The 56,912-nt window shown below is 69.3% G+C and carries 53 protein-coding genes and 1 tRNA gene (2 of these 54 running past the window's edge); 27 read left to right on the forward strand and 27 right to left on the reverse strand.

Features of this window, described 5'->3' with window-relative positions; translation table 11 throughout:
* The 4 genes from OC534_RS09185 to OC534_RS09200 form a co-directional block, all read right to left on the reverse strand.
* On the reverse strand, window positions 1–27 hold the start of the coding sequence (locus tag OC534_RS09185) for an adhesin (protein WP_136003168.1). Its footprint begins 1,407 nt before the window's first position; the window shows 27 of its 1,434 coding nt (coding positions 1–27); it begins with the start codon at window positions 25–27; the stop codon falls past the left edge of the window.
* Between the two features lie 44 nt (window positions 28–71).
* Window positions 72–710, reverse strand: a complete 639-nt coding sequence (locus OC534_RS09190) for a hypothetical protein (protein WP_262071688.1) — start codon at window positions 708–710, stop codon at window positions 72–74.
* A complete protein-coding gene (locus OC534_RS09195; RefSeq protein WP_136003167.1) occupies window positions 707–1,237 on the reverse strand; it encodes a hypothetical protein in 531 nt (176 codons plus the stop codon). The genes OC534_RS09190 and OC534_RS09195 overlap by 4 nt, the downstream gene beginning before the upstream one ends.
* A 356-nt stretch (window positions 1,238–1,593) precedes the next feature.
* Window positions 1,594–2,922, reverse strand: coding sequence for a dicarboxylate/amino acid:cation symporter (locus tag OC534_RS09200; RefSeq protein ID WP_262071689.1), 1,329 nt, complete (start codon window positions 2,920–2,922; stop codon window positions 1,594–1,596).
* A gap of 149 nt (window positions 2,923–3,071) precedes the next feature.
* Here OC534_RS09200 and OC534_RS09205 point away from each other — a divergent pair, with 149 nt between their 5' ends.
* The 5 genes from OC534_RS09205 to OC534_RS09225 are packed head-to-tail and all read left to right on the forward strand — an operon-like array spanning window position 3,072 to window position 7,873.
* Window positions 3,072–4,784 carry an alkaline phosphatase gene (locus OC534_RS09205; RefSeq protein WP_262071691.1) on the forward strand — a complete coding sequence of 571 codons (1,713 nt, stop codon included), beginning with the start codon at window positions 3,072–3,074 and terminating at the stop codon, window positions 4,782–4,784.
* Window positions 4,784–5,353, forward strand: a complete 570-nt coding sequence (locus OC534_RS09210; RefSeq protein ID WP_262071692.1) for a WG repeat-containing protein — start codon at window positions 4,784–4,786, stop codon at window positions 5,351–5,353. Before OC534_RS09205 ends, OC534_RS09210 begins: the two co-directional genes overlap by 1 nt.
* A gap of 56 nt (window positions 5,354–5,409) precedes the next feature.
* Window positions 5,410–6,708, forward strand: coding sequence for a tRNA lysidine(34) synthetase TilS (tilS, locus tag OC534_RS09215; RefSeq protein ID WP_136003165.1), 1,299 nt, complete (start codon window positions 5,410–5,412; stop codon window positions 6,706–6,708).
* 36 nt (window positions 6,709–6,744) lie between these two features.
* On the forward strand, window positions 6,745–7,005 hold the full coding sequence (locus OC534_RS09220; protein ID WP_136003164.1) for an exodeoxyribonuclease VII small subunit: 261 nt from the start codon (window positions 6,745–6,747) through the stop codon (window positions 7,003–7,005).
* Window positions 6,995–7,873 carry a farnesyl diphosphate synthase gene (locus tag OC534_RS09225; protein WP_017355124.1) on the forward strand — a complete coding sequence of 293 codons (879 nt, stop codon included), beginning with the start codon at window positions 6,995–6,997 and terminating at the stop codon, window positions 7,871–7,873. The genes OC534_RS09220 and OC534_RS09225 overlap by 11 nt, the downstream gene beginning before the upstream one ends.
* Window positions 7,874–7,980: 107 nt before the next feature.
* Here the strand turns inward: OC534_RS09225 and OC534_RS09230 are convergent, their stop codons facing one another.
* Entirely contained in the window at window positions 7,981–8,364 is a 384-nt protein-coding gene (locus OC534_RS09230) for a DUF4870 domain-containing protein (protein WP_017355123.1), read from the reverse strand.
* A 75-nt stretch (window positions 8,365–8,439) separates the two neighbouring features.
* Window positions 8,440–9,807 carry a metalloprotease PmbA gene (gene pmbA / locus OC534_RS09235; protein ID WP_136003162.1) on the reverse strand — a complete coding sequence of 456 codons (1,368 nt, stop codon included), beginning with the start codon at window positions 9,805–9,807 and terminating at the stop codon, window positions 8,440–8,442.
* 68 nt (window positions 9,808–9,875) lie between these two features.
* On the opposite strand from pmbA, the gene yjgA reads away from it, so the two are divergent.
* On the forward strand, window positions 9,876–10,487 hold the full coding sequence (gene yjgA, locus OC534_RS09240) for a ribosome biogenesis factor YjgA (RefSeq protein WP_136003161.1): 612 nt from the start codon (window positions 9,876–9,878) through the stop codon (window positions 10,485–10,487).
* A gap of 80 nt (window positions 10,488–10,567) precedes the next feature.
* On the opposite strand, the gene tldD is transcribed toward yjgA, so the two are convergent.
* The 4 genes from tldD to OC534_RS09260 are packed head-to-tail and all read right to left on the reverse strand — an operon-like array spanning window position 10,568 to window position 18,067.
* On the reverse strand, window positions 10,568–12,013 hold the full coding sequence (gene tldD, locus OC534_RS09245) for a metalloprotease TldD (protein ID WP_017355120.1): 1,446 nt from the start codon (window positions 12,011–12,013) through the stop codon (window positions 10,568–10,570).
* 53 nt (window positions 12,014–12,066) lie between these two features.
* Window positions 12,067–15,933: a YhdP family protein gene (locus OC534_RS09250; RefSeq protein WP_262071693.1), complete on the reverse strand. Its 3,867-nt coding sequence runs from the start codon at window positions 15,931–15,933 to the stop codon at window positions 12,067–12,069.
* A gap of 45 nt (window positions 15,934–15,978) precedes the next feature.
* Window positions 15,979–17,466, reverse strand: coding sequence for a ribonuclease G (rng, locus tag OC534_RS09255; protein WP_136003158.1), 1,488 nt, complete (start codon window positions 17,464–17,466; stop codon window positions 15,979–15,981).
* A complete protein-coding gene (locus OC534_RS09260) occupies window positions 17,459–18,067 on the reverse strand; it encodes a Maf family nucleotide pyrophosphatase (RefSeq protein WP_262071704.1) in 609 nt (202 codons plus the stop codon). Before OC534_RS09260 ends, rng begins: the two co-directional genes overlap by 8 nt.
* 130 nt (window positions 18,068–18,197) lie before the next feature.
* Between OC534_RS09260 and OC534_RS09265 the strand changes: the two genes are divergently transcribed.
* From OC534_RS09265 to OC534_RS09275, 3 genes are all read left to right on the forward strand, one after another.
* Complete coding sequence (locus OC534_RS09265; RefSeq protein ID WP_153165203.1) at window positions 18,198–18,932, forward strand: SIMPL domain-containing protein; 735 nt, start codon at window positions 18,198–18,200, stop codon at window positions 18,930–18,932.
* Between the two features lie 211 nt (window positions 18,933–19,143).
* Complete coding sequence (locus OC534_RS09270) at window positions 19,144–19,812, forward strand: energy transducer TonB (RefSeq protein WP_136003157.1); 669 nt, start codon at window positions 19,144–19,146, stop codon at window positions 19,810–19,812.
* Window positions 19,813–19,986: 174 nt separating this feature from the next.
* Entirely contained in the window at window positions 19,987–22,785 is a 2,799-nt protein-coding gene (locus OC534_RS09275) for a TonB-dependent receptor (protein ID WP_136003156.1), read from the forward strand.
* 202 nt (window positions 22,786–22,987) lie between these two features.
* Here the strand turns inward: OC534_RS09275 and OC534_RS09280 are convergent.
* The 8 genes from OC534_RS09280 to OC534_RS09315 all read right to left on the reverse strand — a co-directional run bounded on the left by OC534_RS09280 (window position 22,988) and on the right by OC534_RS09315 (window position 30,029).
* A tRNA-Asn gene (locus OC534_RS09280) sits at window positions 22,988–23,064 on the reverse strand.
* 69 nt (window positions 23,065–23,133) lie between these two features.
* The gene (gene rlmH / locus OC534_RS09285) at window positions 23,134–23,604 is read right to left on the reverse strand and encodes a 23S rRNA (pseudouridine(1915)-N(3))-methyltransferase RlmH (RefSeq protein ID WP_136003155.1); all 471 of its coding nucleotides are present in this window, start codon (window positions 23,602–23,604) and stop codon (window positions 23,134–23,136) included.
* Window positions 23,605–23,688: 84 nt separating this feature from the next.
* Window positions 23,689–24,123 carry a ribosome silencing factor gene (gene rsfS / locus OC534_RS09290; RefSeq protein ID WP_136003154.1) on the reverse strand — a complete coding sequence of 145 codons (435 nt, stop codon included), beginning with the start codon at window positions 24,121–24,123 and terminating at the stop codon, window positions 23,689–23,691.
* A 58-nt stretch (window positions 24,124–24,181) separates the two neighbouring features.
* On the reverse strand, window positions 24,182–24,847 hold the full coding sequence (nadD, locus tag OC534_RS09295) for a nicotinate-nucleotide adenylyltransferase (protein ID WP_136003153.1): 666 nt from the start codon (window positions 24,845–24,847) through the stop codon (window positions 24,182–24,184).
* A 3-nt stretch (window positions 24,848–24,850) separates the two neighbouring features.
* Window positions 24,851–25,888, reverse strand: coding sequence for a DNA polymerase III subunit delta (holA, locus tag OC534_RS09300; protein WP_136003152.1), 1,038 nt, complete (start codon window positions 25,886–25,888; stop codon window positions 24,851–24,853).
* 27 nt (window positions 25,889–25,915) lie between these two features.
* Entirely contained in the window at window positions 25,916–26,512 is a 597-nt protein-coding gene (gene lptE, locus OC534_RS09305; protein ID WP_017356013.1) for an LPS assembly lipoprotein LptE, read from the reverse strand.
* 103 nt (window positions 26,513–26,615) lie between these two features.
* On the reverse strand, window positions 26,616–29,261 hold the full coding sequence (leuS, locus tag OC534_RS09310; RefSeq protein ID WP_017356012.1) for a leucine--tRNA ligase: 2,646 nt from the start codon (window positions 29,259–29,261) through the stop codon (window positions 26,616–26,618).
* Window positions 29,262–29,417: 156 nt separating this feature from the next.
* Window positions 29,418–30,029 carry a DUF998 domain-containing protein gene (locus OC534_RS09315; protein ID WP_136003151.1) on the reverse strand — a complete coding sequence of 204 codons (612 nt, stop codon included), beginning with the start codon at window positions 30,027–30,029 and terminating at the stop codon, window positions 29,418–29,420.
* A gap of 143 nt (window positions 30,030–30,172) precedes the next feature.
* On the opposite strand from OC534_RS09315, the gene trxA reads away from it, so the two are divergent.
* From trxA to OC534_RS09335, 4 genes are all read left to right on the forward strand, one after another.
* Entirely contained in the window at window positions 30,173–31,036 is an 864-nt protein-coding gene (gene trxA / locus OC534_RS09320; RefSeq protein ID WP_153165206.1) for a thioredoxin, read from the forward strand.
* A 182-nt stretch (window positions 31,037–31,218) separates the two neighbouring features.
* Complete coding sequence (locus tag OC534_RS09325) at window positions 31,219–32,841, forward strand: FecR domain-containing protein (RefSeq protein WP_316044058.1); 1,623 nt, start codon at window positions 31,219–31,221, stop codon at window positions 32,839–32,841.
* Between the two features lie 47 nt (window positions 32,842–32,888).
* Window positions 32,889–34,469, forward strand: coding sequence for a CHASE2 domain-containing protein (locus tag OC534_RS09330; protein WP_136003198.1), 1,581 nt, complete (start codon window positions 32,889–32,891; stop codon window positions 34,467–34,469).
* A gap of 70 nt (window positions 34,470–34,539) precedes the next feature.
* Window positions 34,540–35,013: a DUF4442 domain-containing protein gene (locus OC534_RS09335; RefSeq protein ID WP_017357014.1), complete on the forward strand. Its 474-nt coding sequence runs from the start codon at window positions 34,540–34,542 to the stop codon at window positions 35,011–35,013.
* Window positions 35,014–35,033: 20 nt separating this feature from the next.
* Here the strand turns inward: OC534_RS09335 and OC534_RS09340 are convergent, their stop codons facing one another.
* Window positions 35,034–36,290 carry a hypothetical protein gene (locus OC534_RS09340; protein WP_229296538.1) on the reverse strand — a complete coding sequence of 419 codons (1,257 nt, stop codon included), beginning with the start codon at window positions 36,288–36,290 and terminating at the stop codon, window positions 35,034–35,036.
* Between the two features lie 120 nt (window positions 36,291–36,410).
* Here OC534_RS09340 and OC534_RS09345 point away from each other — a divergent pair, with 120 nt between their 5' ends.
* From OC534_RS09345 to rnfB, 9 genes are all read left to right on the forward strand, one after another.
* The gene (locus tag OC534_RS09345) at window positions 36,411–37,088 is read left to right on the forward strand and encodes a DUF502 domain-containing protein (protein WP_017357415.1); all 678 of its coding nucleotides are present in this window, start codon (window positions 36,411–36,413) and stop codon (window positions 37,086–37,088) included.
* 1 nt (window position 37,089) lies between these two features.
* Window positions 37,090–37,863, forward strand: a complete 774-nt coding sequence (locus tag OC534_RS09350; protein WP_017357414.1) for a queuosine precursor transporter — start codon at window positions 37,090–37,092, stop codon at window positions 37,861–37,863.
* A gap of 95 nt (window positions 37,864–37,958) precedes the next feature.
* The gene (locus OC534_RS09355) at window positions 37,959–39,881 is read left to right on the forward strand and encodes a DUF885 family protein (RefSeq protein ID WP_136003148.1); all 1,923 of its coding nucleotides are present in this window, start codon (window positions 37,959–37,961) and stop codon (window positions 39,879–39,881) included.
* A gap of 17 nt (window positions 39,882–39,898) precedes the next feature.
* Window positions 39,899–40,984, forward strand: a complete 1,086-nt coding sequence (locus OC534_RS09360; protein WP_262071695.1) for a serine hydrolase domain-containing protein — start codon at window positions 39,899–39,901, stop codon at window positions 40,982–40,984.
* A complete protein-coding gene (locus OC534_RS09365; RefSeq protein ID WP_017357411.1) occupies window positions 40,981–41,400 on the forward strand; it encodes a VOC family protein in 420 nt (139 codons plus the stop codon). The genes OC534_RS09360 and OC534_RS09365 overlap by 4 nt, the downstream gene beginning before the upstream one ends.
* 99 nt (window positions 41,401–41,499) lie before the next feature.
* Window positions 41,500–41,943 (forward strand): DUF2147 domain-containing protein, encoded by a 444-nt coding sequence (locus OC534_RS09370; protein ID WP_017357410.1) that lies wholly within the window; start codon window positions 41,500–41,502, stop codon window positions 41,941–41,943.
* Window positions 41,944–42,136: 193 nt separating this feature from the next.
* Window positions 42,137–44,212, forward strand: a complete 2,076-nt coding sequence (gene metG, locus OC534_RS09375) for a methionine--tRNA ligase (protein ID WP_136003146.1) — start codon at window positions 42,137–42,139, stop codon at window positions 44,210–44,212.
* Window positions 44,213–44,269: 57 nt separating this feature from the next.
* On the forward strand, window positions 44,270–44,860 hold the full coding sequence (locus OC534_RS09380) for an HAD family hydrolase (RefSeq protein ID WP_017357408.1): 591 nt from the start codon (window positions 44,270–44,272) through the stop codon (window positions 44,858–44,860).
* A gap of 25 nt (window positions 44,861–44,885) precedes the next feature.
* Window positions 44,886–45,320: an Rnf electron transport complex subunit RnfB gene (gene rnfB / locus OC534_RS09385; protein WP_017357407.1), complete on the forward strand. Its 435-nt coding sequence runs from the start codon at window positions 44,886–44,888 to the stop codon at window positions 45,318–45,320.
* 22 nt (window positions 45,321–45,342) lie between these two features.
* Here the strand turns inward: rnfB and OC534_RS09390 are convergent, their stop codons facing one another.
* The gene (locus OC534_RS09390) at window positions 45,343–45,690 is read right to left on the reverse strand and encodes a RidA family protein (protein ID WP_017357406.1); all 348 of its coding nucleotides are present in this window, start codon (window positions 45,688–45,690) and stop codon (window positions 45,343–45,345) included.
* A gap of 158 nt (window positions 45,691–45,848) precedes the next feature.
* Here OC534_RS09390 and mprF point away from each other — a divergent pair, with 158 nt between their 5' ends.
* Window positions 45,849–48,407, forward strand: coding sequence for a bifunctional lysylphosphatidylglycerol flippase/synthetase MprF (gene mprF / locus OC534_RS09395; RefSeq protein WP_166473308.1), 2,559 nt, complete (start codon window positions 45,849–45,851; stop codon window positions 48,405–48,407).
* A gap of 412 nt (window positions 48,408–48,819) precedes the next feature.
* Here the strand turns inward: mprF and OC534_RS09400 are convergent, their stop codons facing one another.
* The 4 genes from OC534_RS09400 to OC534_RS09415 form a co-directional block, all read right to left on the reverse strand.
* A complete protein-coding gene (locus OC534_RS09400) occupies window positions 48,820–50,163 on the reverse strand; it encodes an AcvB/VirJ family lysyl-phosphatidylglycerol hydrolase (RefSeq protein WP_262071696.1) in 1,344 nt (447 codons plus the stop codon).
* Between the two features lie 80 nt (window positions 50,164–50,243).
* Window positions 50,244–50,891 carry a DUF998 domain-containing protein gene (locus OC534_RS09405; RefSeq protein ID WP_262071697.1) on the reverse strand — a complete coding sequence of 216 codons (648 nt, stop codon included), beginning with the start codon at window positions 50,889–50,891 and terminating at the stop codon, window positions 50,244–50,246.
* Entirely contained in the window at window positions 50,888–51,082 is a 195-nt protein-coding gene (locus OC534_RS09410; protein ID WP_026070810.1) for an oxidoreductase-like domain-containing protein, read from the reverse strand. The genes OC534_RS09405 and OC534_RS09410 overlap by 4 nt, the downstream gene beginning before the upstream one ends.
* A gap of 50 nt (window positions 51,083–51,132) precedes the next feature.
* Window positions 51,133–51,738: a hypothetical protein gene (locus OC534_RS09415; protein ID WP_017356326.1), complete on the reverse strand. Its 606-nt coding sequence runs from the start codon at window positions 51,736–51,738 to the stop codon at window positions 51,133–51,135.
* Window positions 51,739–51,983: 245 nt separating this feature from the next.
* On the opposite strand from OC534_RS09415, the gene OC534_RS09420 reads away from it, so the two are divergent.
* On the forward strand, window positions 51,984–53,135 hold the full coding sequence (locus OC534_RS09420) for a tetratricopeptide repeat protein (protein ID WP_153165211.1): 1,152 nt from the start codon (window positions 51,984–51,986) through the stop codon (window positions 53,133–53,135).
* A 9-nt stretch (window positions 53,136–53,144) separates the two neighbouring features.
* Here the strand turns inward: OC534_RS09420 and OC534_RS09425 are convergent, their stop codons facing one another.
* Window positions 53,145–53,480, reverse strand: a complete 336-nt coding sequence (locus tag OC534_RS09425) for a zinc ribbon domain-containing protein YjdM (RefSeq protein ID WP_136003141.1) — start codon at window positions 53,478–53,480, stop codon at window positions 53,145–53,147.
* Between the two features lie 131 nt (window positions 53,481–53,611).
* Here OC534_RS09425 and OC534_RS09430 point away from each other — a divergent pair, with 131 nt between their 5' ends.
* The 3 genes from OC534_RS09430 to OC534_RS09440 all read left to right on the forward strand — a co-directional run bounded on the left by OC534_RS09430 (window position 53,612) and on the right by OC534_RS09440 (window position 55,793).
* On the forward strand, window positions 53,612–54,982 hold the full coding sequence (locus tag OC534_RS09430) for an Hsp70 family protein (RefSeq protein WP_136003140.1): 1,371 nt from the start codon (window positions 53,612–53,614) through the stop codon (window positions 54,980–54,982).
* A 320-nt stretch (window positions 54,983–55,302) separates the two neighbouring features.
* A complete protein-coding gene (locus tag OC534_RS09435) occupies window positions 55,303–55,602 on the forward strand; it encodes a YkgJ family cysteine cluster protein (RefSeq protein ID WP_082316410.1) in 300 nt (99 codons plus the stop codon).
* 11 nt (window positions 55,603–55,613) lie between these two features.
* Window positions 55,614–55,793 carry a hypothetical protein gene (locus tag OC534_RS09440; RefSeq protein ID WP_017356549.1) on the forward strand — a complete coding sequence of 60 codons (180 nt, stop codon included), beginning with the start codon at window positions 55,614–55,616 and terminating at the stop codon, window positions 55,791–55,793.
* A 48-nt stretch (window positions 55,794–55,841) separates the two neighbouring features.
* Here the strand turns inward: OC534_RS09440 and OC534_RS09445 are convergent, their stop codons facing one another.
* Together OC534_RS09445 and OC534_RS09450 are read right to left on the reverse strand one after the other, a co-directional pair.
* Entirely contained in the window at window positions 55,842–56,726 is an 885-nt protein-coding gene (locus OC534_RS09445; RefSeq protein WP_026070840.1) for a DUF4097 family beta strand repeat-containing protein, read from the reverse strand.
* 11 nt (window positions 56,727–56,737) lie between these two features.
* A protein-coding gene (locus OC534_RS09450) for a hypothetical protein (protein WP_017356547.1) crosses the window boundary here: on the reverse strand, window positions 56,738–56,912 show its end. 359 nt of this gene lie beyond the right edge of the window; 175 of the gene's 534 nt are visible here — the last part of the coding sequence; its start codon lies off the right edge, out of view; it ends in the stop codon at window positions 56,738–56,740.

The raw sequence follows: 56,912 nt of genomic DNA on the forward strand, positions 1-56,912 counted from the left end.
TACGGTCCGCTTCATGGTGGTGTTCATGGTGCCCTCTCTCTCATCACAGACAATCGGGTGGATGTGACTACTCACGGGGTGGACTGCACCGAGATGCTCAGTTGATTTGCGGTGGCGTTGCCGGATCCCGCGATCTGATTGAGTTGCAGGACGCCGTCGAAACCCTGCAGTGCGGTCGCTTCCACCGCCACCCTGCGGGTTCCAGCCGGCCGGCCGTCGTTGACGGTCGCCTGCCCCCCTGCTGACGCGAGCGCACCCGACGCGGCCAGAGCCTCGTCGGTGGTTTCGCGTATGCCCTGTTGCGCCAGCGTCGCGGTCACGACGTTGAGCGTCGCGTTGCCGTTGCCGCTGGCCTGATTGATCGATGCGACGCCGCTGGCGCCGCGCAGTGCCTGTCCGCCGATGCTCGCGCTGGCATCCATCGGGCCGTCGGCGAGCACGCGGTCGCCGGTCTGGCGCTGCTGTGCCTGGACGGCAACACTGGCGCGCTGCCCGTTGGCGATGCCGATGAGGTTGGCCTGCTGGTTGAGATCGCCGGCCACCATGTTCACGCTCATCGCACCGTTGGCGCCGGCCAGCGCACGGCCGTCCATGCGGCTGTGGTTGAGGTAGGACAGCATCGCGGCGTAATCGTCGCCGGACTGCGCCGCGGCGACAGCCGGAACGATCAGCGCGAGCGTCAGCGCACTGCCCCGCAGCCAGGCGCTCATTTGCCGGGTCCGCCTGCAGGCTGGCCGAGCGGGAACTGCGCCAGCGCGCCCCGCACCTGGTCGCCGATGCCGCGCGTGGCATTGCCCACCGCGCCCATTGAGCCGCCGATGGTGTTGCTGAACTGTCCGCCGGACAGCATGCCGTTGTCGGTGACCTTGCCCAGTGTGTTGTTGACGGTCTGGCCGGTCACGCGTTCGATCGTGGTCGACCCGTGGGCGGCGCCTGCGCCGGTATTGGACCCGAGCGAGGCATAGTCGTCGTCGCTGAGTTCATCCATCCCGGTCGAGGTGCCCAGCGCCTGGCCGACTTCGCGACGGGGCGACGGCTCGGCAATCAGGGCGATCCCGGGCGGTGCGGGACGATACGCCGGCCGGGTGGACACATCGCGCAGCAGCACGATTTCACCCGGCTGGGCCTTCACCCCCTGACGTGCGCCGGAGGCCGTGGCGGCCAGCGGCAGTACCATCACTGCGGCCAGCCACCAGGGGCTGAAGCGCGGTGTCCTGCGTGCGGCGATGCTGTCCATGGCGAACTCCCGAAAACATGCGCAGGGACATCGCAGCAATCGTGCCAAGTCCAGCAGGCCCGTACGACAAGGCCTTGCCGGCGTTCGCACGCGGCAGCCGCTTCATCGGTGTTACATCCGCGTGGGAAAATCGTTGCCTGAACGTGCGCGGGGACAGGCGGCGCGCCCCGCAGCGTCAACGGTGGCGGGCCTGTATCAACGCTGTTACACCCCCCTGATACACCGCGTTACGGTGCGTGGTCAGCGAGGAGAGAAGGAGCATCCATCAGATTCGGGCGGCAGGCGGTGTCCGCCCCACACAGACAGGGCCGGCAGATGCCGGCCCTGTGCGACGTGCCCATCCGCACGGTGTGCGATCAGGACGGGCGTTCTTCGCCCTCGTCCACACCCAGGTTGGTCGACGGGTTGTCGTAGACCGCACGATCCAGCAACCCGGTTTCCTTGGCCACCAGGACCGGCACCAGCATCTGCCCGGTCACGTTCGTCATCGTCCGCATCATGTCCAGGATGCGATCGATCGCGTAGAGGTAGCCGATCGTCTCCAGCGGCAGGTTCGCCGCGCTCAGCACCACCGTCGCCATCACGACCGCCGTGCCCGGCACGCCCGCGGTCCCGAAGCTGCCCAGCACCGAGGCGATCAACACCACGATGTACTGCTCCGGCGTCAGCGGCACGCCCGTGTACTGGGCGATGAACACCGCGCACAGCGCCGGATAGATCGCCCCGCAGCCGTCCATCTTGATGCTCGCGCCCAGCGGCACCGCGAACGAGGCGTAGTCCTTGTTGACGCCCAGGTTGTGCGTGATCGAGCGCATCGCCGCCGGCATCGCCGCGAAACTGGACGAACTCACGAACGCCACCTGCATGCCCGGTGCAGCCCCCCGGAAGAACTTCAGCGGATTCAGACCGTGTGCCAGCAGCAGGCTCCCGTAGACCACCACGATGTGCAGCGTACAGGCCACGTACAGCGCCAGGACGAAATTGCCCAGCGGCAGCAGTTTCTCGAACCCGTAGCTGCCGACGAGCCCGGCGATCAGACCGAACGTTCCCAGCGGCGTGATCTCCAGCACGAAGCGCGTCACCTGGATCATGATGTCGCTCAGCTGACCGGTCAGCTTGCGCGCCTCGGCCACCTTGTCGCCCAGCTTCACCATCGCAAAGCCGAGCAGGCCCGCGAAGAAGATCACCGGCAGGATCGACCCGCGCCCGGCAGCGAGCACCGTCTCACCGGCGGCATTCACCTTGGTGCCGATGCCGGTCAGCGCATAGAACACATTGGACGGCACCACGTCCATGAGCACCTTCACGATGCTCGGCACCTCCCGTGGCGTGTAGCCGTGGTCCATGCTCAGACTGAGGTTGCCGGTGCCCGGCTGCATCAGCGTGCCTACCGCCAGGCCGACGCACACCGCCAACGCCGCCGTGATGATGAACCACAGGAACGTCCGCCCGCCCAGCGCCGCCACCGACTTCTGCCCGTGCAGCGATGAAATGGCATTGATCACCGCGAAGAACACCAGCGGCACCGCAATCATCTTGATCAGCGTGACATACAGATCACCAAGCGGACCGAACCAGGTTTCCGCCGCCGGCCCAAGCAACCAGCCGGCGAGCGCACCCAGCACGAAGCCGCCCAGCACACGTTGCCAGAACGGAATCCGCAACCACGCAGAGACCAGCTTCATGAGCATTCCAGAGAGGATTTGACAGCTGGGCACGATAGCCCAAGCCGGCGCCCGGAACGAGGTGTGGACAGAAAATCAGCGTGTCATCGGCGTGCCTTGCGCCGTTCTGCATAATGAACGCCCGATTCACCTGTGAGATATGCCTGTCCATGTCCCGTTCCACGTCCCTGGTGGTGGCCATCGCCACCACGCTGCTGCTCGGCGCCTGTGCCACCCCCGCCTCCACCTCCCGCAACGGCCCGGCCGCCATCCAGGTCGATGTGCCGCCCGTGGCCCATCCTGCCGGTGAAACCCCGCAGTGGTGGTACCGCAGCGGGGCTGCCCGCGCGGCCGGCAACGGGGCCATGCAGGGGCGGGCCAGGAACGTGATCCTCTTCCTCGGTGATGGCATGAGCCTGACCACCGTCGCGGCCGCACGCATCTTCGAAGGCCAGCGCAACGGTAACCCGGGCGAAGAAAACCTGCTGTCGTGGGAGCGCTTCCCGGCCACCGCATTCAGCAAAACCTACAACACCGACTCGCAGACCCCCGACTCGGCCGGCACCATGACCGCCATCACCACCGGCGTGAAGACCCACATGGGTGCCATCGGCGTCAGCGCCGGCCAGCGCACCGACTGCGCCGACAGCCTGGACAAGGGACTGCTGACCTGGCTGCAGTTGGCCGACAGTGCCGGCATGGCCACCGGCGTGGTCTCCACCGCCCGCCTGACCCACGCCACCCCGGCGGCGACCTATGCCCATTCGCCCGAGCGCAACTGGGAAAACGATACCGACCTGCCCGATGCCGCCAAGGCAGCCGGCTGCAAGGACATCGCCCAGCAGCTGCTGTCCACGTCGCGGTACGGACGCGGCCCGCTGGTGGCCCTCGGCGGCGGGCGCGGCGAATTCACCACCGTTGAAGAGCGCGACCCCGAGTACGACGACAAGGTCGGCCAGCGGCTGGACGGCCGCAGCCTGGTCACCGAATGGCAGCAGGCGCATCCGCAGGGCGCCTATGTCTGGAACGCCCAACAGTTGCAGGCTGCCGCCAACGCACCGGCAATCCTTGGCCTGTTCGAACCGGACCACATGCGCTATGAGATCGAGCGCAAGGACGACCCGGCCGGCGAACCGAGCCTGGCCGAGCTGACCCGGGCCGCCATCGCCAACCTGTCCCGCCACCAGGAAGGCTATGTGCTGATGGTCGAAGGCGCGCGTATCGACCACGCCAACCACAGCGGCAACGCCTACCGTGCCCTGAGCGACACCGTGGCCCTCTCCGATGCCGTGCGCGCCGCCGTCGACGCGACGTCCGACCAGGACACCCTGATCATCGTCACCGCCGACCACTCGCACACGCTGAACTTCGTCGGCTACCCGGCGCGCGGCAATCCGATCCTCGGCAAGGTCAAGGACAAGGGCGGCGAAGATGGTTCCGGTGCGCTCGACGTCGCCCGCGACGGCCTCGGCCTGCCTTACACAACGCTGAGTTATGCCAATGGTCCCGGCTACACCGGCACCACCAACCAGCAGCCGGCCGGCCCCAAGACCTACCCGCACAACCCCAGCAGCTTCGAGGCGGCCAGCGGCCGGCCGGACCTGTCCCATGTGGATACCGAACACCCCGACTACATGCAGGAAGCACTGGTTCCGACCAAGAGCGAAACCCACGGCGGCGAAGACGTCGGCATCTGGGCGCGCGGCCCCGGCAGCAAGGCCATCCGCGGCACGATGGAGCAGAACGCCATCTATCACATGATCGTCCAGGCCACCCCGCGCCTGCGCGAGCGGCTGTGTGCGGCCGGCACCTGCGATGCCAAGGGCGTACCGGTGAACCTGCCGACGCCAGCGGCCTTCGAGCGCAAGGCCGGGGCGCCCTGATGACGGGCACCCCGCATCCGGCACGCCGCAGGCGCCACGCGCGGCGCCTGCGGCTGCCCGCCAGCCTGCTCGCCAGCCTGCTCGCATGCGTTGCAGCGCATGCCCAGGCGCCGGAGTGCAAGGTACTCACCCAGGAACACGGGCTGTGGATGCTGCCCGGCTGCACCCTGGAGGCAGGCAGCCCCCGCATCGAGGAACAGACGCTGGCCCAGCTCGATTACGACGACGACGGACTGGCGGTCGTGTGGGCCGGCGACAGCTTCCATTACGTCAACCGGCAGGGCCGCACCCAGGCGGTCATCACGTGGGACAACGGTCCGGACCCGCTCGCTGAAGGCCTGATGCGCGGCCGCGTCGGCGCACGCATCGGCTACTTCGATGCCCGCCTGGGGCAGGCCTTCCCGGCCACCTTCGACTTCGGTTGGCCGTTCACCGACGGCATCGCGCAGGTCTGCAACGGCTGCCGCCGCGGCCCGGCCGACGCCCAGGGCCACATCCCGATGGAGGGCGGGGAGTGGTTCCACATCGACCGCCAGGGACGCCGCGTTCCCGCTCCCGCCACGCCATGACGGGCGCACATGGCGGCGATGACCACCAGACCCGATACTGCCGGCCTGCCTGAGCCATGCCGGACCCGATGCCGATCGACCTGCCCGTTTCTCCCGACACCCCCACTCCGGTGCTGGTCGGCTTCAGTGGAGGGCTGGATTCGACCGTCCTGCTGCACTGGCTGGCGGCGATGCCCGCACAGCGCGCGGCCGGGCTGCGCGCGCTGCACGTCCACCACGGCCTGCAGGCCGCCGCCGATGGCTGGGTCGACCACTGCCGGGCCATCTGCGCCGATTGGGAGATTCCGCTGCAGGTGATCCATGTCGATGTGGCGCGCGACAGCGGCCAGGGATTGGAAGCGGCCGCCCGCAACGCACGCCGCGACGCCTTCGCCCATGCCCTGCGCCCCGGCGAGCGCCTGGCGCTGGCCCACCATCGCGACGACCAGGCCGAGACTTTCCTGCTGCGTGCGCTGCGCGGCTCGGGCGTGGATGGGCTGGCGGCGATCCAGGCCCATGCCGGGTTCGCTGCCGGTTCGGTCTGGCGCCCGCTGCTGCAGGTGCCGCGCAGCGCCCTGCTCGACCACGCCCGCACGCACGGCCTGCACTGGATCGACGACCCCAGCAATGCGCGCGACGATGCCGACCGCAATTTCCTGCGCCTGCACGTGATGCCGCTGCTGCAGCAACGCTGGCCACAGGCCGATGCCGCGTTCGCGCGCAGCGCCGCACTGTGCGCGCAGTCGCAGCGGTTGCTGGACAGCACCGATCGCGACGCGCTGCGACGTTGCCTGATCGCCCCGGGGGTGATGTCCATCACCCCGCTGCAACGGCTGCCTGCCGAGCGCCGGGCGCGCCTGCTGCGGCGCTGGGTGCGCAACAGCGGGTTGCCGCCGCTGCCGGCCGCAGGCGTGGACGCGATCGAGCAGGACCTGCTGCCTGCCGCACCGGACGCCGATGCGCAGTTCGCCTGGCAGGGCGCACGCATCCGTCGCTGGCGCGGTGAGCTGCACCTGCTCTCCGTTACCCTGGCCCTGCCCCCGCACTGGAGCGTGCACTGGGACGGGCGGGCAGTGCTGGCGCTGCCCGACGGTGGCCAATTGGCGCTGCTCGGCGCCACACGCCTGCCCACGCCGGTCCAGGTCCGTGCGCGGCGGGGTGGCGAACGCATCCAGTTGCCCGGCCGCACCCATTCACACGCGCTCAAAGACCTGCTGCAGCAGCGTGGACTGCCACCGTGGCAGCGCCGCCAGCTGCCGCTGCTGTTCCAGGACGACACGCTGGTTGCCGCTGGCGACCGGGTGATCGCCGCAACGCTGCAGCAGTGGCTGGATGAACACCACGCCCACCTGCAGTGGACGCCGGGCAGCGCGTGAATTGACCCCACCGGGCGCGCGCATCACACTTGCGGCATGCCCAAGAAGTCCCCCAACGAAACCTCCCCGGTCGCCCACTTCGAGCAGTCGCTGGAAGAACTCGAGCACCTGGTGGAGAAGATGGAAACCGGCGAGATGAGCCTGGAACAGTCGCTCAGCGCCTACGAACGTGGTGTGGGCCTGTACCGCCAGTGCCAGCAGGCGCTGGAACAGGCCGAACTGCGCGTGCGCCTGCTCCGCGATCCGGCCCAGCCGGACGCGGCCGACAGCTTCGATCCGCCCGGCCATGACGGTTGAGTCCACGTTCGCGCGATGGCGCGACCGCATTGAAAGCCAGCTCGACGCCAGCCTGCCTTCTCCGGAATCCTCGCCGCAGCGCCTGCACCAGGCGATGCGTTACGCCGTGCTCGGCGGTGGCAAGCGGATGCGCCCGCTGCTGGTCTACGCCAGTGGGCGGATTTTTGGCGCGGACGAACACGCGCTGGATGCGCCGGCCGCGGCGGTCGAGCTGATCCACGCCTATTCGCTGGTCCATGACGACCTGCCGGCGATGGATGACGACGCGCTGCGCCGCGGTCGCCCCACCACGCACATCGCCTTCGACGAAGCCACCGCGATCCTGGCCGGCGATGCGCTGCAGACCCGTGCCTTCGGGCTGCTTGCCGATGCCGCACTGCCGGCGCTGCTGCGCGTGCACTGCCTGCAGGCGCTGACCCATGCATCCGGCGCCGCAGGCATGTGCGGTGGCCAGGCACTCGACATCGACGCCACCGGCCATGCACAGCCGCTGGAGGCGCTGCAGCGCATGCATGCACTGAAGACCGGCGCGCTGATCCGCGCGGCCGTGCGGATGGGCGCGCTGTGCGGCGATGCACCGCAGACCGACCTGCTGCAGCTCGACGATTTCGCCAACGCGCTCGGCCTGGCGTTCCAGGTGCGCGACGATATCCTCGATGTCGAAGCCAGCTCCGAGCAGCTCGGCAAGACCGCCGGCAAGGACCAGGCACAGGAAAAATCGACGTTCCCCGCGCTGCTCGGCATGGAGGGTGCCAAGGCCGAACTGGCTGCACTCAGCGCGCGCATGCACGACAGCCTGGCCGGCTACGACGACCGCGCCGACGCATTGCGTGCCCTGGGACGGCTGGCGGTCGAGCGCAATCATTGATGTGAAGCCCGGCGATGCCGGGCCTTTCGTTACCGGGAAGAACACAAAAAAAACGCCCGGCAGTGCCGGGCGTTTTCCTTGGGACTGCCGCGCGTGCAGCAGGCCGCTTACTTCACCAGACGCAGCGCGAACGGGTAGCGGTAGGCTTCGCCGTTGTTCGCCTTCACGGCTGCGATGATGCAGAAGACCAGATTCAGGATGCCGACCAGCGGCGCCAGCAGGCCGCCGATGATCACGATCATCAGCACGAAGCAGATCAGCATCGCGATGGTGATGGTGATCTGGAAATTCAGCGCTTCCTTGGCCTGGTCGTTGACGAATGCCTTGCTGCTGTCGTCCTTGTTGACCAGCCAGATGATCAGCGGGCCGATGAACCAGGTGAAGATGCCCAGCAGGTGCGCGGCCAGCGCCATCGTGCGCTGGTCGCTCGGCACCGGATCGGTGTGGGCCGGCGGCGGCGGCGGGGCGGTGACGTTGTCGAATTCGCTCACGTAAAGCTCCTTGTGCGGTAAGTGGGTAGTGCGCGGCAGGCTCCCCGCCTGCCAGGGCAGCTTGAATAGAATACGTCAATCATTACCGGCAACGGTCATCCGCCCGATCAGAATCGACCCCACGTGAACATGGGAGCGGCGGTCGATATCGGTACCTACCGCTTCGATGCTCGCAAACATGTCCTTCAGGTTGCCGGCGATGGTGATCCCGTCCACCGGATAGGTGATCTCGCCGTTTTCAACGCGGAACCCGCCTGCACCGCGCGAGTAGTCGCCGGTGACGCCATTGACCCCCTGCCCCATCAGTTCGGTGACCAGCAGCCCCTCGCCCATCTGCCGCGCGATGGCAGTCAGGTCGCCCGCATTGGCGGTGACCTTGAGGTTGTGCACGCCGCCGGCATTGGCCGTGGTCGGCAGGCCCAGCTTGCGCGCCGAGTAACTGCCCAGCACGTAGCGCTGCAGGATCCCGTCGCTGACCAGCGCCGAGTCGCGGGTCGCCACCCCGTCGCCGTCGAACGCCGACGAACGCAGGCCACGGCGCAGCAGCGGCAGTTCCTCGATGCCGAACCAGTCCGGGAACAGGCGGGTGCCTGCGCTGTCGAGCAGGAAGCTGGCACGGCGGTAGAGCGCACCGCCGGAGACCGCACCCAGCAGGTGGCCGATCAGCGAGCGTGCCACCTCCGGTGCGTACAGCACCGGCATCTGCGCGGTCGCCATCGAGCGCGGCTGCAGCCGGGCCACGGTCCGCTGCGCGGCCTGGCGGCCGATCGCCGCCGCCGATTCGAGGTCCTCCCGGGCCAACGCACTGCTGTACCAGCCATCGCGCTGCATGCCGTCGCCGTGGCCGGCGATCAGCGCGCAGCCGATCGAATGGTGGCTGCTGCGCTCGCGGCCGATGAACCCGTGCGAGTTGGCGTACACCGACAGACTGGTCGCGGTGGCCGCCGAGGCGCCATCGGAATTGCTGATGCGCGGGTCGGCTTCGCGCCCGGCCGCTTCACAGGCCAGGGCCAGGTCCAGCGCCTCGTCGGCCCCCAGCGCCCACGGATGCCAGCCGTCCAGGTCGGGGAACGTGCGGGCCATCAGGGCCGCGTCGGCCAGCCCGGCCGCCGCGTCGTCCTCGGTGTGCCGGGCGATCGCGCAGGCCTGGGCCACGGTGGACTCCAGGCTGGCGTCCTGCAGGTCGGCGGTGCTGGCACTGCCCTTGCGCTGGCCAAAGTAGACGGTCACCGCGATGCCGCGATCGCGGGTGGATTCCACCGTCTCGACCTCGCCCAGGCGCACATTCACATCCAGCCCCCGTTCCTCGCTGCAGCTGACTTCGGCCTGGCTGGCGCCCAGGGCCCTGGCCCGCTCCAGCAGGCGCTGGGAGATGTCGGCCAGCTGCTCCAGGCGCTGCAGGCTGTCGTCGGCCGGGGAGACTTCAGGGGAGATCACGTTCAATGCTTTATCCTGTACGGGTGAGTGCCTGGCGCGACGCCGGGCACAGTTCTGGATGTGGAAATAAGACGATGCGCGGACGCGACGAAGAAACCGGTGAATTCCTTGATATCAGCCGCAGCCAGAACCGGCGCGACGCGCTGGATGTCCTGGCTCTGGGCGAAAAGCTGGTCTCGCTGACCCCGGCCCAGCTGGCCCGCGTGCCGGTGCCGGAAGACCTGCTGCCGCACATCGCCGAGGCCAAGCGCATCACCGCGCACATCGCCCACAAGCGCCAGCTGGCGTTTCTGGCCAAGCACATGCGCCGCGAGGACGACGCCGTGCTGGATGCGATCCGCGACGCGCTGGACGCCAACAGCGAGACCTCGCGCCGTGAAGTGGCCACCATGCACCGCGTGGAGGACTGGCGCGAGCGCCTGATGAAGGACGGCGACAAGGCGCTGGGCCTGCTGCTGGCCGAGTACCCGCACGCCGACCGCCAGCAGCTGCGCACGCTGGTGCGCAACGCCCAGGCCGACCGGGCCAAGAACAAGCCGCCGCGGGCCTACCGCGAGATCTACCAGGTGCTGCGCGGGCTGATGCTGCCCGCCGCGCTGGGCCTGGAAGACCTGAACGCGGCGGACGCCGCGGCCGACGCGGACGCGGACGGCGACACCGACGGCGACGATCGCGCCGACGACTGAGTCCACGCGCCCACGCGGCGGCGCCAGCAATGTGCTGGCCCGCGCGCGGTGTGGCGACAGGGACAGGCGCATCCGGCGGCTCAGGCCTGGGTGCCGCCCACGGTGATGCCATCGATCAGCAGCGACGGCTGGCCCACACCCACCGGCACGCTCTGGCCATCCTTGCCGCAGATGCCCACGCCCTCGTCCAGGGCCAGATCGTTGCCGATCATGCGCACCTTCTGCATCGTCTCCGGGCCATTGCCGATCAGGGTCGCGCCCTTCACCGGCGCGGTGATCCGCCCGTCTTCGATCAGGTAGGCCTCGGTGGCCGAGAACACGTACTTGCCGCTGGTGATGTCGACCTGGCCGCCACCGAAGTTGACCGCGTACAACCCCTTCCTGACGGACCGGATCATCTCCTCCGGATCGTGCTGCCCGGCGCGCATGTAGGTATTGGTCATGCGCGGCATGGTCATGTGCGCGAACGATTCGCGGCGGCCGTTGCCGGTCGGCGCCACGCCCATCAGGCGGGCATTGAGCGAATCCTGCATGTAACCGACGAGGATGCCGTCCTCGATCAGCGTGGTGCACTGGGTCGGGTGGCCTTCGTCGTCAATGTTCAGCGAGCCGCGGCGCCCGTCCAGGGTGCCGTCGTCAACGATGGTCACGCCCGGCGCGGCCACGCGCTCGCCGACACGCCCGGCGTAGACGCTGGTGCCCTTGCGGTTGAAATCGCCTTCCAGACCGTGGCCGACCGCCTCGTGCAGCAGCACCCCGGGCCAGCCCGGGCCGAGCACCACGGTCATCACCCCGGCCGGCGCGGGGATCGCCTCCAGGTTGACCAGCGCCTGGCGCAGCGCTTCGCGGGCGAAGGCTTCCGGGCGCCCGTCGGCGAACAGATCGGCATAGCTGTAGCGGCCGCCGCCGCCGGCATAGCCGGATTCGCGCCGGCCGTGCTGTTCCACGATCACCTGCACGTTCAGGCGCACCAGCGGCCGGATATCGGCGGCCAGCACGCCGTCGCTGCGCGCGATCAGCACGGTATCCACGCCGCCGGACAGGCTCACCATCACCTGCTGCACGCGGGGGTCTGCCGCGCGCAGGTACTGGTCCAGGCGCTTGAGCATCTCGACCTTGGCCTCGTTGCCCATGCCGTCGATCGGGTCCAGCGCCGGGTACAGGGCGCGACCGGTGCCCCGCACCAGCGATCGCGCCGACTGCGCCCCGCCCTCGCGGGAAATGGCACGTGCGGACTGTGCCGCGGCGAGCAGCGCATCGCGATGGATGTCGTCGGAATAGGCAAAACCGGTCTTCTCACCGGCGATGGCGCGTACGCCCACGCCCTGCTCGATCGAATGGGCACCGTCCTTGACGATGCCGTCTTCCACGCTCCAGCTTTCGCGCCGGGCGTGCTGGAAGTACAGGTCGCCAAAGTCGATCCCCGGCCCCAGCAGGGTGCCGAAGGTGCGTTCCAGGCCATTGGCGTCCAGCCCGGCGGGCAGGAGCAGTCGGTCGTGGGCCAGCGAGAGTGCGTTGTCGGTCATGTCATCTATCTGAGGGCGCCGGTCGCCATCGCAACCCGGGCGCGGGAAAAGGGTCAGCGCGGGGTCGGGCGGGCAGGGGCCGGGGCCGGCTTGGGCGCATCGTCGCGGTCGATCACTTCGACCTTGGGTTCGGCCCAGGGGCCGGTCACACGATAGGTTTTGGCGCCGATTTCGCCCAGCGGCTTGGACAGCACCGCGTTGGCGGCGGCGCCCACGGCGGCGCCGACCGGGCCACCGGCGACCGCGCCGACCACGGTCAGCAGGTTGCCGGCACGCGGATTCACGTCGATCGTCTGGTCGAACTGCTGGCGGCGCAGGTCCGTCTGGCCGCGGATGCTGATGTTGGCCGCCGGCCCTTCGATCAGCACCTTGTCGGTGGTGGCCATGCCGCCGGCGAATGCCAGCGTGCCTTCGACCTGGTTGAAGGCGAATCCCTTGGAGAAGAAGTCGCGGAAATCGAACATCAACCGGCGCGGCAGCTGTGTCACGCTGAGCAGGCCCAGTACGCGTCCGGCGCCGGGCTCCAGCTCCAGCAGCTGGCCATTGCGGGCATGCACGTCCAGGCGCCCTTCCAGCGCGCCCAGCTGGAAGTCCGACGGACCGCCCGGCCAGCCGGCCTGCAGCTGCAGCTGGCCCTGGCCACCGCGCAGCTGGCCGCCGTAATCCAGGTTCTTCATCAAGCCCCCCAGATCCTCGCTCTTCACGTCCACCGTGAGCTGGGTACGGGCGGCCGCGCCCATGCCCATCCAGCGCCCACGGACATCGATGGCCTGCTTGGGCGAGCGGAACTGCAGCTGGTCCACGCTCAGGCCATTGGCCATCGGGCGGGTCCGCAGCACCGCCTTGCCCAGCGTGGCCTTGCCGAACTGCAGGTCGTCGATGTCCAGCGACAGCGGCGGAATCCTGGCCGGGTCGGTGTCGTTGGCGCTGGCCTGCACCCGTGCCGCCAGCAGCGCGTCGCTGGGCAGCACGATCGGCGCGCCATCGCCCGGCGCCTTGACCGGCGTCGGCAGCGACTGCCAATGCACGCGGCTGAGCGTGCCGACGATGGTGCCGCCATCGGCATTGGGGACATCCAGGCGGCCGGCCAGCGAGGGCCCGTCCAGGCGCACGTCCACGCTGTTGCCGGTGGGGCGCAGCTGCAGACGGGTCTGCTGGAACACGCCACCGGCCAGCAGCAGCTGGCCGACCTGCACATCCACATGCCGCAGCGGCATCGGGTCCTTGCCGTCGTCGCCGCCCGGCGAGCGCGCCAGGCCGATCCACTCCAGCGCATCCAGCGAGCCGCTGCGGCCATTGACCACCAGGCCGCTGGCCGGCGGCTCGCGATCGACCTGGCCACTGCCGAGGGTGACCTGCACGCCGGTCTGGTTGTTGTGCATGCGCGCGGCCAGGGCCAGGCGCTGGCCGAACGCCACATCCACCCGGCCACTGCCCATCGGCAACTGCGCTGCCACCGAGGTGGCCAGCGGCACGTCGGCCGGCTTGTCCAGCGGCGCCGGCAGCTCCAGGCGCGTGCCGACCAGGTCCGAATGCAGACGAAGCTCGGTCGGTGCCGGCGTTCTGCTGCCGGCGGCGACCTTGGGCAGGGTCACGCCGATGGTCCAGCGCGACGTTCCGTGGATGTAGGGCTTGAGCCAGTTCAGCTCCGGCGCGCGGTCGAGCAGGCCGCCGGCGTCGAGCGAGGCGGTCAGTTCGGATTCGAAGGCTTTCTGGGGGTCCTGCACATAATCGCCGGCGCGCAGGCTGAGTACGCCGTCCTGGCCGAGGTGGCGCACCGACAGCAGGTTGGCGTCGAAGCCGCCGCGCCCGTAGCGCGCCTGCCCGCGCATGGCATCGAAGGCCAGCTCGAAGCGCTTGTCCGACAGACTGGCACCGTCCAGCTCGACGGTGCCCTGCAGGTGCCCACCGGGGTCGCCGTGGTGCAGCGGCTGCAGCAGGTCGAAGGTGACCGCGGCCGGTCCCTTGGCGGTGAGGTTGTCCAGGGTGTCGCCGTAAGTGGCCTGCAGCGGGCTGCGGCGCAGCATGGCCAGCAGCGCGCCGGCATCACTGCGGGTGGTCGCCTTTACGTACAGGCCGGTCTGGCCGAAATCGGCAATGCCGGCATCGAAGTGGTTCACCGCCACCCCGGCCAGGTCGCCACTGCCGTGCAGCTCGAAGCCGGGGCCGATGAAGGCGATGCCGGCGTTGACCTTGTCCATCGTCGGCCAGTCGTGCTGGAAACGGATGCTGCCGTTGTCGATGTGGCCGGTCGCCTCGAACCGTCCGTTGTTGTGGTCGAACGGCCAGTCCTCCAGGTCGCCGGTGACCAGCCCCACGCCGCCGCGCACCTGCCCGGACACCAGCGCGGCGTCGAGCCAGTCAGTGGCGCCCTTGCTCATCCTGGAATGGATCCAGAAGCGCTTGGCGGTGGTCATCGGCACGTCATCGATCTTCGCCGCCAACTGCAGCCACGGGCGCGTGCCATCGCCCTGGAACCACACCCCACCGCGCACATCGGCGGCATAGTCGGTGCCCTGCACGCGCAGTGCCGGAGTGCCGATCCGCCAGCCGCCGGCCTCGTCGCGCCAGGCGACCATGCGTCCGGCCAGACGCACGTCATGGCGCTGGCCGAAACCGGTCGGCCAGTCGAAATGCATCACCCGTGACGGCACCAGGTCCAGCGCGAACCCATCGGCGTCACCGGTAACGTGGCCACCCACGCCGCTCAGGCCCGGGGAATGCCCGGCCGGCGCGAAGCGGATCTCATCCAGTTCACCCTCGATCGACAGCCGACCGCCCTGCTCCCCGGCCACCCGCACACGGCTCATCCGCACCTGCGGCGCGGCGGCGTGCAGCCAGCCGCGCAGACCCGGGTCGATGCGGTCGCTCAGCGCCAGGCCACGCAGCAGTGCGGTGGCATCGAGGTTGTCGCCGGACAACGCGAACTGCTGGCCGCCGGCGATCAGCAGGCCATCCAGCTGCTGGGTCCGGCCTTCCATGCCGATCCGCAACCGCGGCGCATCCGCCCGCCAGCCCCCCTTCACCCAGCGCCAGCGGGCGCGCAGCTGCAGGGTATCCAGGGCCAGCTGCGGGCGGGTACCGTCGGCCAGCGGTGCGCCGCGCAGGCGCACGCCCTGCAGGTCGGCATCGGAGGTCACCATCACTACTTTGTTGTCGCGCAGGTCCACCCAGGCATTGAACTCACCGGTGCCCTGCTGCAGCGACACGCCACCCGCCTTGAGCAGGCCGGACCAGGCGCGGAAATCCGCAGGATCAGCCGCCAGCCAGGCCTGCCCGTCGCCGTGGTGGCGGTCGAAATCCACCACGGCGGTCAGCGGCTGCGCGGCCGGGTCGGCCCAGGCGCGGGCGCCCACCCGCAGCCGCTGGCCGTTCACGCGCAGGCGCAGGTCGATGCGTGGCAGTTCGGCCTGCAGGCCGATCGACGGCGCATCCACGCTCAACCGGCCGCCGATCACCTGCAGTTCGCCGAGACGTCGCAACGTGTCCAGTGGATCGCCGCCGCCAGCCTGCGGCAGGCCGCGCACCGACCAGCGCCCGTCGGCGGCACGCTGCAGCACCAGCGCCACGCCGCGCAGGCGCAGCTCGGTCAACGAGTGGCCCGGCAGCAGGCCGGCATACATCGACACCAGCACCTCGGCTTCGCCGATGCGCAGCCCCTCGCCGGCCCCGATGCGCAGGCCCTTGAGCTGCAGCAGCGGGCCGCGCCGGGTCCAGGCGGTGTCCAGCCCATCGAACCGGACCGGCTGACCGGCGCGCGCGCTCAGCCAGGCCGCCACTTTGTCCGGGTGCCGCTCGGCCAGGGGCAGCAGCTGACTGACGGTGCCCACCAGCACCGCCACGCAGACCAATACGATCGCCACGGCGTACACAGCATGGCGGCGAATCCTTCGCAGTCGCAGTCGAAGCGGCGTACTCATCGCAACGCGTGGACGCCCGCGCCGCGCGGCGCAGGCGGATGACGGTCAGAGCAGCACGACATCGAACTGCTCCTGCAGATACTGCTCGTCGGCCTGGAAGCGGATCGACTTGCCCAGGAATTCCTCCAGCTCTGCCACCGCCGAGGATTCCTCGTCGGTGATGCGCGCCACGACCTTGGTCGAGGCGATCACCAGCAGCCGCGCGGCATCGAACTGGCGCACGGCCCGGGTGATCTCGCGGAAGATCTCGTAGGTGACCGTTTCGGCGGTCTTGATCGAGCCGCGGCCGCTGCATTCCGGGCAGGGCTCGGACAGCTGCCGCTCCAGACTTTCCACGGTGCGCTTGCGTGTCATCTCCACCAGGCCCAGTGGCGAGAACTCGTACACGGTGGTTTTGGCATGGTCGCGGGCCAGTGCCTTTTCCAGGGTGCGGAGCACCTGGCGGCGGTGCTCGGCATCGTCCATGTCGATGAAGTCGATGATGATGATGCCGCCCAGGTTGCGCAGCCGCAGCTGGCGCGCCACGGCCTGTGCCGCCTCCAGGTTGGTGCGGAACACCGTCTCCTCGAGGTTGCGCTGGCCCAGGAACGAACCGGTGTTCACATCGATGGTGGTCATCGCCTCGGTCTGGTCGATCACCAGATACCCGCCCGACTTGAGCGGCACCTGCTTGTCGAGCGCGCGACCGATCTCGTCCTCGACCCCGAACATGTCGAAGATCGGCCGGTCGCCGCTGTACAGCTCCAGCTTCTCGGCCAGCACCGGCATGTACTTGGCCACGAAGGCCTGCAGCTGGGCGAAGGTCTCCTTGGAGTCCACCTTGACCTTGTCCACGTCCTTGCGGATCAGGTCGCGCACCGAGCGCAGCGGCAGGCTCAGGTCTTCGTAGATCACGCTGCAGGGCGCGGCATCGCGGCCGCGCCGCTCGACCACGTTCCACACCCGCGACAGATAGGCCACGTCCTCGGCGATGGCTTCAGCGGGCTGGCCCTCGGCGTTGGTGCGCACGATGTAGCCGTAACCGCCGTGCTGGGCCGACAGCTCGGTCACCAGGCTCTTCAGGCGGGCCCGTTCGGCCTCGTCCTCGATCCGGGCCGAGACCCCGACCACCTTGGACTGCGGCAGCAGCACCATGTAGCGCGAGGGAATGCTGATCTGGGTGGTCAGGCGCGCCCCCTTGGTGCCGATCGGGTCCTTGACCACCTGCACCACGATGTCCTGGCCGTCACGCAGCAGTTCCACGATCGGCACCGACGACGGCGGCGGCAGCGTGGTGCCTTCGGTATCGGCGCTGGCCACCGGGGCGGGCCGGATCACATCGTTGGCGTGCAGGAACGCGGCGCGCTCCAGCCCGACCTCGACGAACGCCGCCTGCATGCCCGGCATCACCCGCTGCACCTTGCCCTTGTAGATGTTGCCGACCACGCCACGACGCCAGCCGCGCTCGATGTGCAGTTCCTGCAGCATGCCGTTCTCGATGACGGCAACGCGCGTTTCGCGCGGGGTGACATTGACCAGGATTTCTTCAGACATGGACGACACCCTCCGTTGGCGTGGTGGAAGCAGCGGGCGGAACGCCAAACGCCTGCAGCAACTGCTCGGTCTGTTGCAGGGGCAATCCCATCACACCCGAATAGCTTCCCGCCAGATGGCGGATGTATCGTTCGGCGCCGCCCTGGATGGCATAGGCGCCGGCCTTGCCCATCGGCTCGCCGCTGGCCACATAGGCTGCGATCGCGTCGTCGCCGATGTCGATGAAACTCACCTCCGACACCACCAGGACACTGTCGTGGCGCCCGGCCGCGGCCAGCGCCACCGCGGTCATCACCTGATGGGTACGCCCGGACAGGGCGCGCAGCATCGCGCGGGCATCGCCGGCATCGGCGGGCTTGCCGAACACGCGGCCGTCGAGCACCACCTCGGTATCCGAGCCAAGCACCACGGCCTGCGCGTCGTCGGCGACCAGCGCCAGACCCGCGCGCGCCTTGTCGGCCGCCACGCGCTGTACGTAGTCGGTGGCCGATTCGGCGGGGCCGCGGATTTCAGGCACGTCCAGGTCCAGCGCGCGGAAGGGCCGGTCCAGGCGCGCGAGCAGCTGGTTGCGTCGGGGAGATCGGGAGGCAAGATAAAACATCGCGGAAGCATAACCTGTGGCTACTGTCTGAATCGCGAGCAACCGTGTCGAAACGTGATCGACCCCGGCAAAGCTCACGACACGTTCATCGCCCCGACACCAACCTCAACGCCTTCACAAGGAGATGTACATGCGCCGCCATTCGTTGTCCCCCCTGCTGCTTGCCCTGTCCCTTGCCCTGGGAACCTCGATGACCGCACACGCCCAGTCCCAGCCCGCCGTTGCCGTCGCAGCCGACGGCACCCTGCTCAATATCTCGGCCAACGCCGAGGCCCGGCGCGTGCCCGACGTGGCCACGCTCTCGGCCGGCGTGGTCACCCAGGCCGTCGATGGCAACACCGCCATGCGACAGAACGCCGAACAGATGGTCAAGGTGCTGGCGGCGATCAAGGCCGCCGGCATCGCCGAGCGCGACGTGCAGACCAGCGGCGTCAACCTCAGCCCGCAGTACCGCTATGCGGACAATGAAGCGCCGAAGATCACCGGCTACCAGGCCAGCAACACGGTCAGCCTGAAGGTCCGCGACATCGCCAAGCTCGGCAAGGTGCTCGATGCACTGGCCGCGCAGGGCGCCAACCAGATCAACGGCCCGCAGTTCGAGATCGACCAGCCCGAGCCGGTGTACGACGAGGCCCGCCTGGCCGCACTGAAGAAGGCCCAGGCCCGCGCCGAGACCTATGCCAAGTCGCTCGGCCTGCGCGTGCGCCGCATTGTCAGCATCTCTGAAAGCGGTGGCGGCAACTTCCGCCCGGTGATGATGCGTGCCGCCGCTGCGCCGATGGCCGCCGACGTCGCCACCCCTGTCTCGCCGGGCGAATCGACCGTCTCGGTCAACCTGGACGTGGTCTTCGACCTCGGTCGCTGAGCCTGCCGCCACGCGGTTCCCACGACGGCGCCCCAGGGCGCCGTCGTGCTGTCCGGCGCCGGTTCCTGAGCGCCAGTGAAACGGCTCCCCCGCGCATGGCTTCCGGGGCATGCCCTGCTCCGGTATTGCTGTCATTGCGCGGCCTCCTCTCAACCCCGCAGGCCGCGCTGGCACGTTGATGTTCCCGCACATCTGGCAAGGAGAGTGGAGCATGGTCCGTACGCAGCCCCCCGTGATGCCCCTGCAACTCGATGTTTCCCGCGTGCTCGGTTGGAGCACGGCGCTGGCCCTGCACGTGCTGGCCTTGATGCTGCTGCTGATTCCGGCCGCGTACGTGGCCGCGCCTGCCCAGCGCGACCGCCTGTCCGTGCGCTGGATGACCGCCACGCCCACCCCGCCGGTGCCGCCACCGGACATCGTGACCGTCGACCCGACGCCGCCGAAGCCCGCCCCGGCGGTCCCGACGCCACGGGTCGCGCCGCCGCAGGCCCCGCCGACCGCCAGCGCCGACGATCGCCTGGCCGTGCCGCCGCTGCCGGCCAGCGAGCCGGCCATGCCCTCGCTGGAGCCGTCCACCGCCGTCAGCGGCGGGCCGCCCGCGCTGGGCGTGCAACTGCAGTACCGCAGCGCGCCGCCACCGGCCTATCCGATCCAGGCCATTCGCGACGGTCAGCAGGGCACGGTGCTGCTGCGGGTCCGGGTGGGTACCGACGGCCGCCCCAGCGAGGTGACGATCGAGCGCAGCAGCGGCTCGCGCACCCTGGACAGCGCCGCCCGCCTGCAGGTACTGCGCCACTGGCGCTTCGTCCCGGCCATGCGTGACGGCCAGGCGGTGGTCGCCGACGGCCTGGTGCCGGTGGACTTCTCGCTGCCCCGATGAGTCCATACGGCGGGGCGCCTGGACGACGCCCCGCCCATCTCCCGACGGACGGCGTGGCGGGTTAAGCAATTTTTCACACTTACGTCACCTGCTGGAAACCTAGATTGGCGCCGTCGGCCGCCGTCCCGGTGCCGATCTTTCGCCATCGTAGGTTTTCCAGTCAGGAGAGAAGCTGTGAAACACCCGGTCCAACGGCTCGACAGCAGCCGCCGCAATACTCTGGCCCATTCCATTTCCACCTCCCTGACCGGCAGCATGCTGCTGCTGGCGGGCGCACTGGCCAGCTCTTCTGCCTTCGCCCAGGAGCAGGCCACCAACCTGGACCGGATCACGGTCACGGGTTCCAACATTCCGCGCACCAACACCGAGACCCCCTCCCCGGTGCAGGTGGTGACCCGCCAGGAAATCGACCGCACCGGCAAGACCACGGTGGCCGAGTACCTGCAGACGCTCACCGCCGACGGCGCCGGCTCCATCCCCAAGACCTTCGGCAACGGCTTTGCCGGCGGCGGCGCCGGCATCTCGCTGCGCGGCCTGGGCGCCGGCTCCACGCTGGTGCTGTTGAATGGCCGCCGCATGGCCACCTATGGCCTGGCCGATGACGGCCAGAAGGTCTTCACCGACCTGAGCACCATCCCGCTGGACGCGGTGGAGCGCATCGAAGTCCTCAAGGACGGCGCCTCGGCCATCTACGGGTCGGACGCCATCGCCGGCGTGGTCAACATCATCCTGCGCAGCGACTTCAACGGCGCCATCCTGCGCGCGTCCTACGGCCTGTCCGGCGACAGCGACGGCGATGCCAAGAAGGCCACGCTGACCGCCGGTACCGGCGACCTGGCCACCGATGGCTGGAACGCGTTCTTCAGCCTTGACGTGGGCAAGACCGACGCCATCAAGATCAGCGACCGCAAGAACCGCAAGTGGATCGGCACCGGCGACATCCGCCGCTGGGGCTACGATGCCGGCGATGCGCAGTTCCTCGGTGGCGCCTACCTCAGCGGCGGCACCGCCGGCGGCACCGGCCCGAACGGCTCGGTGTTCGACAGCACCGGCCATCTGGTCGCCCTGCCCGGCTGCGCCGGCCTGACCACCATTCCCGGCCAGACCGATGCCACCGCCCAGGCCCAGGGCTGCCTGTGGGATCCGGCGCAGCAGTTCCGCGACCTGACCCCCGAAGAGAAGTACGTCAACGTGTTCGGCCGTGCCAGCTTCGCCTTCGGCGAAGGCGGCGAGGTCTACACCGAGATCGGCTACTCCAAGAAGGAGACCGTGTTCTCCAATACGCCGTCCGGCGTGTCCGGCGGCTGGGGCTATCCCGGTGGCCCGGTCAATGCCAACAGCGGCCCGGGCGCCACGGTGCTCGGCCCCACCCACCCGGACAACCCGATTCCCGGCCAGGCCTCGCGCCTGCGCTACTCGGCCTGGGACGTGGGTCCGCGCGTCACCAACAACACCAACGAGTTCAACCGCTTCCTGGTCGGCGTCAAGGGCAACTGGGGTGAGTGGAGCTACGACACCGCCTACCTGCATTCGGGTACCGACCTGACCAACAAGCGCACCGGCTTCCTGCGTTACAGCGCGGTCCGCTGTGCGCTGGGCGACCCGAACTGCGCCGGCGGCGTGTGGCGCATCGGCGACAACGCCGGGCAGAACACGCAGGCGCTGTATGACTTCATCTCCCCGACCATCAGCGCCCGCGCCAAGTCCAGCCTGGACATGTTCGACTTCACCGTGTCGCGCAGCCTGATGGACCTCAAGGGCGGCCCGCTCGGCCTGGCCCTGGGTACCGAATGGCGTCGTACCAGCAACAGCCTGACCCCGCAGACCTACACCGACGTGGGCGACATCATCGGCCTGGGCTACTCGGCCTATGACGGCACCCAGAACGTGTACGCCGGCTACGTCGAACTGTCCGCACCGGTGCTGGAGCAGCTGGAACTGTCCGCCGCCGTCCGCTACGACAAGTACGAAAGCGGCGAAGGCAAGGCAACGCCGAAGCTGGGCGTGAAGTGGACCCCGGTCGACTGGGTGGCGCTGCGCGCCAGCTACGCCGAAGGCTTCCGTGCCCCCAACCCGGCTGAAAACGGTGACGGTGGCCTGGCCGCCTTCTCCAACGCCCGCGATCCGGCCCGCTGCGCCGCCAGCGGCAACGATCCGGCCGAGTGCGGCGCCCGTCAGGTCGCCATCATCACCCGTCCCAACCCGGGCCTGAAGCCGGAGGAGTCCAAGAGCTACTCGGTGGGCATCGTGCTGCAGCCGACCTCCACCACCTCGCTGACCGTCGATGCGTGGGAAATCAAGCGCACCAACGAAATCGCCCAGGGCAGCACCGCCGACGCGATCGCCGCCGGCAATGTTCTGCGCGACAGCAACAACCTCAACGGGGTGCCGAACACCGGTACGATCCTGGCCGTCAACACCGCCTACGTGAACGCCAACTCGTCGCGCGTGCGTGGTATCGACACCGACATCCGCCAGACCTTCGACCTCGGTCCGGGCCAGCTCGAGCTGGACATGCAGTGGAGCCACGTGCTCAAGTTCGAGCGCACCGAAGGCAGCAGCACGGTCGATTACGTGGGCACCCACGGCAACTGCGATGTGACCAACTGCATCGGCACGCCGCAGGACCGCATCAACTTCGGCACCACCTGGAAGCAGGGCAACTGGAGCGTGAGCGGCGTCGCCAACTACATCTCCAGCCTGGACAACAAGGATGCCCGCGGCGGTTCGTACCTGGCCTTCTACGAAGACGGTACGCCGGTCGAGAAGATCTCCTCGTTCACCACCTTCGACCTGTCCGGTCGCTGGAACGTGACCGAAGCGTTCGAACTCAACGCCTCGGTGCAGAACGTGTTCGACAGGATCGCTCCGCTGGATCCGAGCACCTACGGCGCGGTCAACTACAACCCGCTGCACTTCAGCGGCGCGGTTGGCCGTTACTTCACCGTCGGCGCCAAGTACACCTTCAACTGATCCACCGCACGTAGCGAGCAGAAAGCCCGGGCATTGCCCGGGCTTTTTGTTGGCGCCCGCGCAGAGCCGGGTCCTACCCGGCTGCTCTGCGCGCATCCCCCACCACGATCAGTGCCGCGCTGCACGGAGCCAGCCGACCCGCGGTCGGCGCTACCAGCGATGCAAAAAAAAACCTCGCATCGCTGCGAGGCTTTTCAAAACTTGGCGCCCGAAGTTGGACTCGAACCAACGACCCCCTGATTAACAGTCAAGTGCTCTAACCGGCTGAGCTATTCGGGCGGGGTGCGCATTGTAACCAGTTTTTCGCAGGATGTAACCCGTTTTTCCGCAATTCGCTCGCGCTCGATGTCACGCCCGATGATACGGGTGGTTGGCCAGCATCGCCGCGGCGCGGTACAGCTGCTCGGCCACCACCAGGCGCACCAGCATGTGCGGCAGCGTCAGCGGCCCGATCGACCAGGTTTCATCTGCCAGCGCGGACACCTCCGGCGAGTGGCCTTCCGGCCCGCCGATCAGGAACGCCATGTCCCTGCCCTGTCCGCGCCAGTGCTCAAGACGCTGTGCCAGCTGCTCGGAGCTGAGCTGGCGGCCCGGCACGTCCAATGCCACCACATAGGCATTCTTCGGCAGGGCCGCGATCACCCGCTTGCCCTCGTCCTCCGTTGCACGGCGCGCGTCGCGGCCCTTGCCACGCAATCCTGGCTCGATCTCCACCAGCTCGAACGGCAGCCAGTGCGACAGCCGTTTCTGGTACTCGGCAAAGCCCTGCGCGACCCAGGCGGGCGCGCGTTCTCCGGTGGCGATCAACCTGGCTTTCATCTCACTGCTCCTGCTGGCGGCAGGTCTGCCGCAAAAACGACAACGGCGCCCTCGGCGCCGTTGTCCCGATCCACACCTGCGGCATCAGCGCGCGGCGTAGTCGTCTTCTTCGTCCGCGTCGTCGAGCAGGCTCGGCGGCTGGTCGCCGACCGTCCACAGGCGCTCCAGCGCATAGAACTCGCGCACGCGCGGCAGCATCACGTGGACAATCACGTCGCCCAGGTCGACCAGCACCCACTCCGCTTCGCGCTCACCTTCCACGCCCAGCGGCATCACGCCCAGCTGCTTGGCGAACTTCACCACCTCATCGGCGATCGACTTCACATGGCGGCTGGACGTGCCCGACGCGATCACCATGTAATCGGCGACGCTGGACTTGCCGATCACATCGATCTCGACGAGATCCTTGGCCTTCAGTTCTTCGGTGGCCTTGCGCACGCACTCCAGCAACTGATCGTTGGACGGTGCGGGGCTGGGCAGTTGGACCTTGATGGTCTGGGGCTGGGGTTGGTTGCTCAAAGCGGGGAGACTCGATAAATGTGGGGCCGATTATACGGGGCGATGGGCGCCCGCGTATTCACGTCCGGGATGCGCCGTACAGGCCGCGGTCGGCGATGTACCCGGCCACCGCCGGCGGCACCAGCGCCTGCCACGGCCCTCCGGCCTGGATCTGCTCGCGCACGCGGGTGGCCGACTCGGGCCGCAGCGGGGCCTCCAGCCGCAGCACGCGGCCGCCGGGCGTTTCCAGCAGGTCCTGCTCGCGTCGGGTCCAGCGCCCCTGCAAGGCCTGGGCGAGGGCCGGCGGCAGGGCCCGGTCCAGGGCGCTGCCCTGGCGATCGGCCACAATGAAGTGGGCCAGCCCGAACAGGGCCTCCCACTGGTGCCACTGCGGCAGCCCCAGCAGGCTGTCGGCGCCCACCAGCCATGCCAGCGGCCGTTGCGGCCCCAACACCTCGCGCAGTTCGCGCAACGTGTCCACGGTGTAGGACGGCACGCCAGGCAGGCGCTCGGCGCGCTCCAGTTCCTGCCGGTCCAGCAGCAGTCCCGGCTCGCCGTCGATCGCCAGGGCCAACATCGTGGCGCGATCGGCCGCCAACGCGCCCGGTATGGCCCGGTGCGGCGGATCGGCCGCCGGCAGCAGGCGAACCGCCACCTGCAGCTGGTCGCGTGCCGCCCGTGCGATGGCCAGGTGGCCCAGGTGCACCGGGTCGAACGTGCCGCCGTAATAGATGCGCAGCGGCATCGGTCAGGCGCGCGCCAGCAGGCGCACGGCGCGGGCCTCGGCCACGGCCAGCAGCAGCCGCTCCAGCGCCAGCCAGGCGTCGCCGTCGGCGCGTCCCTTGGCGATGCGGTCCACCAACCCGGCCTCGGCCACAAACCGCTCCCAGCGCTTGGGCTCGGGGTGGCGCTGCAAGGCACGCTTGAAGGGCGCCTGGCGCGACTCCCAGATGCCACGGCTCTTCATTTCCGCGGCCAGGTTGCCACCCCGCGCCTGCACCCGCGCCAGCCCGGCCGTGGCCAGCAGTTCGCGGATCACGATCGGGGTCAGCGCCGCCACGGCTTCGCCTTCGCCGCGCAGGCCGGCGAGCATGCGCAGGACCGCCGCTGGCTGCCCGGAGAAGGTGGCTTCCACCAGCCGGAACACGTCATAGCGGGCGGCATCGGCCACCAGCGACTCCATCGTCTCCACGTCCAGGGTCTGGCCCTTGGCGAGCAGCGCGAGCTTGTCGATTTCCTGCGCGGCCGCCAGCAGATTGCCTTCCACCCGCTCGGCCAGCCGCTGCACGGCCGGCGGATCGGCGCGCAGGCCGTGCTGGCGCAGGCGGCGCTCGATCCAGTCGGGCAGCTCGTGGGGTTTGATCGCCCAGGCCACGGACAGCACGCCGACGCGGCCCACCGCCTCGGCCCACTTGCCCTGGTGGGCCTTGCTCCAGTCATTGCAGGTGATCAGCAGGATCACGTCCGGCGCGGGGTTGGCACAGAACTGGCTGATCACTTCCGCGCCGTCCTTGCCCGGCTTGCCGCTGGGCAGGCGCAGCTCCACCAGGCGCCTGGCACTGAACAGGCTCGGCGCATTGAACGTCGCATCGAGCTGGTTCCAGTCGAAATCGCGGCCGTCGGCGTCAAACACCTCACGTTCGCTGATGCCGTCCCGCCGCGCACGGGCGCGTACCGCATCAGCCGCCTCCAGCACACGCAGGGTTTCCGGCCCGGCAATCAGATACACCGGCAGCAGGGCCTGGCTGGCCGGCTGGCTGGCAAGCTGTTCGGGGCGCAGTTCCATGCCGGTGCCCGGTCCGTGCGGACCGGGTCAGTTGCCCTGCGGCGGATCGACCGGCTGGGCCGGCGTCGCCGCCGGTTCACCCGGCTTGGCCGACAGTCGGCCGTGTTCCATCTCGGCACGCACCACGCTGTCGATGCGGCGCAGGATCGACGCGGACATCTCCCGGCGCAGTTCATCGGCGAGGATCTCGCGCTCGGTGGTCGTACCGGTGGCGTCGGTGGGCGGCGACACGTAGTCGCGCGACAGTTCGATCACCTGCTGCGGCACCAGCACGCTGCCGTCTTCGCGGCGGAACACGAAAATCACCGCGTAGCGCAGGCTGTATTCCTGGGCGCGGCCCTGCGCGTCGATGGCGATCGGCAGGTCGCCCCAACGCTCGGACACCACCTGCAGCTGTGCCACCGGCACACCGTCGGTGCTGTCATCGACACTGTCGGCATCGGCGACCACCGCGCCGGAAGACTGCAGCCCGCGACGGAGCAGCTTGGCCAGCTCGCTGTACGGGGCAGTGGAAACCACCTTCACCGCCGCCGCATCGGCCGGCAGCATCAGCTTGTTGCGCAGATGGAAGCCACAGCCGGCAAGGGTGGTGGTCAGAACGAGGGCAAGCAGGAATCGGGTCATGGGCACAGTCTGGGGGAGCCGGGCGGGCGCGGCAACAGGCATAGAAGATGCCCGATGCCGCGTGAACGTCGGTTGAGACCGGAGGCAGGGTTCGTGACCGCCCTCAGGCGGCCACGATGTTCACGATCTTGCCGGGCACGATGATGATCTTGCGCACGGTCAGGCCGTCGAGGAACTTGGCCGCATTCGGCTCGGCCAGACCCAGCGCCTCGATCTGGTCACGCGTTGCATCGGCGGCCACTTCGATGGTGCCACGCAGCTTGCCGTTGACCTGCACCGCCAACGTCACCGCATCACGCACCAGTGCACCGGCATCGACCTGCGGGAACGCCTGGTCTTCCAGCAGCGTCTCGGCGTTGCCCAGCACCTGCCACAGCGCATGGCTGGCATGCGGAGTGATCGGGTTGAGCAGCAGCACGGCCGCCTGCAGTGCTTCCTGGCGGACCGCACGGCCCTGTGCGGAAACATCATCGAACCTGGCCAGCGCGTTCATCAGTTCCATCACCGCGGCGATGGCGGTGTTGAAGCTGTGGCGGCGGCCGTAGTCGTCGCCAACCTTGCCGATGGTTTCGTGGGTCTTGCGACGCAGCGCCTTCTGCTCGGCGTTCAGCGCGGCCGCATCCAGCGCCGGTGCCTGGCCGTCGGCCGCATGCTTCTGCACCTGCGCCCACAGGCGGCGCAGGAAGCGGGCCATGCCATCCACGCCGGCTTCGTTCCATTCCAGCGACTGTTCCGGCGGGGCGGCGAACATCGAGAACAGGCGCACCGTGTCGGCGCCGTACTTGCTGACCATCGCCTGCGGGTCCACGCCGTTGTTCTTGGACTTGGACATCTTCTCGGTGCCGCCGATCTCCACCGGCAGGCCGTCGGCGATCAGCGTGGCGCCGGTGATGCGGCCGCGCTCATCGCGCTGTACGTTCACGTCGGCCGGATTGATCCAGTCCTTGTCCTTCGGATTCTCCGCGTTCCAGCGGTAGTAGGACTCGGCGATCACCATGCCCTGGCACAGCAGGTTCTGCGCCGGCTCGTTGCTGTCCACCATGCGCGCATCACGCAGCAGCTTGTGGAAGAAGCGGAAGTACATCAGGTGCAGGATCGCGTGTTCGATGCCACCGATGTACTGGTCCACCGGCAGCCAGTAGTTGCCGCGCTTGTCCACCGCATCGCGGGCGCCCGGCGAGGTGTAACGGGCGTAGTACCAGCTCGACTCCATGAAGGTGTCGAAGGTGTCGGTCTCGCGCTCGGCCGCGCCGCCGCAGTCGGGGCAGGTGGTCTTGCGCCATTCCGGATCGGCCTTGATCGGCGAACCGGTGCCGACGAAGCTGACGTCTTCAGGCAGCACCACCGGCAGCTGTTCTTCCGGCACCGGCAACGCACCGCACTTGGGGCAGTAGATCACCGGAATCGGGCACCCCCAGTAGCGCTGGCGGCTCACGCCCCAGTCGCGCAGGCGGTAGTTCACGCGGCGCTGGCCCTGGGCCTTGCGCTCGAACCGTTCGGCCAGCGCCTCGAAGGCGCCCTGGAAATCCAGGCCGTCGAACTCGTCGGAGTTGATCAGTTCGGTCTCGCGGGTCTTGTCGCCGTACCAGTCCTGCCAACGCGTCGCGTCGTAGGCGCCCTCGTCCTTGCGCGGCGACTTCAGCGCGATGACCTGGCGGATCGGCAGGTTGTACTTGTTGGCAAATTCATTGTCGCGCTGGTCATGGCCCGGTACGGCCATCACCGCGCCGGTGCCATAGCCCATCAGCACGAAATTGGCGACCCACACCGGGACCTGGGCCCCGGTGACCGGATGCACGGCGCGCAGGCCGGTATCCATGCCGCGCTTCTCCTGGGTTTCCAGTTCGGCCTCGGAGACGCCACCCTGCTTCATTTCGGCCAGCAGTGCGGCCAGCGCCGGGTTCGACTTCGCCGCGTGCTGGGCCAGCGGATGTTCGCCGGCGATCGACACAAAGGTCACGCCCATCACCGTGTCCGGGCGCGTGGTGAACACCCGCAGCGGGTCCAGCGCGCTGCCGTCCACGTCGCGCACGTCGAACTGGATTTCCAGCCCTTCGGAGCGGCCGATCCAGTTGCGCTGCATGGTCTTGACCGACTCCGGCCAGCCCGGCAGCTCATCCAGGCCGTCCAGCAGTTCCTGGGCGTAATCGGTGATGCGCAGGAACCACTGCGGAATCTCGCGCTTCTCCACCAGGGCACCGGAGCGCCAGCCACGCCCGTCGATGACCTGTTCGTTGGCCAGCACGGTCTGGTCGATCGGGTCCCAGTTCACCACCGCGTTGCGGCGGTAGGCCAGGCCCTTGCGCATCAGACGGGTGAACATGCGCTGTTCGTGCACGTAGTACTCGGGCGTGCAGGTGGCGAATTCGCGCGACCAGTCGATCGCATAGCCCAGCGATTTGAGCTGGCTGCGCATGTGGCCGATGTTGGCGTAGGTCCACTTGGCCGGCGCCGTCTTGTTCTTGATCGCCGCGTTCTCGGCCGGCAGGCCGAACGCATCCCAGCCCATCGGCTGCAGCACGTTGTGGCCGGTCATCCGCTTGTAGCGGCTGATCACGTCACCGATCGTGTAGTTGCGCACATGGCCCATGTGCAGCGCACCGGACGGGTACGGCAGCATCGACAGACAGTAGAACTTCGGCTTGTCCGAAGACTCGTTGACCTCGAAGGCACGGGTGGCGTCCCAGAATTTCTGGGCGACGGATTCAACCTGCTGCGGGTCGTAGACGTTGGGTTCGACGCTGGTCATGGAAACACGGATGCGGCGGCAAAGCGGCACAGGGTACCGCAGTGCGGCAAAGGGCTCCAATCGGCGCGATCATCTGCCCTCGCCGAAAAGGTCATCTCGTTGAATTGTCAGGAGATTGAGCGGAAACGGCAACGACGTGCGCAGCGCGGGATGCGCTCAGGGCCGCAGCGCCGCAGGGGCCAGCGGCAGTGCGGCCGCCAGCCAGACCAGCCAGCCGCCGAACGCCAGCAGCTGGGCCAGCGGGCCCGGCAGCAGCGCGGGCAGCACGAACGCGGCCAGCAGCACCGTCGTCCCACCGGCCAGGTGCAGCTGGGCCGCACGGCGCCAGCCGGAAAGCGACCAGGCGCCCCCGGCGGTCATCAGCGCGCCCGGCACGAAGGCCAGCACCCACACCATCCACGCGCTGGCGTGGTAACGGCTGGCCATGCTGTCGATGTCGTCGGCATCCAGTGGCAGCAGCCCCATCGCGGCGAAGGCCAACGCGGCCAGCATCAGCATCTGCACCCCCACCCGCAGCGGCCACGGCGCGGTGCGCGGCACGCGCAGCAGCAGGCAGAACGCCACCCCGGCTGCCAGCAGGCCCGGCAGCAGCAGGGTCACCAGGCTGAAGGCACGCCCGTGCGGCACCCCCAAGGCACCGAGCAGGGCCAACGGATGGCGCATCGGATCGAACGCGGGCAGGGCCAGCGCGAACCCCGTCGCCGCCAGCACGAATACCGCCGCGGCCGCCGCCCCCAGCCCCTGTTCCCAGCGTTTTGCAGCCTGCATCGTCACTCCGGAAGTCGCCGGACGTCCCGGCCTTGCCTACCGGACGCATTGTCTCCGGTTTGCCGCGGACGCGGCAGTGGGGTTGCGTCGGGCGGGCGGCGGCACCATACACTCGGTTACCTGTTTCCCGTTGATATCCGACCATGAGCGATCTTTCCTACGTCTTTGACGCCACCACCGAGTCTTTTGAAGCCCAGGTCCTGCAGAAGTCCCTGCAGACCCCGGTGCTGGTGGACTTCTGGGCCACCTGGTGCGGCCCGTGCAAGACCCTGGGCCCGATGCTGGAAAAGCTGGCGGGCGAGTACAACGGTGCGTTCGAACTGGCCAAGGTGGACGTTGATCAGGAGCAGCAGATCGCCGCCGCCTTCCAGATCCGCTCGGTGCCCACCGTCTTTCTGGTCAAGGGCGGCCAGATCGTCGACGGTTTCCCGGGAGCGGTGCCGGAAGGCCAGCTGCGCGAGTTCCTGGCCCAGCACGGCGTGGTGCCGGCAGCCCCTGCCGACGCGGCCGCCGCCGAAGACGAGCCGGCACCGCTGGATCCGCAGGCCCAGGTGGACGTGCTGCGCGCGGCGATCGCCGCCGAGCCGGACAAGGAAGAGCTGAAGCTCGACCTGGCGCTGGCCCTGCTGCAGACCGGAGCCACCGCCGAAGCCGGCGCGCTGATCGATGCACTGCCGGCCAACCTGTCCACCGATGACCGCGCCGTGCGTGCCCGCGCGCGTCTGGACTTCGCCAGCGCCCTGCAGGACGCGCCACCTGCCGATGTGCTGGACGCGCGCATTGCCGCCGATGGCGATGACCTGCAGGCGCGCCATCTGCGCGGTGTGCAGCAGCTGCTGGCCGGCGAGGACGAGGCGGCATTGGCGCAGTTCCTGGAGATGCTGCGGCGCGACCGCACCTACGATGATGGCCGCCCGCGCAAACTGCTGATCGACGCCTTCAAGGTCATCCAGGACGACGATCTGGTGGGCCGCTACCGCCGCCGCATGGCCTCGCTGCTGTTCTGAGGCGGCTGCGTTCAGAAACCCTGCACGGGTCCCGGGCAATAATGAATTGCGGCCCAGTGGAGGCCGCGATCCATTCGGGGGGATGAGGTCTGGGCCATTGGGGTCCACATGGCTGAGCCCCGCTTCGCAGGGCGCCATCGACCGTGAGATTGACCATTCCGCCGCACCGCTTCCCCCGTACCGTGCGCAGCCTGCTGCTGGCCCTGCTGTTGCTGTCCCCCCTGCCCCTGCTGGCGCAGGACTGGCACTACCGGGTGCGCCCCGGCGACACCCTCTGGGACCTGGCCACCCTGTACCTCAAGCCTGAAGTGGAGTGGGAACGACTGCAGCGGCACAACCGCGTGGATGACCCCTACCGGCTGCCGCCGGGCACCCAACTGGGGTTCCCGGTCGCGTGGCTGCGGGTGCAGCCCGCTCTGGCCCGGGTGGTGGCGGTACGTGGCCCGGTGCAGGCGGGCACGACGGCTGGCCGTGGCACGCTGCGCGCGCTGAAGGAAGGCGATCTGCTGGGCATCGGCGAAGAAGTCGAAACCGGCGCCGACGCCAGCGTCACCCTCGAATTCGCCGATGCCTCCCGGCTGCAGCTGCGCGAGGGCTCGCGTCTGCGCCTGGACCAGCTCAGCCGCTATGGACGCACCGGCATGGTCGATACCCGCCTGCGCCTGGAACAGGGTCGCGCCAGCAACCGGGTCACCCCGGCGCGCGGCCCGGCCTCCCGATACATCATCGATGCGCCGACGGCCACCAGCAGCGTGCGCGGCACGGTGTTCCGGGTGAGCGCGGGCCAGCACGGCCAGGGCGCCTCCACCGAAGTGGTCCAGGGGCGTGTGCAGGTCGGCAATCGTGCCGGCCAGCGCCTGGTCGCCCACGGCCAGGCCACCCGGACGCCCTCGGCGCTGACCCGCCCGGCGCCGCTGGAAGCGCTGCTGCCGGCTCCGCACCTGGACATCGCGCACACCCGGCTGGAGCCATTGCCGGCCCGGTTGGCCTGGGCGCCGGTCGACGGCGCCGCCGGCTACCGCATCGAGATCGTGCGCGCCGACCAGCCCGACGTGCTGCTGGCCGCGCAGGACAGCCCTGCCACCACCGCCACCTTCGACGACCTTCCCGCAGGCACCCTGCGCGTGCTGCTGCGCGCGGTCAGCGCCGACGGCGTGGAAGGCCTGGACAGCGAGCGCGACTTCATCGTCCGCGACCAGCCGGTCGCCCCGATCACCGTGCGCCCGCGCCACGCCGAGATCGTGAACAGCACGCGCCCGCGCTTCGAATGGGGACAGGTACCCGACGCCGCGGCCAGCGTGCTGCAGATCGCCAGCGACCCGCAGTTCGTCTCGCCCCTGGTGGAGCAGGACACCACGTCCACCCACCTGCGTCCCGCGCAGCCGCTGCCACCGGGCACGTACTACTGGCGCGTCGCCTCCCGGGACCGCAACGGCCATCAGGGCCGCTTCGGCCAGACGCTGCCGCTGACCCTGACCGACACCCCCGTCGATCCGGCGCTGCAACCGCCGGAGGCAGCCAAAGGCCAGCTGACCCTGCGCTGGCAGGCAGGCGAGCCGGGCCAGCGCTACCGCGTGCAGCTTGATCGCAAGGGCGACTTCGCCCGGCCGCTGCTGGACCGCGAGGTCGACCAGCCGGAAGTCACGCTCAAGCGCCCGTGGCACGGCAACCTGCACGTGCGCGTGCAGTACATCGAGGACGATGGCTACGCCGGGCCGTTCTCGGCACCGCAGCAGATCGCGCTGCCATGCCGCACCTGCTATGGCGCCGGCGGCGGTGCCCTGCTGCTGTGGCTGCTGCTGTGAAACCGCTGCACCTGTCATGGCCGGGCCGGTTGGTGCTGGCACTGGCGATGGCAGCGCTCGCGGTTGCCGCAAGCCACTGGCACTGGTTCTGGACGCAGGACGAAGCGGTGTACGACACCTATGTCGGCGGATGGGACTACCCGCCCGACCCGCGCCTGCTGATCGTGGCCATCGACGACGCCAGCCTGCAGCAGCTCGGCCAATGGCCGTGGCCGCGAGCCACCCATGCGCGCCTGCTCGACCGCCTGACCCAGGCCGGTGCAGGGCGTGTCGCCCTGGACCTGATGCTGTCCGAGCCAGACCGCCGTGACGCCGCACAGGATGCCGAGCTGGCCGCGGCGATCCGCCGCAACGGCAAGGTAGTGCTGCCGGTTCTCGCCGCGCCGAGCAGCGGGCCACGCATGGCCGAGGAACTGCTGCCGATCCCGCTGATCGCCGCCAACGCCGCCACCCTCGGCCACAGTGACATCGAGGTGGACGCCGACGGCGTGGCCCGCGGGCTGTACCTCACTGCCGGCATCGGCTCACCACACTGGCCCGCACTGGGACTGGCGCTGGCCGATGTGCGCGGCCCGTTGCCCGGGCTGCGCGATGGCGGCACCGACGTCTCCTCGCCCTACCAGTGGCGCCGCGACCATTACGTGCGGGTGCGCTACGCCGGCCCGCCGGATCGCTTCCCGCAGGTGTCCTATGTGGACGTGCTCAACGGCACCGTGGACCCGGCGCTGCTGCGCGGCCGGCTGGTGATGGTGGGCATGACCGCCAGTGGCATCGCCCCGCCCCTGCTCACCCCGACCACGCGCGAGCGCTGGATGAGTGGCAGCGAATACCAGGCCAACGTCGCCTCGATGATGCTCGATGACAAGGTCATCCGCGTGCTGCCCGCCGCGTGGCAGAACGGCCTGACCGGCCTGCTGGTGGCGCTCTGCTGCCTCGCCCTGACCCTGCCGCGGGCGTGGCTGGGCGCACTGCTGGCGTTGCCGGTGGCGCTGCTGCTCAGCCTGGCCCTGCTGCGTGGCGGCAACCTGTGGTTCGCTCCGGCAGCCAGCCTGGTCGGCATGCTGCTGGTGATCGCGGCGTGGGCCGTATGGCGGGTCAGCGCGTGGCGCCGGCAGGCCAACAGCGATGCGCTGACCGGGCTCGGCAACCGGCTGCGCTTCGAGCAGGCTCTGCAGCAGGAGCACGATGCCGGCCGCCGGACCTGCCGCCCGCTCAGCCTGATCCTGATCGATGTGGACCATTTCAAGCGCCACAACGACCTCTACGGGCACCAGGCCGGCGACGACCTGCTACGCCGCATCGCACACGAAATCGGCGCGCACGCGCGGCGCCCGCGCGACATGGCGGCACGGTTCGGCGGCGACGAGTTCGCCCTGATCCTGCCCGACACCGGCGCGGATGGCGCGGTACAGGTGGTACAGGACCTGATCGCCGGGGTGCAGCAGCTGGAGATTCCGACCGGCCGCGGCGACATCGCCCGGATCACCCTCACCGTCGGCGTGTACACCCGGGTACCGGCCGCGGAGAGCGAACCGCGGCACTTCTTCGAGGGCGCCGATGTCGCCCTGTATCGCGCCAAGGCCGCCGGGCGCAATGGGTATGCGGTGGACGACGGCGGCACGGCCTGACCCGCACGGGCGCCACCATACGCATACGAATGTTAGACTCCGGACCCTCCTCCCTGCGCGACCGGACCCGATGGACGCCCGCCTGTTCCGCCACGGCATCAACCTGTGGCCCCCGTTTCTGTTCACCGGCATCCACGTCACCGACGTTGCCGCCGATTACCGCTACGTGCGGGTCGAACTGCGCATGCGCCCGTGGAACCGCAACTATGTCGGCACCCATTTCGGCGGCAGCCTGTTTGCGATGACCGATCCGTTCTGGATGCTCACGGTGATGCAGAACCTGGGCCGCGACTACTACGTGTGGGACCGCGCCGGCGAGATTGAATTCCTCAAGCCCGGGCGCGGCACGGTCACGGCCGAGTTCCGCCTCGACGAGGCCCTGCTGGCGCAGTTGCGCGCCGCCACGGCGGGCGGCGAGAAATACCTGCACTGGTTCAGCAACGACATCCTCGATGCCCAGGGCGAGGTGGTGGCGCGCGTGCGCAAGCAGGTGTACCTGCGCCTCAAACCCGACGCGCGCGGGGCAGGCAAGGCGGCTCCCTGAGCGATCGCCGGCGCGCCCCGTCAGGGCGCCGTGGCCGGCATCGGCACCTGCAGCATCGCCGTGATCCCTTCATCCGGCCGGGCCGTGGCACGGCGCGGAATCTGCAGCCAGCGGCCGTCGGGGCTGAGCACCGGGGTGCGGGCGGAGGAGCGCATCGACGCGGGCAGCCGCGGCAGTGCCTGCGCCGGCGGATCGGCCTGCTGGCGGAGCCAGCGCTGGGCGGCGACCAGGCGCAGCATCGCCGCGCTGTCCTGCGCGCGATCCGCATAGGGTCGCATCGTCATCGCACCGATCGCCGCCAAACGGCAACCCAGGGCGTTGGCCACACAGTCGAATCCCGCTGGCTGCGGGGCCGGTTCGCGCAGCGGCCGGTCGTCGGCCAGCGCCTGCATCGCCGCCGCGTCACAGGCCCAGGCATAGTGGGGCGCGAAGCGCGCCTCGGTCCGTGCCAGATTGAACACCAGTGGCTGCAGCACACTGCCCTGCTCGGAGGTGCGCAGCGCTGCCTGTCCCATCGCGAACTCGCCGCGCATGGCCGTGCACAGACTCTGCTCGGGCACGGTCATGGGCTGCAGGGCCGCCGTGCAGACCGGCGGCAGCGCCGCATCGGCAGGCAGCTCGGCCAGCAGGTCGGCGAGCAGATGCGCCTGGCCCTCCAGCAGGGCCGCGCCGATCATGCTGAACAACAGGTTGTCGCCGCGCCCGACCAGGCGGCGCCCGGTCAGGATGTCCGCGCACGTTCCCTGCAGCGCGCGCGGGGTATCGCCCTGCACATGTGCCAATGCATTGGCCGACAGCGTGTCGAGCAGCGGCTGCATCGACGGCAGCGGCGTCATCAGGTCGGTGTCGTAGGCGCGGAAGGGCAGCGCATAGTGGTCGAACTGCGACAGCTCGGCCACGCGCATGTGCAACGCCTCGTGGCCAACATGGGCGGCGGCGAACGCGGCCGGATCGGCGCGTACCGCCGCCAGGCAGCCGATGCCACGCTGGCCGCAACCGAACGCGGCGGTGATGGCCGGGCGCGGGAAACGCTCTTCGGCCACCGACGCCTGTGGTCGCCTGCCGGGCGCGCCCTGCTGCCAACGCGTCAGGTCCTCGGCCAGGACCTGCTCACGGGCCGCCGCATCCATGCCGTCAAACCCCAGCGTCCACACCGCCGCCGCGCCGCTGCGGCCCTCCACCGGGGGCGCCGCGCGCAGCAGCTGCAGGGCGTCCTGGTGCGCCTGCGGGACCGGCCACAGCCGCGCGGCCAGCCACGTGCCTGCAGCCAGCAGCATCAGCACCCCGATTCCTGTTGCCGCCACACGCATCGGTTTGGTCACAGCATTTCCCCTGTTCGCGACGATTGCCCGAATCAACCAGCGTAAACGCAGCCACGCCGCCGCTACAATGCGCGGATGTCGCCCGAAGCCCCCCAACTCGTTCCGCGCCCCTCCCTGCAGCGGTTGTTCCTGACCGGCCTGCTGACCCTGCTGCCGATCTGGCTGACATGGGTCGTGGTCAAATTCGTCTTCGTGCTGCTGTCGGGCATCAGCAGCCCGGTGGTGGTGCCGCTGTCGGCGCAGATCGCCGCGTCCTTCCCGCACTATCTCGGCTGGATCAAGGTCGAGTGGATGCAGAACCTGATCGGTCTGGGCGCTACGCTGCTGGTGATCCTCAGTGTCGGCGTGCTCAGCCGCCGCGTGATCGGCCAGCGCCTGCTGCGCTGGTTTGGTGCGGTGATCCGCCGTATTCCGCTGGCCAGCATCATCTACGACAGCGCCAAGAAACTGCTCGACATGCTGCAGACCGAACCAGGCAGCACCCAGCGCGTGGTGCTGATCGATTTCCCCCACCGCGACATGAAGTCGGTGGGGCTGGTGACGCGGGTGATCCGCGAGCAGGGCACCGGCCGCGAGCTGGCGGCCGTCTACGTGCCCACCACGCCCAACCCGACCTCCGGCTACCTGGAGATCGTGCCGGTGGAACTGCTCACGCCCACCGACTGGACCGTGGACCAGGCGATGAGCTTCATCATCTCCGGCGGCGCGGTCGCGCCGGAATCGGTGCCATTCACCCGCGCCGGCGACCGCTGACATGAGCGCGCGGCCGCTGCAGGATCGCGCGGTCCTGCTGTTCATCGCGCTGGCCGCGTTCTTCTGCGCCAACGCGGTGCTGGCCGAGTTCATCGGCGTCAAGATCTTCGCGCTGGAAGACACACTGGGTGTGTCTGCGTTCAACTGGAACCTGTTCGGCCAGACCGGTTCGCTCAGCTTCACCGCCGGCACGCTGCTGTGGCCGGTGGTGTTCATCATGACCGACACCATCAACGAGTTCTTCGGCCGGCGTGGCGTGAAGTTCATCTCGTGGCTGGCGGTGGCGCTGATCACCTACGGGTTTCTCTTCGCGTTCGCCGCGATCTCGCTGGTTCCTGCCGACTGGTGGGTCACCTCCATGCGCGCGCACGGCGTGCCCGATTACCAGGCCGCGTTCGCGGCGGTGTTCGGCCAGGGCATGTGGACCATCGCCGGCTCGCTGGTGGCGTTCCTGTTCGGGCAGTTGATCGACGTGGCCGTGTTCCACCGCATCCGCCGCGCCACCGGCGAGCGCCATGTGTGGCTGCGCGCGACCGGCTCCACCGCGGTGTCGCAACTGGTGGACAGCTTCGTGGTGATCTGGATCGCCTTTGTACTGGGCCCGCAGCAGTGGCCCACCTCGCTGTTCCTGGCGGTGAGCAGCGTCAATTACCTGTACAAGATGGCCTTTGCGATCGCACTGATTCCCGTGCTGTACCTGATGCGCCGTGCGATCACCCGTTATCTTGGCGCCGGGCGCGCCGCACAGCTGCGCGCCGACGCGGCGGCTGACTGAGCGCCATACGGCGCGAACCTGACCAGGCACCTGCGCTGGCCGTATCCGGTCGAATCGGGCAAGCTCCCGTGTCTGTGCGTTCACGGAAGTAGCCGATGCCCCACCCCGCCCGCGCCCTGGCGCTTGCCATTGCCGCCCTGCTGGTGTTCAGCGCTGCCGCGCCGGCCGAAGCCGCCAAGAAGAAGACCAGCCGGCCCGCGGCCGCGCAGACCCGCGCCGCCGCCAAGCCAAAGGCCAAACCGCGTGCCCGGCCTGCGGCGCCCCCTGCCCGCCAGCCGCTGGTGCGCCAGCAGACCAAGGCCGCCCAGCTCAACCGCATCTACGACGAATACTGGGATGCCGCGATGCGGCTCAACCCGCTGCAGGCCACGTTCCAGGGCGATGCGCGACACAACGACCAGTTGCCCAACATCCTGTCGGCCGCCTACCGCCAGCAATCCCATGATTTCAGCGTGGAGTGGCTGGGCAAAGTGGAGAAGATCGGCCCGGACGGCCTGACCGGGCAGGACCTGCTGAGCTACGAGATCTTCGTACGCGACGCGCGCATGTCGCTGGCCGCCGAGCAGTACCCGGGCTGGATGCTGCCGGTGAGCCAGTACTACAACCTGGGCAGCATCATGGCCATCCTCGGCTCCGGCTCGGGCGCCCAGCCATTCAACACCGTGCAGGACTACGACACGTGGTCGCGCCGCTCGCTGGGCATTCCGCCGCTGTTCGATCAGGCCATCGCCAACATGCGCCAGGGCATGGCGGCCGGCGTGGTGCAGCCGCGCGATCTGATGGAGAAGGTGCTTCCGCAGCTGGATGCCGTGATCAAGCCGACCGCCGAAGAGAGCATTTTCTGGGCACCGGTACGCAACCTCCCGGACGACTTCTCCGCTGCCGACAAGGCGCGCATCGCCGCCGAATACAAGCGCATGATCGAGTACCGCATCATGCCGGCCTACCGTGCGCTGCGCGGCTTCATCGCCACCGAATACCTGCCCGCCACCCGCGCCAGCGACGGTCTGTCGGCGCTGCCCAACGGCCAGGCCTGGTATGCGCAGAACATCGTGCAGAGCACGGCGTCCACGCTGACGCCGGTGCAGATCCACGCCCTGGCCGAGCAGCGCGTGAGCGCGCTGCAGGCGCAGATCGCCACGATCATGAAGGACAACCGCATCCGCGGCTCGCAGCAGAAGATGCTGCGCAACATGCGCACCGACCGCGATTTCCAGTACGCCAACGCCGATGCGCTGCTTGCCCGGTATAAGCAGCTGCAGGGGCAGGTCAACGCGCGTCTGCCGGGCCTGCTCGGCACGCTGCCCAAGGCGCCGATGGAGATCCGCGCGGTGGAAGCCGAGCGCGCCGCCACCGCCGCCGCGGTCAGCTACCAGCCGCCGCTGCCGGACGGCATGCGTCCGGGCATCCTCTACGTCAACACCGGCGAGCTGCCCAGCCGCCGGCGCTGGGCGGCCCCGATGCAGTACCTGCACGAAGGCATCCCCGGCCATCATGTGCAGCTGGGGCTGCAGCAGGAGCTGGATAAACTGCCGCGCTTCCGCCGCCTCGGTGGCGACATTGCCTTCGTCGAAGGCTGGGGCCTGTATGCCGAATCGCTGGGCGAGGAACTGGGCGTCTACCAGGACCCGTACGAGCGCATCGCCTACCTGCAGGGCGCGCTGACCCGCGCCGCGCGCATGGCCGCCGACACCGGCGTGCATGCGCAAGGCTGGAGCAAGCGCCAGGCCGTGGACTACCTGGTCAAAACGGCCGACCTGCCGGTCGACGACGCCACCGCCGAAGTCGAACGGTTCATGGCCCTGCCCGGGCAGACCCTGGCCAACGGCCTGGGCGAGCTGAAGATGATGGAGCTGCGCGACACGGCGAAGGCCGCGCTGGGCCCGCGCTTCGACCTGCGCCGCTTCCATGAGGAGATCCTGCGTGACGGCTCCATGCCGCTGGACATCCTCGATGCCAAGATCGCCCGCTGGATTGCCAGCGAGCAGGCTGGCGGCAGCGCCAGTCCCACGCCCTGATCGACGCGACGCCGGCCATGCACCCTGCCCGCCGCCCGCGTGCCTGGTTCCATCTGCTGTGCGGCGGCCTGCTTGCGGCGGCCCACACGGCCGCCGCGCCGGCGCTGACGCCGCCCGACCCGGGCATCGATGCACTGATGGCCCGCTATGACGGCCAGGTCCCCGGCGCGGCCGTGCTGGTGCTGCACGACGGCGTACCGGTGTTCCGCCGCGGCTACGGCCTGGCCGTGGTCGAGGACGCCACCCCGGTCACCCCGCGCAGCAACTTCCGGCTCGCCTCGGTCAGCAAGCAGTTCACTGCGGCGGCGATCCTGCTGCTGGCCCAGGACGGCACGCTGACACTGGACGACCCGGTGCGGCGCTGGCTGCCGTCCCTGCCGGCCGCCGCCGACGCGGTCACCCTGCGCCACCTGCTCAGCCACACCAGCGGCCTGCTCGACTACGAAGACCTGATGCCGTCCGGCAGTACCGCCCAGGTCCACGATGCCGACGTGCTGCGTCTGCTGGAAGGCCAGAACCGCACCCTGTTCGCACCGGGCAGCACCTACCGCTACAGCAACAGCGGCTATGCCTTGCTGGCCCTGGTGGTCGGCAGGGCGTCCGGCCAGGACTTCGCCACTTTCCTGCGCCAGCGCATCTTCCTGCCACTGGGCATGGCCGGGACGGTCGCCCACCAGGACGGCGTGGACGCCGTCACCGACCGCGCCTACGGCTACAGCCCGGTCGACGGCCACTGGCAGCGCACCGACCAGAGCCCCACCAGCGCCGTGCTTGGCGACGGTGGCCTCTATTCCTCGCTCGACGACCTGGCCCGCTGGGACGCGGCGCTGTACGACGACCGCCTGCTCCAGGCGCCGTGGCGGCAACAGGCGTTCACCCCCGCCACCCGCACCGACGAGCCGGATGTCCCGTTCTACGGTTTCGGCTGGCGCCTCAACGGCGGTGCACAGTGGCACAGCGGTGAGAGCATCGGCTTCCGCAACGTCATCCTGCGCTACCCGGAGCGGCACCTGACCGTGATCATCCTCACCAACCGCGACGGCCCCGAACCCTATCCGCTGGCACTGAAGATCGCGCAGCGCTGGCTGGACACCCTGCAATGACGCCTCCCGACGCTACCGGCCTGCTTGGCGTCCACCACGTGGCGCTGATCGGATCGGACTACGCCCGCTCCCGCGCCTTCTACACCGGGGTGCTCGGCCTGCGCGTGCTGGCCGAGAACCATCGGGCCGCGCGCGACTCCTGGAAACTCGACCTCGCCCTGCCCGACGGCAGTCAACTGGAACTGTTCTCGTTCCCCGACGCGCCGCCACGGCCCAGCCGCCCCGAAGCGCAGGGCCTGCGCCACCTCGCGTTCCGGGTCGCGACACTGGAACCGATGATCGCCCGCCTGGCCGCCGCGGGCGTCCCCTGCGAGCCGATCCGCACCGATGAATACACCGGCCGCCGTTTCACCTTCTTCGCCGATCCGGACGGCCTGCCGCTGGAGCTGTACGAGATCCCGGCCGACCCCGGCTGACGCCTGCCGCCGACACGTTCCGTACCGGAGCGAATGGGTATACAGTCGGCCCTGTACCGGCCCCGCGCCGGCATTCACGGACATCCCTGGGAGGGGAACATGCGCAAGACCTTCAAGACGCTGCTGCTGGCACTGCCGCTGGTCATGGCCGCCCTGTCGGCCAACGCCGCCGACAGCGCCGTCGGCCGCTGGAAGACCATCGATGACAAGACCGGCAAGGTGAAATCGATCGTCGAGATCACCCAGGCCACCAATGGCACCCTGACCGGCAAAGTGGTCGAGATCCTGCATTCGGACAAGGGTCCCAACCCGGTCTGTGACGGCTGCGAAGGCGCCAACAAGAACAAGCCGGTCAAGGGCATGACCATCCTGTGGAACCTCAAGGCCGACGGCGCCAGCGCCTGGTCCGGCGGCACCATCCTGGACCCGGCCAACGGCAAGACCTACAAGTCCAAGATGAAGCTGCAGACCGGCGGCGCCAAGCTCGACGTGTCCGGCTGCGTGGCCTTCATCTGCCGCGCCCAGACCTGGGTGCGCGAGTAAAACGTCCGCCGTTGCTGCACGTGTGAAGAAGGCCGACGCGGTTTTCCGCGTCGGCCTTCTGCATTTCCGGCACCCCACCCCGAGCGGGCGTCGTTGACGTTTGGCCGTGCGCGCTGGCCCACGCGGCACAGGCTGGGGGCGCATACGCCCCTCCGTGCGATAATCCCCGGTCCCCAAGGCAACAGCGCTTCCCATGACCCGCACCGCTCTCGTCACCACCGCCCTGCCCTACGCCAACGGCCCGCTCCACCTGGGCCACCTGGTCGGCTACATCCAGGCTGACATCTGGGTGCGCGCGCGGCGAATGAGCGGCGGCAAGACCTGGTTCGTGTGCGCCGACGATACCCACGGCACCCCGATCATGCTCGCGGCCGAAAAGGCCGGTGTGACCCCGGAAGCCTTCATCGCCAACATCCAGGCCAGCCACGAGCGCGACTTCGCCGCGTTCGGCGTCGCCTTCGATCACTACGACTCGACCAACTCGGCCACCAACAAGGCCCTGACTGAAGCCTTCTACCTCAAGCTCGAGGCGGAAGGTCACATCGCGCGTCGTTCCGTGGCCCAGTTCTACGATCCGGCCAAGGGCATGTTCCTGCCCGACCGCTACATCAAGGGCATCTGCCCCACCTGTGGCAGCGCCGACCAGTACGGCGACAACTGCGAAGTCTGCGGCGCCACCTACAGCCCCACCGACCTGAAGGAACCGAAGTCGGTCATCTCCGGTGCCACCCCGGAAATCCGCGACTCCGAACACTTCTTCTTCGAGGTGGGCCGCTTCGAAGGTTTCCTGCGCGAGTGGCTGGCGGGCGACGTCGCCCTGCCCGGCGTCAAGGCCAAGCTCGGCGAGTGGCTCAATGCCGAGGGCGGCCTGCGTGCCTGGGACATCTCCCGCGACGCGCCCTACTTCGGTTTCCAGATTCCCGGCCATCCCGGCAAGTACTTCTACGTCTGGTTGGATGCGCCGATCGGCTACCTGTCCAGCTTCAAGGCGCTGTGCGCCAGGACCGGCGAAGACTTCGACGCGCACCTGCGCGCCGGCACCGCCACCGAACTGCACCACTTCATCGGCAAGGACATCGTCAACTTCCACGGCCTGTTCTGGCCAGCCGTACTGCACGGCACCGGCCACCGCGCGCCCACCCGCCTGCACGTCAACGGCTACCTCACCGTGGATGGCGCCAAGATGTCCAAGTCGCGCGGCACCTTCGTGATGGCGCGCACCTACCTCGACGCCGGTCTTGAACCGGAAGCGCTGCGCTACTACTTCGCCGCCAAATCCTCCGGCGGTGTCGACGATCTCGACCTGAACCTGGGCGACTTCATCGCCCGCGTCAACGCCGACCTGGTCGGCAAGTTCGTCAACCTCGCCAGCCGCTGCGCCGGCTTCATCAGCAAGCGCTTCGACGGCCGCCTGGCCGACGCGCTGCCGGACCCGGCCCAGTACGACCGTTTCGTCGCTGCCCTGGCGCCGATCCGCGAGGCGTACGAGCGCAACGACCCGGCCGCCGCGCTGCGCCAGACGATGGCGCTGGCCGACGAAGCCAACCGCTACATCGACGATGAAAAGCCGTGGGTGATCGCCAAGCAGGAGGGTGCCGACGCGCAGCTGCAGTCGGTGTGCACCCAGGGCCTGAACCTGTTCCGCGTGCTGGTCACCGCGCTCAAGCCGGTGCTGCCGGCCACCGCCGCCCAGGCCGAGACGTTCCTGGCCGCCCCCGTGCAGGCCTGGACCGATGTGGCCTCGCCGCTGGTCGCCCACACCATCGCCGTGTACGCCCCCCTGTTCACCCGTATCGACCCGAAACTGATCGACGCCATGACCGACGCTTCCAAGGACACCCTGCAGGCCGCCACCCCGGCTCCCGCCACCCCGGCCAAAGCCGCCAAGCCGGCCGCACCGGCACCGGCACCGGCCGCCGACGGCGACGCTGCGCCGAGCTACATCGGCATCGACGACTTCGCCAAGCTCGACCTGCGCATCGGCAAGGTGCTGGCCTGCACGTTCGTCGACGGGTCGGACAAGCTGCTGCGTTTTGAACTGGACGCCGGCGAGCTGGGCACGCGCCAGATCTTCTCCGGCATCCGTGCCAGCTACGGCGACCCGGAGGCGCTGGTCGGCCGCAGCGTGGTGTTCATCGCCAACCTGGCGCCGCGCAAGATGCGCTTCGGCCTGAGCGAAGGCATGATCCTGTCGGCCGGTTTCGACGGTGGCGCACTGGCGCTGCTGGATGCCGACAGCGGCGCGCTGCCGGGCATGCCGGTCCGCTGATCGCTCCCGGGGTGGCCCCCAGGGCCGCCCCGCCTGCGCAAGCCCAGAGAGGATCGGATGGAACTGGCCCTGTTCGACTTCGACCACACCGTCACCACCTGCGACACGTACGGCCGCTTCCTGCGCCGCGTGGCCACACCCGAGCAGTTGGCGCAGGCGTGGTGGAAGATCGGCCCGTGGCTGCTGGCCTACCGGCTGAAGCTGATCTCCGCCGCGCGCATCCGTGCCCGCGTCACCCGCCTGACCTTCAGCGACCGCCATGCCGACGACATCGCCACCCAGGCCGCCGGCTATGCGCGGGACGTCCTGCCCGAGGTGGTGCGCCCGCAGATGCTGGAACAGATCCGCTGGCACCTGCAGCAACGCCACACCGTGGTGATCGTGTCCGGTTCGCTGGACCTGTACCTGCGCCCGTGGTGCGACGCGCTCGGCATCGATCTGATCTGCAACCGGCTGGAAATCCGCGATGGGCGCCTGACCGGTCGCTATGTCGATGGCGACTGCGGCCCACGCAAAGTCGAGCACATCCGCCGCCGCTACGACCTGTCGCGCTTCCTGCGCATCCATGCCTACGGCGACAGCCGCGAAGACCGGCCGATGCTGGCCCTGGCCCACGAACGCTGGTATCGCGGCAAACCACAGAAATGACCCTTCCGCGCAGCCGACGCCACGCATGACCACCGCACGCATCCCCTTGGTCGAACGCCTCGACCGCCTGTTGCCGCAGACCCAATGCGGCCAGTGCGGCTACGACGGCTGCCGTCCCTATGCCGCGGCAATGGCACGCGGCGAGGCGGGCGTGGAGCGCTGCCCGCCAGGGGGCGATGCCGGTGCGCGTGCACTGGCGCGGGTGCTGGGCGTGCCGGCCGTTCCGTTCGACCGCAGCCGCGGCGACCATGTGCCGGACCAGCTTGCGCTGATCGTGGAGGCCGACTGCATCGGCTGCACCAAGTGCATCCAGGCCTGCCCGGTGGACGCCATCGTCGGCGGCGCCAAGTACATGCACACCGTCATCGCCGACCTGTGCACCGGCTGCGGCCTGTGCCTGCCACCGTGCCCGGTGGACTGCATCGTGCTGCTGCCCCGCGGCAACGGCTCCACGCCGTAGCGCGGAGCCCTGCCCTGCCGGGTTACGGCAACGCGGCCGTCACCACGATTTCCACCTTCCACGACGGATCGGCCAGCTTGGCCTCCACCGTCGCGCGCGCCGGCGTCATGCCGGCCACGACCCATTCGTCCCACGCGGCATTCATGCCGGCAAAGTCGTTGATGTCGGACAGGAACACCTCGGCACGCAGGATGTGCTGCTTGTCGCTGGCCACCAGCGCCAGCAGCTTGTCGATCTCCGCCAGCACCTGGCGCGTCTGCCCGGTGATGTCCTGGCTGGTGTCTTCGGGGATCTGCCCGGACAGATAGGCAACCTTGTTGTGCACCGTCATCTCGGACATGCGCGGGCCGACGTCGAAGCGTTCCAACATGGCGATTACTCCTGTGGGTGATGAACGCATTGTCGCCGATGCGACGTGAGCGCAGCCAGCACCCTTGGCAAGCGCCGGCATCCGGCGCACGATGCGCCCGCACGCCGCCATGCGCTGCCTTGACTCTCCCATCGCCCGCCCCGGAGCACGCTGTACCGATGACCGACCCCTCCCCGGCTCCCACGCCCTCCCGCGCCGCCTGGCGCCGCGCGGCCACCGTCATCGTCAGCCTCGGCATCCTCGCGCTGGCCCTGCACGGGCTGGCCAACGAATTCGACGAACATGGCTATCGCGCCATCCGTGAGGCGTTCCGCCATCTGGGCGGCGGGCAGATCGCGCTGACCGTGCTGCTCGGCCTGGCCAGCTATGCCTGCCTGATCGGCTTCGACGCGATCGGCCTGCGCCGCAGCGGCAAGCGGCTGCATCCGGCCCGCGTCGGCATCACCGCGTTCCTCGCGCACACCCTCGGGCAGACCCTCGGCTTCGCCGCTCTCACCGGCGGTGCGGTGCGACTGCGCGGCTATGGCGGAGCGGGCCTGTCGCTGGGTGAGATCGGCCAGGTAGTGCTGATGAGCACGTTGGGGTTCGTGTTCGGCGCCTGGGTGCTGTTGTCGATGGCGTTCCTGCTCGAGCCCGGCGCGGCGGCGCTGGCCCTGCCGGTATCGGCGCAGGTCGTACGCGCGTTCGGCGTGGCCGGGCTGCTGGCCTATGCCGTCACCGTGCTGCTGGTCGGCCGCGATGGCCGCACGTTCCGCATCCGCGGCCATGCGCTGTGGCTGCCCGACCGCCGCACCATGCTCGGCGTCACCGCGTTGAGCATGGTCGAACTGGTCCTGGCGGCGGCGGCGTTCTACGTGCTGCTGCCGATGGAGTCGCCCACCGGACTGCCCGGCTTCGTCGGCCTGTATCTGGTGGCGGTGCTGGCCGGGCTGATCTCCAGCGTGCCGGCCGGTCTGGGCGTGTTCGAATGGAGCCTGCTCAAGCTGTTGCCGCAGGTCGCACCTGCATCCGTGCTCGCGGCCGCGCTGATCTACCGGGTGACCTACTACGTGGTGCCTCTGCTGCTGGCCACCCTGCTCGCGCTTGCACCGGCGCTGCGGCGGCCACTGCGCGCCAGTGCCGGGGCCACCCGCGCCGGCTGGACCGCGCTGCGTCCGTGGCTGCCGCAGATCATCGCGCTGGCGGTCTTCAGCGTGGGCGCCGCGCTGGTCATCGACGGCACGCTGCCCACCCCGCGCCGGCATCTGCTCACCGCCTCGCTGCCGATCCTGGAGACCTCGCACCTGCTCGGCAGTCTGGCCGGCGTGGCGCTGCTGCTGATCGGCCAGGGGCTGCAGCGGCGCAGCCATGCCGCCTGGATGCTGGCGCTGGCGATCTGCGTGATCGCCCCGCTGCCGATCTGGCTGCGCGGCGGCCAGGTGCTGATCGCGCTCTCCGCGCTGCTGGTGGCCACGGCATTGTGGGCCTCGCGCCGCGAGTTCTACCGCCAGGGCGCGCTGCTGGACGAAGCCTGGTCGTGGCCGTGGATCCGCAATCTCGGGCTGGTGCTGGTGGCGGTCATCTGGCTGCTGTTCTTCGTGTACAGCCATGTCGAGTACCAGAACGAGCTGTGGTGGCAGTTCGCGCTGTCCGGCAACGCGCCGCGCGCGCTGCGCGCACTGCTGGTGGTGGCCATCGCGCTGACCATCTTCGGCCTGGCACGGCTGCTGCACAGCACGCGTACCCCGCTGCCGCCGGCAGATGCCTCGACGCTGGACGCGCTCGCACCGATCCTGCAGCGCGCCGAAGACACCCAGGCCTGCCTGGTGCTCACTGCCGACAAGGCGGTACTGCGCGACCCGGCACAGACCGGCTTTGTGATGATGCAGCGCTACGGCGGGTCGCTGATCGCGATGGGCGACCCGGTGGGACCGCCGGAGACCGCACGCGAGCTGATCTGGCGCTTCCGCGAGGAAGCCGACCGGCTCGGTCTGCGCCCGGTGTTCTACCAGGTCGGCGAAGCGCACTGGCAGACCTACCTCGACCTGGGCCTGACCCTGGTCAAGCTCGGCGAGGAGGCGATGGTGCCGTTGCAGGGCTTCACACTGGAAGGCCGCGACCGGGCCGACCTGCGTCAGGCCTGGAACCGCGGCAAGCGCGGCGGGCTGAGTTTCCGCGTGGCCCCGGCCGAGGAGGTTCCGGCCCTGTTGCCGGCGCTGTCGGCCATTTCCCAGGCATGGCTGGACGACAAGGCCGGCGACGAGAAGGGCTTCTCGCTGGGCAGCTTCGACCCGGACTATCTGGCGCGCTTCCCGGTGGCGTTGGTGGAAGCGGAAGGCCGCATCGTGGCCTTCGCCAACCTGTGGCAGGCGCCGGCCGGCCACGAGCTGTCGGTGGACCTGATGCGCCACGTCAACGATGCACCGAAGGGCACGATGGATTTTCTGTTCATCGAGCTGTTCCTGTGGGGCCGTGACCACGACTTCCAGCGTTTTTCGCTGGGCATGGCGCCGTTGTCCGGCCTGGCCCAGCACCGCCTGGCCGGACGCTGGAACCGGTTTGCCAACGTGGTGGCCCGGCATGGCGAACGCTTCTATGGCTTCAGCGGGCTGCGCCGCTTCAAGTCCAAGTTCGCCCCGGTCTGGCGTTCGCGCTACCTGGCCGCGCCGGGCGGCATGCACCTGCCCGCCGCCCTGCTCGACGCCACCCGCCTGATCTCCCTGGACCCGCGCCGATAACGCACCGCCACCGACACCCCGCGCGCTGCGCGCGATAGCCGATCCACGGTCGGCTCTCCCCCTGCCAGGTCACCCCCACGCATGCCCGTAGCGCCGGGCGCTGCCCGGCTGCTCTCCGCACCGCGACCGACACCCCGCGCGCTGCCAGCGATAGCCGATCCACGGTCGGCTCTCCCCCTGCCAGGTCACCCCCACGCATGCCCGTAGCGCCGGGCTCTGCCCGGCTGCTCTCCGCACCGCCACCGACACCCCGCGCGCTGCGCGCGATAGCCGACCCACGGTCGGCTCTCCCCCTGCCAGGTCACCCCCACGCATGCCCGTAGAGCCGGGCTCTGCCCGGCTGCTCTCCGCACCGCCACCGACACCCCGCGCGCTGCGCGCGATAGCCGACCCACGGTCGGCTCTCCCCCAGCTACCGCGCCGGAAGATGCGCCAGCAGCGTCTGTGCCAGGCGGTCGTAGTCACCCTTGAAGTGATGGTCCCCGGGCAACCGGATCACCTGCGCGCTGCCCGGCGGCAACGCCGGACACAACGCGTCGCCATCGTCTTCGCCATACAGGCACAGCGTCTTCCCCGGCGGCAGGCGCGCCACTTCGGGGGCGATCGGCAGGCCGTCACCGCCACCGCCCAGCCAGTTGCTGACGTGGAACTCGTAGTCGGCCTTCCGCCCCACCGACATCAACGCAATCATCCCCAGGCTGTCGCGCGTGGCCGGCGACAGCTGATTGATCGCGGCCGGAAGCACATCCGCGCCCTGCGAGAACCCGATCAGCACCACGCGCTGGCGCTGCCATTGCTGGCGATAGTGCGCAGCGATGCGCTCCAGGTCGCGGGCAAAGCCCTGCGGCGTGCGTTCGCTCCAGAAATAGCGCAGCGAATCCACGCCCACCACCGACACCCCCGCATCGCTCAATGCCGCGGCCACTTCCTTGTCGAGCCCCGCCCAGCCGCCATCACCGGACACGAAGATGGCCAGCGTGTCACCGGGCTTGGACGACGGCACCTCCACCACCGGCAAGCCCTTGAGGTCATCCGGCGGCGGCGCCAGGCTGACACCCTGCTGCGCACCCAGCACCTGCGCGGCGGCCAGCAGACCGGGCAAGGCGTCGCCGCTCGCGGTGCGCTGGAACGGTCGGGCCATCGCAACGCGGCGCAGGAACACCCCCGCATCACCGGCGCGGCAATGCGCCTCACCTGCGGCATTCAACCACGGGAAGCTCAATTCGGTCGGCTGCAGGCGGCCGTGGCTGACGCCCGCTCCGCAGACCATGCGTTCGCGCGCGCCATCCGGACAGAAGTCGGTGGTCAGCAGGCCGGCGAACACCTGCGTATCGGCCTGCGCGGCGACCGCGTAAGCCAACTCGGCGCCTTCGCCATCCCCGCCGATCAGCGGCAGGTGGTACCCGGGCAACTGCAGGTACGCCTGGAACCAGCGCGAGAAATTCTCGACATCGCCCGCACCGAAACCGCAGCTGCCACCGCCATCACGTGCCACGCTGCGGCGCAGCCGGGCCACATCGACCACGGCCACCAGCGCGCCCTGCGCGCGCAGCGCGGCCACGCGCGCGGCACTGCGGCCCGGGTCACGGCCCCCGTCGAACCACACCACCACCCGCTGCGGATGGCCCTCGGGCAGGTACACCGGGGTGTCCTGGAATCGACCGTGACTGACTGTCCGTGGCGGCGTGGCCGCGGCCGTTGCCGCCGTGCCCACCATCACCAGCGCCAGCACCTTCCCCCACGCGGCTCGCCGCATCGTCTCGCATCCTCGGATAGATGCGCCACACGATACGCCGGTCGCCGGCCAAGGGCATGTACACAGACTGGCCGCAGCGCTCAGCGCCGCGCCGGAGCGGCCTGCACGCGGGTCTGCCGCCACTGCTGCCAGGCAACCGCCAGCAGCCAGGCCACCAGCGCCGCGATCACCACCTTCTGCCCGGCACCGCGCGGCGGCCCGCGCCACAGCACATGCAGCCACAGCAGAACGAAGCTCAGCCAGGCCCAGCCCCAGGCCGCGCCCGCCCAGCGCGACCAACGAGGATCGGCACGCAGGTACCAGCTCTGCAGCAGCATCGCCACGCTGGCGCACAGGAAGGCGGTATTGGCGGCGATGCCGTGTACCAGCGGCGCCAGCAGCGGTGCATGCGCAGGCAGCCAGCTGTCGCCGATCGCCACGCCCATCAGCCCCACCCCGGCCACGCAGAACAGCATCGGGGCCGCCGCACTGCGGCGCGGCGAGCCACTGCCGGCGTGCAGCGACATGGCCAGCAGCATGATCGCGATCGCCAGCATGCAGTAGGCGCTGCGCAGGGCCAGGCCCCAGGGGCCGTGCAGATACAGGCTCAATGTGGCGCGGACCCAATCCAGGTCGTCACGGGCGACCTGCGTCCAGACCGCGGTCGCCACGAACAGCAGCAGCGCCAGGATGGCCACCTGCGCGAACGCCCCCTGCCAGCGCGGGGACGGTCGCACCGGCCGGCTCACGGCACCTCCGGATGGCGCAGTTTCCAGGCGGCCAATGCGGCGCGGTACTGCTGCAGCTCATCGCTGTACATATCCAGCACGCACAGCGGGCAGCCGCTGCCGCAGCATTCGTTGGGCCCCGGCTCTTCCGGCGGTCGCGGACGCGGATCGGTGGGGTCGGGGTCGGTGGGATCACAAGCAGGCGCAGACATCGTGCGGACGACCAGGCAACGGGTGTGCCGGTCAGTGTAGCCCGCGACCTTCAGCGCTCAAGCAGCCGCCGCAGGTTGGACCGCGCCGGTGCGTCCAGACGCTGGTGGAAAAAGTCGCTCAGGAAAATCCGCGGCTTCATCAGCACCTTCCGCAGGAACCGCTTGCGCTGCATGCGGAACAGGAAGCCGGGCACGTGACCGGCGTACTCTTCTGCGATGCCACGGTCATAGGCGTCGAAGACCGGCGCCGGTGCGCCGAGAATGGCCATGTCGCAATCGAGGAACAACGCGGCCTCGGCATCCACGTCCGACGCAGCCAGCGTGCCGTGGCGCGCGGTCAGTTCGATCAGCTGCACCACCCGTTCGACATCGATGCCCTGCTTCGGCAGCCAGCGCGCGATCGCCTCGCGGGCCAGCTCCGCCGACCGCGCCTCGTTGTCGCTGCGCCCGGCGTCGTAGATCGCGTCGTGATACAGCGCGGCCAGCTGCACTTCGGCCGGCGCCTGCCAGCCGGGGCCGTCCACGGCCACGGTCAGGCAGTGCCGCAGCACCGCCTGTACGTGCGCGAAGTTGTGGTACGCCCGTGGCGGCTCGGTGTAGCGGGCTTCCAGCTCGGCGAGCTGGGCAGGCGGCAGCGGAATCGGTTCAAAGCGCATGCACCATGATTGGCCGGCGCGCAGGCGCTGGCAACCCCGTGCCCGTCCCTGCGCCCGGCGTTTTTTTCACCACCCTCGTGACGCCCTTGCGGCGCAGGCGCCGCCGACGGTTATCCACACCTTTACCCGGTGCCCATCCACACCGGCTGTGGATGGCCGGATACGCCGATGAGCGGCGTGCGCACCGCCCACGCCGGGCATAGACTGGCGGCGACTGGCCCCAGCCCTGCTGCGAGGAGACCGCCATGACCGGTAGCACCGCCCTGCTGTTGAGCCTGGCCCTGGCCGTGCCCGGGCTGGCCGTCGCCGCCGACGCAACGGCGCCGCCGCCGGCTGCCACCCCCCTGCCCCCGGTGTCGGTCGTGGCCACCGGGCCGATCCCCAGCCCGGACCAGGTCATGGCCATCCCGCCGGCGCTGCTGGCCCTGCTGCACGCGCGCGTGATCACCCCGTCGCTGTCGCGCGAGCAGCGCCTGCAACGCCTGATCACCCTGATCTTCGATGCGCAGGGCATGAACCTGGGCTACGACGCCGACGCCACCCTCACTGTGGCCGAGACCTGGGAAACCCGGCGGGCCAACTGCCTGGCCTTCACCCTGCTGTTCGTCAGCCTGGCCCGCGAGGCCGGCATCGATGCGCACGTGCAGGAGGTCAACCAGGTGGTGTCCTGGTACCAGGACCAGGGCGTGATCTACAGCGTTGGCCACGTCAATGCGGGCGTCAACCTGGGCGGCCGCAGCGCGGTCGTCGATCTGGACCGCAACGTGCTGTACGACCGCGAGGGCCCCAGGCAGATCACCCGCGAACGTGCGTTGGCGCATTTCTACAACAACCGCGGCGCCGCCCGCATGGCCGCCGGCGACCTGGTCCTGGCACGCGCCTACTTCCGCCAATCGCTGCAGATGTCACCGGAGTTCGCCTCGGGGTGGAACAACCTGGGCGTGCTGGACACGCGCGAAGGCCGCCTGCAGGCCGCCGTGGTCGACTTCAGATCCGCCCTGCGCTACGCGCCGCAGCATGCCGCGGCGCTGTCCAACGCCAGCACGCTGTACACCCGCATGGGCGACACGCGTGAGGCCGAGCGGCTGTCGCGCCGGCTGGCGCTGGTGCACCGTCGCGACCCGTTCGTGCAGTACATGCTGGGCGCCGACGCGGAGAAGAAGCAGGACTATGCGCAGGCGATACGCTATTACAAACGCGCCGTGCGCCTGTACGAGGAAGCGCACCAGTTCCACTTCGGCCTGGCCCGCGCCTACTTCATGGTCGGCGATACGCAGCATGCCGGCGAGGAGATGCAGCGGGCGCGGGCGCTGGGCGGGGATGCGCTGCAGCAGCGCTACCAGGCCAAGCTGGACAGTCTGAACCGCTGGCGCCTGCAGAACGTGCAGGCGCGATGACCGCCGCGATCAGGCCTTCTTGAGGAAGCAGGTCTTGAGGACCAGGCCCTTGATCTTGTCCGAGTTGCCTTCGATGTGCTCGGCGTCGTCATCGACCAGGCGGATGTTGCGGATCACCGTACCCTGCTTGAGCGGGATCGAGGACCCCTTGACCTTCAGGTCCTTGATCACCGTGACCGTGTCACCGGCCGCCAGCGCATTGCCGTTGCTGTCGCGGACGACCAGCGCCTGCCCGGCGCTTTCGCCGGCGGTCCACTCGTGGCCGCAGTCGGCACAGATCCACAGCGCGCCATCGGCGTAGGTATTTTCCAGGGTGCATTGGGGGCAGGCGGGAACAGCGGACATCGGGACAACCTCGGGCATTCAACGATCACTATTGTAGCCTCCCGGTGGCACCCGCTGCCCCAGCGCCCTTGCGCCGGCGGGCGCCTTGCCGCACAGTGCGCGCCCCCTGACCACCGGCCCGGCCCTCCCGCATGAAAATCGGCATCGACTTTGGCACCAGCAATTCCGCCGCCGCGGCAGTGGTCGACGGCAAGGTCGTCCCGATCCAGTTCGGGCAGGCGCAGCAGTTCCGGACCACGGTGTACTTCCCCGAGGTCATGCGTGACCCCAACGATTTCGAGCTGACGCCGGCGCTGGAGCACGAACTGGCCCGCCTGGTCGACGCGGCAGCGCGCGACGCCCGCGCCGCGGGCCAGGAACGGCCGCACGACGCGCTGCGCCGCGAGGCGCTGCGGGTGGTGCGGCGGCAGTGGATGGAAGAGCAGATGCGCGCACCGCTCAGTTCGACCACCCTGCTGCAGAACGCCGTGTACGGCGACGATGCGCTGGAAGCCTACTTCGAAGAGAACGAGGGCAACCTCGTGCAGAGCCCGAAATCGATGCTGGGCTACAACCTGCATCCGCGCGCGCGGCAGACCATCACCGGTATCGCCACCCACATCCTGGAACACATCCGTCTGACCGCCTCGCGTCAGTTCGACACGCCGGTGCGCACCGCCACGCTCGGCCGCCCGGTGCAGTTCCGCAGTTCGATCGGCGAGGCAGGCAACGCACAGGCCCTGGAGATCCTGCACAGCGCAGCGATCGCCGCCGGCTTCGACAGCGTCGACTTCCTCGAGGAGCCCGCGGCGGCGGCCATGCATTACCACGCCGAAAGCACGCAGGAACACGATGCGGTGGTGGTGGACATCGGCGGCGGCACCACCGATGTCGCACACGCCCGCGTCGGCGGCCCCCGGGCGCCGCGCATCCACCGCGCCTGGGGTATCGCGCGCGGCGGTACCGACATCGACCTGGCCCTGAGCCTGGGCGGCTACATGCCGCTGTTCGGCCGCAACATCACCCGCGTACCGACCCACCACTACGTCGAGGCGGCGATGGTGCAGGACATGACCCGACAGCGCGATTTCCGCCAGCATGACTACCGCGACGTCGACGCCCCGTTCGGCAAGCGCCTGCAGGCCCTGCAGGACACCGGCAACACCGCGCGCCTGTACCGCGAGGTGGAGCGCTGCAAGATTGCCCTCAGCAGCGAACCGGGCCACCGCAGCGCACTGGACTTCATCGAACGCGACCTGGCCGTGGACGTCGACGCTCCGCGCCTGGAAGCGGCCGCCAGCGGCTACATGGGTGAACTGGCCGGCCTGCTGGCGCAGGTCCGCGCTGACATCGGCCACGATCCGGCGGCGGTCTTCCTGACCGGCGGCATGTCGCGCGCCGGCTACCTGCAGCAGGCCGTCGCCGCCGCCTTCCCCGGTGCCACCCTGGTGCGCGGCAACCCGTCCTTCGGTGTGGTGCACGGCCTGGCATGGGCGGCGGCGGAACCGTCAGTGGCCGGCTGAGGCGGGCCGCACCAGGCCGCCGGAGCCCTTGTCGCACAAGGCTTTCGCCGCGTGAAGCGCGCGCATTAACAAAACGTTACGCCGAAAGCGCTATCATCTTTCGGCTTCAATGCGCAATGCGCATGACCTTCCGGGCCTGATCCAGGCCACTGTCTCTGTCGATGCTGCCGCCCCGTGGACCCGTCCTGTGGCGCCGGGATCGTTTTTACGCTGCGATCCGGCTCGTTCCCAGCACGCACTGCCCCGAGCCGCCAAGAGAGATTCCATTGGGCGAACGCCTGGCTTCACCAGCCCCTTCCATCGTAGCCGAACCGGACCCCATCGACTGTCGCCGCTGCGACGCGGTGTGCTGCCGGCTCTCGGTCACGGTGATGCCCGACGACGCGGTTCCCGGCCATCTGCTGGATACCGACGAACTGGGCCGCACCGTGATGGCGCGCAACGACGAAGGCTGGTGTGCCGCGATCGACCCCTACCATCTGCGCTGCACGATCTATTCGCAGCGCCCCGCGATCTGCCGCCAGTTTTCGATGGGCGGCGATGACTGCCGCACCGTGCGGCAGGACTACCGTCGACAACAGCACGATCTGTCGACGCTTTTTTCACCGATCCACCCATAGCAGGAGCATCCATGGCCCGTACGCCAAAGACCTCCCCCAAGGCAGGCAACACCGTTCGCGTCGACCGCAAGCAAGGGTCCAACACCGCCGTCAGCAGCGCCAGCATCGCTGCCGACCTGGCTGCCTTCCGCAAGGGCGGCGGCAAGATCGAAGTGCTGGGCAACACCCTGGCGCTGAAGAAAGCCGGTTGACCTCGCAGCCGACCGCACCGGCCCTGGCCGGTGCGGTGGCCGCACGACTCAGCGGCGGAGCGTGACCCGCACGCTGCCCGAGTGGGCATTGATCGAGACGTCGCCGTCACCGCCGCCCAGACGCGTATCCAGGCTGCGGCCCGGACCATAGCGCGGCCGTTCCACCTTTCCCGCGTCGGACTGGATGCCACCACTGAACGTTTTCACGTTCAACTGCGCCGACACCATCGCCGGCAGTGCCAGCCCGACCGACCCGCTGACTGTCTGCAGCGCGACCTTGCCGCCCGGCGCCAGACCGCCCACGGCCACGTCCACGCTCCCCGACACCGCTTCAGCGCTCAAACGCTGTACGCGTTCGGCTTCCACACGGATGCTGCCGGACACCGTTTCTGCCGTGATCTCCCCGCTGATGCCGCCGCCGGCCTGCACCTGGCCGCTGACTGCGCGCACCTCCAGCCGTGGCGTCTGCACGCGTGAACGGATGCCACCGCTGACGGTGCCCAGCGTGGTCTCGCCGCTGCGTCCCGCTGCCGCGATGTCGCCACTGACGGCATTGGCCTGCAGGCGACGCACATCGACCTCGGACACGTCGATATCGGCGCTCACCGTGCCCAGCTGCACCTCCACCGCACGCGGTACGCGCAGCGTCAGCGTGGCACCGCCCCGGGTGTTGCTGTTGCGCGGGTAGACCACTTCCCAGCGCACGCGGTTGGTGCTCTTGTCCTGCTTCAGGGTCAGCCCGTCGGCCATCGAACCGCTCAGCGCCACCTCGTTGCGGTCCCAGCCGCGTACGGTGACCTTGCCGGCGATATTGCTCACTTCCACCCGCCCGCCCGCCGCCAGCGGATGGCGCTCGTCGACGTGGGTATCGGCCAGCGCCGCCAACGGCAGCAACAGCGCCAGGGTGGCACTCAACGGCAACAGGGTACGCATCGGATTCTCCTTCATGTGGGCATGCCAGTGGCGGCCATCACCGCCTGCTGGGTCAGTTCCAGCCGCAGCGCATAGGTACGCTGCAGTTGCCCGAGCAGATAGCCCGAGCGCGGATTCTCGGCGATGGCCGCGCGGATGCTGCGCGCGCTGGCATCGAGTTCGTGCAGCGCCGGCTGGTAGTCGCCG

The organism is Stenotrophomonas sp. Marseille-Q5258 (assembly GCF_946900935.1).
GTDB lineage: Bacteria > Pseudomonadota > Gammaproteobacteria > Xanthomonadales > Xanthomonadaceae > Stenotrophomonas > Stenotrophomonas nematodicola.

Coding starts and splice junctions, on each gene's coding strand:
- OC534_RS09415 (WP_017356326.1), bottom strand. CDS start 51,738: ATGCGCTTTGAACCGATTCCGCTGCCGCCTGCCCAGCTCGCCGAGCTG.
- OC534_RS09410 (WP_026070810.1), bottom strand. CDS start 51,082: ATGTCTGCGCCTGCTTGTGATCCCACCGACCCCGACCCCACCGATCCG.
- OC534_RS09445 (WP_026070840.1), bottom strand. CDS start 56,726: ATGCGTACCCTGTTGCCGTTGAGTGCCACCCTGGCGCTGTTGCTGCCG.
- OC534_RS09365 (WP_017357411.1), top strand. CDS start 40,981: ATGACGCCTCCCGACGCTACCGGCCTGCTTGGCGTCCACCACGTGGCG.
- OC534_RS09400 (WP_262071696.1), bottom strand. CDS start 50,163: ATGCGGCGAGCCGCGTGGGGGAAGGTGCTGGCGCTGGTGATGGTGGGC.
- OC534_RS09370 (WP_017357410.1), top strand. CDS start 41,500: ATGCGCAAGACCTTCAAGACGCTGCTGCTGGCACTGCCGCTGGTCATG.
- rng (WP_136003158.1), bottom strand. CDS start 17,466: ATGTCTGAAGAAATCCTGGTCAATGTCACCCCGCGCGAAACGCGCGTT.
- OC534_RS09350 (WP_017357414.1), top strand. CDS start 37,090: ATGAGCGCGCGGCCGCTGCAGGATCGCGCGGTCCTGCTGTTCATCGCG.
- OC534_RS09190 (WP_262071688.1), bottom strand. CDS start 710: ATGAGCGCCTGGCTGCGGGGCAGTGCGCTGACGCTCGCGCTGATCGTT.
- OC534_RS09380 (WP_017357408.1), top strand. CDS start 44,270: ATGGAACTGGCCCTGTTCGACTTCGACCACACCGTCACCACCTGCGAC.
- OC534_RS09420 (WP_153165211.1), top strand. CDS start 51,984: ATGACCGGTAGCACCGCCCTGCTGTTGAGCCTGGCCCTGGCCGTGCCC.
- OC534_RS09205 (WP_262071691.1), top strand. CDS start 3,072: ATGTCCCGTTCCACGTCCCTGGTGGTGGCCATCGCCACCACGCTGCTG.
- lptE (WP_017356013.1), bottom strand. CDS start 26,512: ATGACCCGATTCCTGCTTGCCCTCGTTCTGACCACCACCCTTGCCGGC.
- OC534_RS09345 (WP_017357415.1), top strand. CDS start 36,411: ATGTCGCCCGAAGCCCCCCAACTCGTTCCGCGCCCCTCCCTGCAGCGG.
- OC534_RS09270 (WP_136003157.1), top strand. CDS start 19,144: ATGGTCCGTACGCAGCCCCCCGTGATGCCCCTGCAACTCGATGTTTCC.
- OC534_RS09225 (WP_017355124.1), top strand. CDS start 6,995: ATGACGGTTGAGTCCACGTTCGCGCGATGGCGCGACCGCATTGAAAGC.
- OC534_RS09250 (WP_262071693.1), bottom strand. CDS start 15,933: ATGAGTACGCCGCTTCGACTGCGACTGCGAAGGATTCGCCGCCATGCT.
- OC534_RS09430 (WP_136003140.1), top strand. CDS start 53,612: ATGAAAATCGGCATCGACTTTGGCACCAGCAATTCCGCCGCCGCGGCA.
- nadD (WP_136003153.1), bottom strand. CDS start 24,847: ATGCCGCTGCGCATCTATTACGGCGGCACGTTCGACCCGGTGCACCTG.
- OC534_RS09210 (WP_262071692.1), top strand. CDS start 4,784: ATGACGGGCACCCCGCATCCGGCACGCCGCAGGCGCCACGCGCGGCGC.
- OC534_RS09355 (WP_136003148.1), top strand. CDS start 37,959: ATGCCCCACCCCGCCCGCGCCCTGGCGCTTGCCATTGCCGCCCTGCTG.
- tilS (WP_136003165.1), top strand. CDS start 5,410: ATGCCGGACCCGATGCCGATCGACCTGCCCGTTTCTCCCGACACCCCC.
- rlmH (WP_136003155.1), bottom strand. CDS start 23,604: ATGAAAGCCAGGTTGATCGCCACCGGAGAACGCGCGCCCGCCTGGGTC.
- OC534_RS09220 (WP_136003164.1), top strand. CDS start 6,745: ATGCCCAAGAAGTCCCCCAACGAAACCTCCCCGGTCGCCCACTTCGAG.
- OC534_RS09390 (WP_017357406.1), bottom strand. CDS start 45,690: ATGTTGGAACGCTTCGACGTCGGCCCGCGCATGTCCGAGATGACGGTG.
- OC534_RS09200 (WP_262071689.1), bottom strand. CDS start 2,922: ATGAAGCTGGTCTCTGCGTGGTTGCGGATTCCGTTCTGGCAACGTGTG.
- rnfB (WP_017357407.1), top strand. CDS start 44,886: ATGACCACCGCACGCATCCCCTTGGTCGAACGCCTCGACCGCCTGTTG.
- OC534_RS09195 (WP_136003167.1), bottom strand. CDS start 1,237: ATGGACAGCATCGCCGCACGCAGGACACCGCGCTTCAGCCCCTGGTGG.
- OC534_RS09360 (WP_262071695.1), top strand. CDS start 39,899: ATGCACCCTGCCCGCCGCCCGCGTGCCTGGTTCCATCTGCTGTGCGGC.
- OC534_RS09340 (WP_229296538.1), bottom strand. CDS start 36,290: ATGCTGCTGGCTGCAGGCACGTGGCTGGCCGCGCGGCTGTGGCCGGTC.
- OC534_RS09260 (WP_262071704.1), bottom strand. CDS start 18,067: ATGTTTTATCTTGCCTCCCGATCTCCCCGACGCAACCAGCTGCTCGCG.
- trxA (WP_153165206.1), top strand. CDS start 30,173: ATGAGCGATCTTTCCTACGTCTTTGACGCCACCACCGAGTCTTTTGAA.
- yjgA (WP_136003161.1), top strand. CDS start 9,876: ATGCGCGGACGCGACGAAGAAACCGGTGAATTCCTTGATATCAGCCGC.
- mprF (WP_166473308.1), top strand. CDS start 45,849: ATGACCGACCCCTCCCCGGCTCCCACGCCCTCCCGCGCCGCCTGGCGC.
- OC534_RS09315 (WP_136003151.1), bottom strand. CDS start 30,029: ATGCAGGCTGCAAAACGCTGGGAACAGGGGCTGGGGGCGGCGGCCGCG.
- OC534_RS09330 (WP_136003198.1), top strand. CDS start 32,889: ATGGCAGCGCTCGCGGTTGCCGCAAGCCACTGGCACTGGTTCTGGACG.
- leuS (WP_017356012.1), bottom strand. CDS start 29,261: ATGACCAGCGTCGAACCCAACGTCTACGACCCGCAGCAGGTTGAATCC.
- tldD (WP_017355120.1), bottom strand. CDS start 12,013: ATGACCGACAACGCACTCTCGCTGGCCCACGACCGACTGCTCCTGCCC.
- OC534_RS09265 (WP_153165203.1), top strand. CDS start 18,198: ATGCGCCGCCATTCGTTGTCCCCCCTGCTGCTTGCCCTGTCCCTTGCC.
- OC534_RS09440 (WP_017356549.1), top strand. CDS start 55,614: ATGGCCCGTACGCCAAAGACCTCCCCCAAGGCAGGCAACACCGTTCGC.
- OC534_RS09335 (WP_017357014.1), top strand. CDS start 34,540: ATGGACGCCCGCCTGTTCCGCCACGGCATCAACCTGTGGCCCCCGTTT.
- holA (WP_136003152.1), bottom strand. CDS start 25,888: ATGGAACTGCGCCCCGAACAGCTTGCCAGCCAGCCGGCCAGCCAGGCC.
- metG (WP_136003146.1), top strand. CDS start 42,137: ATGACCCGCACCGCTCTCGTCACCACCGCCCTGCCCTACGCCAACGGC.
- OC534_RS09425 (WP_136003141.1), bottom strand. CDS start 53,480: ATGTCCGCTGTTCCCGCCTGCCCCCAATGCACCCTGGAAAATACCTAC.